This is a genomic window from Serratia sp. CY31944 (assembly GCF_052169175.1).
Taxonomy (GTDB): domain Bacteria; phylum Pseudomonadota; class Gammaproteobacteria; order Enterobacterales; family Enterobacteriaceae; genus Serratia; species Serratia sarumanii.
The window spans coordinates 1-57,405 of record NZ_JBJNLG010000013.1 but is presented as its reverse complement, the minus strand read 5'-3'; the positions used below and the strand labels follow the sequence as shown (position 1 = coordinate 57,405).

50 protein-coding genes (1 of these 50 only partly in view) are annotated in these 57,405 nt (G+C 60.2%); 38 read left to right on the top strand and 12 right to left on the bottom strand.

Annotated elements, in window-relative coordinates:
- The 6 genes from ACJ8IN_RS14615 to ACJ8IN_RS14590 form a co-directional block, all read left to right on the top strand.
- Positions 1–777, top strand: the 3' portion of a protein-coding gene (locus ACJ8IN_RS14615) for an ABC transporter ATP-binding protein (protein ID WP_060423867.1). It extends 252 nt beyond the left edge of the window; only the last 777 of its 1,029 coding nucleotides appear in the window; its start codon lies off the left edge, out of view; it ends in the stop codon at positions 775–777.
- Between the two features lies 1 nt (position 778).
- Positions 779–1,723, top strand: a complete 945-nt coding sequence (locus tag ACJ8IN_RS14610) for an ABC transporter permease (RefSeq protein ID WP_025303927.1) — start codon at positions 779–781, stop codon at positions 1,721–1,723.
- On the top strand, positions 1,713–2,519 hold the full coding sequence (locus tag ACJ8IN_RS14605; protein ID WP_033648928.1) for an ABC transporter permease: 807 nt from the start codon (positions 1,713–1,715) through the stop codon (positions 2,517–2,519). Before ACJ8IN_RS14610 ends, ACJ8IN_RS14605 begins: the two co-directional genes overlap by 11 nt.
- Positions 2,520–2,554: 35 nt before the next feature.
- On the top strand, positions 2,555–3,979 hold the full coding sequence (gene patD / locus ACJ8IN_RS14600) for an aminobutyraldehyde dehydrogenase (RefSeq protein WP_060423869.1): 1,425 nt from the start codon (positions 2,555–2,557) through the stop codon (positions 3,977–3,979).
- A gap of 80 nt (positions 3,980–4,059) precedes the next feature.
- Positions 4,060–5,970: an NAD(P)-binding protein gene (locus ACJ8IN_RS14595; RefSeq protein WP_060423872.1), complete on the top strand. Its 1,911-nt coding sequence runs from the start codon at positions 4,060–4,062 to the stop codon at positions 5,968–5,970.
- The gene (locus tag ACJ8IN_RS14590; protein ID WP_060423876.1) at positions 5,967–7,151 is read left to right on the top strand and encodes a c-type cytochrome; all 1,185 of its coding nucleotides are present in this window, start codon (positions 5,967–5,969) and stop codon (positions 7,149–7,151) included. The genes ACJ8IN_RS14595 and ACJ8IN_RS14590 overlap by 4 nt, the downstream gene beginning before the upstream one ends.
- 37 nt (positions 7,152–7,188) lie before the next feature.
- On the opposite strand, the gene hmpA is transcribed toward ACJ8IN_RS14590, so the two are convergent.
- Positions 7,189–8,379, bottom strand: a complete 1,191-nt coding sequence (gene hmpA / locus ACJ8IN_RS14585; RefSeq protein WP_060423879.1) for an NO-inducible flavohemoprotein — start codon at positions 8,377–8,379, stop codon at positions 7,189–7,191.
- Positions 8,380–8,736: 357 nt separating this feature from the next.
- On the opposite strand from hmpA, the gene glyA reads away from it, so the two are divergent.
- Positions 8,737–9,990, top strand: coding sequence for a serine hydroxymethyltransferase (glyA, locus tag ACJ8IN_RS14580; protein ID WP_025303922.1), 1,254 nt, complete (start codon positions 8,737–8,739; stop codon positions 9,988–9,990).
- A gap of 156 nt (positions 9,991–10,146) precedes the next feature.
- Entirely contained in the window at positions 10,147–11,292 is a 1,146-nt protein-coding gene (locus ACJ8IN_RS14575; protein ID WP_033654288.1) for a 3-phenylpropionate MFS transporter, read from the top strand.
- On the opposite strand, the gene csiE is transcribed toward ACJ8IN_RS14575, so the two are convergent.
- Positions 11,293–12,558, bottom strand: a complete 1,266-nt coding sequence (gene csiE / locus ACJ8IN_RS14570; RefSeq protein ID WP_060423883.1) for a stationary phase inducible protein CsiE — start codon at positions 12,556–12,558, stop codon at positions 11,293–11,295.
- 182 nt (positions 12,559–12,740) lie between these two features.
- Between csiE and ACJ8IN_RS14565 the strand changes: the two genes are divergently transcribed.
- On the top strand, positions 12,741–13,376 hold the full coding sequence (locus tag ACJ8IN_RS14565; RefSeq protein WP_033651572.1) for a DUF1007 family protein: 636 nt from the start codon (positions 12,741–12,743) through the stop codon (positions 13,374–13,376).
- Complete coding sequence (locus ACJ8IN_RS14560; protein WP_016929766.1) at positions 13,367–14,389, top strand: nickel/cobalt transporter; 1,023 nt, start codon at positions 13,367–13,369, stop codon at positions 14,387–14,389. Before ACJ8IN_RS14565 ends, ACJ8IN_RS14560 begins: the two co-directional genes overlap by 10 nt.
- Positions 14,390–14,444: 55 nt before the next feature.
- Here the strand turns inward: ACJ8IN_RS14560 and suhB are convergent, their stop codons facing one another.
- Entirely contained in the window at positions 14,445–15,248 is an 804-nt protein-coding gene (gene suhB / locus ACJ8IN_RS14555) for an inositol-1-monophosphatase (protein ID WP_004941400.1), read from the bottom strand.
- Positions 15,249–15,367: 119 nt separating this feature from the next.
- Here suhB and trmJ point away from each other — a divergent pair, with 119 nt between their 5' ends.
- From trmJ to ACJ8IN_RS14445, 22 genes are all read left to right on the top strand, one after another.
- Entirely contained in the window at positions 15,368–16,102 is a 735-nt protein-coding gene (gene trmJ, locus ACJ8IN_RS14550) for a tRNA (cytosine(32)/uridine(32)-2'-O)-methyltransferase TrmJ (protein WP_025303916.1), read from the top strand.
- Positions 16,103–16,295: 193 nt separating this feature from the next.
- Positions 16,296–16,790: a Fe-S cluster assembly transcriptional regulator IscR gene (gene iscR, locus ACJ8IN_RS14545; protein WP_004941404.1), complete on the top strand. Its 495-nt coding sequence runs from the start codon at positions 16,296–16,298 to the stop codon at positions 16,788–16,790.
- A gap of 54 nt (positions 16,791–16,844) precedes the next feature.
- A complete protein-coding gene (iscS, locus tag ACJ8IN_RS14540; RefSeq protein WP_016929764.1) occupies positions 16,845–18,059 on the top strand; it encodes a cysteine desulfurase in 1,215 nt (404 codons plus the stop codon).
- 24 nt (positions 18,060–18,083) lie between these two features.
- Positions 18,084–18,470 (top strand): Fe-S cluster assembly scaffold IscU, encoded by a 387-nt coding sequence (gene iscU, locus ACJ8IN_RS14535; RefSeq protein ID WP_033635600.1) that lies wholly within the window; start codon positions 18,084–18,086, stop codon positions 18,468–18,470.
- A 54-nt stretch (positions 18,471–18,524) separates the two neighbouring features.
- Entirely contained in the window at positions 18,525–18,848 is a 324-nt protein-coding gene (gene iscA, locus ACJ8IN_RS14530; protein ID WP_004941410.1) for an iron-sulfur cluster assembly protein IscA, read from the top strand.
- A 62-nt stretch (positions 18,849–18,910) separates the two neighbouring features.
- Positions 18,911–19,432, top strand: coding sequence for a co-chaperone HscB (hscB, locus tag ACJ8IN_RS14525; protein WP_060423887.1), 522 nt, complete (start codon positions 18,911–18,913; stop codon positions 19,430–19,432).
- A 32-nt stretch (positions 19,433–19,464) separates the two neighbouring features.
- Positions 19,465–21,315, top strand: a complete 1,851-nt coding sequence (gene hscA / locus ACJ8IN_RS14520) for a Fe-S protein assembly chaperone HscA (RefSeq protein ID WP_033654281.1) — start codon at positions 19,465–19,467, stop codon at positions 21,313–21,315.
- A 2-nt stretch (positions 21,316–21,317) separates the two neighbouring features.
- Entirely contained in the window at positions 21,318–21,653 is a 336-nt protein-coding gene (gene fdx, locus ACJ8IN_RS14515; protein ID WP_004941417.1) for an ISC system 2Fe-2S type ferredoxin, read from the top strand.
- A gap of 32 nt (positions 21,654–21,685) precedes the next feature.
- Positions 21,686–21,886, top strand: a complete 201-nt coding sequence (gene iscX, locus ACJ8IN_RS14510; RefSeq protein ID WP_006327336.1) for a Fe-S cluster assembly protein IscX — start codon at positions 21,686–21,688, stop codon at positions 21,884–21,886.
- 300 nt (positions 21,887–22,186) lie between these two features.
- Complete coding sequence (gene pepB / locus ACJ8IN_RS14505) at positions 22,187–23,482, top strand: aminopeptidase PepB (RefSeq protein WP_060423889.1); 1,296 nt, start codon at positions 22,187–22,189, stop codon at positions 23,480–23,482.
- An 89-nt stretch (positions 23,483–23,571) separates the two neighbouring features.
- On the top strand, positions 23,572–24,402 hold the full coding sequence (sseB, locus tag ACJ8IN_RS14500) for an enhanced serine sensitivity protein SseB (protein WP_033635596.1): 831 nt from the start codon (positions 23,572–23,574) through the stop codon (positions 24,400–24,402).
- A gap of 162 nt (positions 24,403–24,564) precedes the next feature.
- Positions 24,565–24,990 carry a nucleoside-diphosphate kinase gene (gene ndk / locus ACJ8IN_RS14495; protein ID WP_004941424.1) on the top strand — a complete coding sequence of 142 codons (426 nt, stop codon included), beginning with the start codon at positions 24,565–24,567 and terminating at the stop codon, positions 24,988–24,990.
- A 232-nt stretch (positions 24,991–25,222) separates the two neighbouring features.
- Positions 25,223–26,419, top strand: a complete 1,197-nt coding sequence (locus ACJ8IN_RS14490; RefSeq protein ID WP_004941426.1) for a bifunctional tRNA (adenosine(37)-C2)-methyltransferase TrmG/ribosomal RNA large subunit methyltransferase RlmN — start codon at positions 25,223–25,225, stop codon at positions 26,417–26,419.
- 98 nt (positions 26,420–26,517) lie between these two features.
- A complete protein-coding gene (pilW, locus tag ACJ8IN_RS14485) occupies positions 26,518–27,267 on the top strand; it encodes a type IV pilus biogenesis/stability protein PilW (protein WP_060423976.1) in 750 nt (249 codons plus the stop codon).
- On the top strand, positions 27,257–28,231 hold the full coding sequence (gene rodZ / locus ACJ8IN_RS14480; RefSeq protein WP_004941432.1) for a cytoskeleton protein RodZ: 975 nt from the start codon (positions 27,257–27,259) through the stop codon (positions 28,229–28,231). Before pilW ends, rodZ begins: the two co-directional genes overlap by 11 nt.
- 47 nt (positions 28,232–28,278) lie before the next feature.
- Complete coding sequence (gene ispG, locus ACJ8IN_RS14475; RefSeq protein WP_016929756.1) at positions 28,279–29,400, top strand: flavodoxin-dependent (E)-4-hydroxy-3-methylbut-2-enyl-diphosphate synthase; 1,122 nt, start codon at positions 28,279–28,281, stop codon at positions 29,398–29,400.
- Between the two features lie 139 nt (positions 29,401–29,539).
- On the top strand, positions 29,540–30,814 hold the full coding sequence (gene hisS / locus ACJ8IN_RS14470; protein ID WP_033635593.1) for a histidine--tRNA ligase: 1,275 nt from the start codon (positions 29,540–29,542) through the stop codon (positions 30,812–30,814).
- Positions 30,815–30,827: 13 nt separating this feature from the next.
- Positions 30,828–31,448, top strand: coding sequence for a YfgM family protein (locus ACJ8IN_RS14465; RefSeq protein WP_033635592.1), 621 nt, complete (start codon positions 30,828–30,830; stop codon positions 31,446–31,448).
- Between the two features lie 11 nt (positions 31,449–31,459).
- Positions 31,460–32,641 carry an outer membrane protein assembly factor BamB gene (bamB, locus tag ACJ8IN_RS14460; RefSeq protein WP_033635590.1) on the top strand — a complete coding sequence of 394 codons (1,182 nt, stop codon included), beginning with the start codon at positions 31,460–31,462 and terminating at the stop codon, positions 32,639–32,641.
- Between the two features lie 131 nt (positions 32,642–32,772).
- On the top strand, positions 32,773–34,263 hold the full coding sequence (gene der / locus ACJ8IN_RS14455) for a ribosome biogenesis GTPase Der (RefSeq protein WP_004941442.1): 1,491 nt from the start codon (positions 32,773–32,775) through the stop codon (positions 34,261–34,263).
- Positions 34,264–34,362: 99 nt separating this feature from the next.
- Entirely contained in the window at positions 34,363–35,319 is a 957-nt protein-coding gene (locus tag ACJ8IN_RS14450; protein WP_033648913.1) for an AEC family transporter, read from the top strand.
- A 12-nt stretch (positions 35,320–35,331) separates the two neighbouring features.
- On the top strand, positions 35,332–35,553 hold the full coding sequence (locus ACJ8IN_RS14445; protein ID WP_033635588.1) for a zinc ribbon domain-containing protein: 222 nt from the start codon (positions 35,332–35,334) through the stop codon (positions 35,551–35,553).
- A gap of 4 nt (positions 35,554–35,557) precedes the next feature.
- Here ACJ8IN_RS14445 and ACJ8IN_RS14440 read toward each other — a convergent pair whose 3' ends face one another.
- The 3 genes from ACJ8IN_RS14440 to ACJ8IN_RS14430 all read right to left on the bottom strand — a co-directional run bounded on the left by ACJ8IN_RS14440 (position 35,558) and on the right by ACJ8IN_RS14430 (position 38,069).
- Positions 35,558–35,899 carry a protealysin inhibitor emfourin gene (locus ACJ8IN_RS14440; RefSeq protein WP_060423892.1) on the bottom strand — a complete coding sequence of 114 codons (342 nt, stop codon included), beginning with the start codon at positions 35,897–35,899 and terminating at the stop codon, positions 35,558–35,560.
- Positions 35,899–36,924, bottom strand: a complete 1,026-nt coding sequence (locus tag ACJ8IN_RS14435; protein ID WP_060423895.1) for a M4 family metallopeptidase — start codon at positions 36,922–36,924, stop codon at positions 35,899–35,901. Before ACJ8IN_RS14435 ends, ACJ8IN_RS14440 begins: the two co-directional genes overlap by 1 nt.
- Before the next feature lie 62 nt (positions 36,925–36,986).
- The gene (locus ACJ8IN_RS14430; RefSeq protein WP_060423898.1) at positions 36,987–38,069 is read right to left on the bottom strand and encodes a LacI family DNA-binding transcriptional regulator; all 1,083 of its coding nucleotides are present in this window, start codon (positions 38,067–38,069) and stop codon (positions 36,987–36,989) included.
- 358 nt (positions 38,070–38,427) lie between these two features.
- On the opposite strand from ACJ8IN_RS14430, the gene ACJ8IN_RS14425 reads away from it, so the two are divergent.
- Positions 38,428–39,738: an MFS transporter gene (locus ACJ8IN_RS14425; protein ID WP_060423900.1), complete on the top strand. Its 1,311-nt coding sequence runs from the start codon at positions 38,428–38,430 to the stop codon at positions 39,736–39,738.
- An 11-nt stretch (positions 39,739–39,749) separates the two neighbouring features.
- The gene (locus ACJ8IN_RS14420; RefSeq protein WP_060423903.1) at positions 39,750–42,116 is read left to right on the top strand and encodes a glycoside hydrolase family 31 protein; all 2,367 of its coding nucleotides are present in this window, start codon (positions 39,750–39,752) and stop codon (positions 42,114–42,116) included.
- 3 nt (positions 42,117–42,119) lie between these two features.
- On the opposite strand, the gene xseA is transcribed toward ACJ8IN_RS14420, so the two are convergent.
- Positions 42,120–43,496, bottom strand: coding sequence for an exodeoxyribonuclease VII large subunit (gene xseA / locus ACJ8IN_RS14415; protein ID WP_031299944.1), 1,377 nt, complete (start codon positions 43,494–43,496; stop codon positions 42,120–42,122).
- A gap of 170 nt (positions 43,497–43,666) precedes the next feature.
- On the opposite strand from xseA, the gene guaB reads away from it, so the two are divergent.
- Together guaB and guaA are read left to right on the top strand one after the other, a co-directional pair.
- The gene (guaB, locus tag ACJ8IN_RS14410) at positions 43,667–45,130 is read left to right on the top strand and encodes an IMP dehydrogenase (RefSeq protein ID WP_033635581.1); all 1,464 of its coding nucleotides are present in this window, start codon (positions 43,667–43,669) and stop codon (positions 45,128–45,130) included.
- A 102-nt stretch (positions 45,131–45,232) separates the two neighbouring features.
- Positions 45,233–46,810 carry a glutamine-hydrolyzing GMP synthase gene (gene guaA / locus ACJ8IN_RS14405; protein ID WP_025303899.1) on the top strand — a complete coding sequence of 526 codons (1,578 nt, stop codon included), beginning with the start codon at positions 45,233–45,235 and terminating at the stop codon, positions 46,808–46,810.
- Positions 46,811–47,148: 338 nt separating this feature from the next.
- Here the strand turns inward: guaA and ACJ8IN_RS14400 are convergent, their stop codons facing one another.
- The 4 genes from ACJ8IN_RS14400 to ACJ8IN_RS14385 all read right to left on the bottom strand — a co-directional run bounded on the left by ACJ8IN_RS14400 (position 47,149) and on the right by ACJ8IN_RS14385 (position 52,298).
- On the bottom strand, positions 47,149–48,264 hold the full coding sequence (locus ACJ8IN_RS14400; protein WP_072008421.1) for an acyltransferase family protein: 1,116 nt from the start codon (positions 48,262–48,264) through the stop codon (positions 47,149–47,151).
- A gap of 91 nt (positions 48,265–48,355) precedes the next feature.
- Entirely contained in the window at positions 48,356–49,222 is an 867-nt protein-coding gene (locus ACJ8IN_RS14395) for a phytanoyl-CoA dioxygenase family protein (protein ID WP_080437607.1), read from the bottom strand.
- Between the two features lie 665 nt (positions 49,223–49,887).
- Complete coding sequence (locus tag ACJ8IN_RS14390) at positions 49,888–51,669, bottom strand: hybrid sensor histidine kinase/response regulator (RefSeq protein WP_060423911.1); 1,782 nt, start codon at positions 51,667–51,669, stop codon at positions 49,888–49,890.
- Positions 51,666–52,298 (bottom strand): response regulator transcription factor, encoded by a 633-nt coding sequence (locus tag ACJ8IN_RS14385; protein ID WP_060423914.1) that lies wholly within the window; start codon positions 52,296–52,298, stop codon positions 51,666–51,668. The genes ACJ8IN_RS14390 and ACJ8IN_RS14385 overlap by 4 nt, the downstream gene beginning before the upstream one ends.
- 175 nt (positions 52,299–52,473) lie before the next feature.
- Between ACJ8IN_RS14385 and ACJ8IN_RS14380 the strand changes: the two genes are divergently transcribed.
- Both ACJ8IN_RS14380 and ACJ8IN_RS14375 read left to right on the top strand, forming a co-directional pair.
- Positions 52,474–52,788 (top strand): hypothetical protein, encoded by a 315-nt coding sequence (locus tag ACJ8IN_RS14380; RefSeq protein WP_025303891.1) that lies wholly within the window; start codon positions 52,474–52,476, stop codon positions 52,786–52,788.
- A 195-nt stretch (positions 52,789–52,983) separates the two neighbouring features.
- A complete protein-coding gene (locus ACJ8IN_RS14375; protein WP_060423915.1) occupies positions 52,984–56,046 on the top strand; it encodes an autotransporter outer membrane beta-barrel domain-containing protein in 3,063 nt (1,020 codons plus the stop codon).
- Positions 56,047–56,190: 144 nt separating this feature from the next.
- Here the strand turns inward: ACJ8IN_RS14375 and rluF are convergent, their stop codons facing one another.
- Positions 56,191–57,060, bottom strand: coding sequence for a 23S rRNA pseudouridine(2604) synthase RluF (rluF, locus tag ACJ8IN_RS14370; RefSeq protein WP_021504493.1), 870 nt, complete (start codon positions 57,058–57,060; stop codon positions 56,191–56,193).
- Positions 57,061–57,405: the final 345 nt, after the last annotated feature.

Below are 57,405 nucleotides of genomic sequence, written 5' to 3'. Positions count from 1 at the left end.
TACGCGCTGTTCCCGCACATGTCGGTGCTGGAAAACGTCGCCTACGGCCTGATGGTGAAGGGCGTCGCCAAACGCGAGCGGCTGGCGCGGGCGCAAGAGGCGCTGGAGAGCGTGGCGCTCGGTTTCGTTGCCGAACGCAAACCGGCGCACCTGTCGGGCGGCCAGCGGCAGCGCGTGGCGTTGGCGCGCGCGCTGGTCAATCGGCCGCGGGTGCTGCTGCTGGACGAACCGCTCGGCGCGCTGGATCTCAAGCTGCGCGAGCAGATGCAGGGCGAGCTGAAGAAGCTGCAGCGCCAGCTGGGCATCACCTTTATCTTCGTCACCCACGATCAAAGCGAAGCGCTGTCGATGTCCGATCGGGTGGCGGTGTTCAATAACGGCCGCATCGAACAGGTGGATACGCCGCGCGAGCTTTACATGCGGCCTAAGACGCCGTTCGTCGCCGAATTCGTCGGCACCTCCAACGTGGTGCGCAGCGAGCTGGCGCAGCGCCTGCTCGGCGAAAGCCGAACCTTCTCGATCCGGCCGGAGCATATCCGCCTGCTGGAGCAGGGCGGCGCGGCGCAGGACGAGATCCAGGTGCAGGGCACGCTGCAGGAAATCCATTACCAGGGCGCGGCCACGCGGTATGAAATCGCGCTGAACGACGGCGAAAAGTTGCTGGTCAGCCAGGCCAATCCGCAGTGGCTCGCCGAAGGGCAACAGCGGCAGATCGGCCAGCCGATCGTCGCCTGCTGGCCGCGCGCGGCGATGGTGCCGCTGCTGGAGGAGAGGTGAGATGGACATGAGCATCGATTCCCCCTCGGCGCGCGGCGGCACCGTGCGCGCGCTGTCGACCTGGCTCTATCGCCGGCCGACGCTGTATCTGCTTTTGCTGCTGGTGCCGCCGCTGCTGTGGTTCGGCGCGGTGTACCTCGGGTCGCTGCTGACGCTGCTGTGGCAAGGGTTTTACACCTTCGACGATTTCACCATGGCGGTGACGCCGGATCTGACCTTCGCCAACCTGGCGGCGCTGTTCAACCCGGCCAACTACGACATCATCCTGCGCACGCTGACCATGGCGGTGCTGGTGTCGCTGGCCAGCGCGGTACTGGCGTTCCCGATCGCCTATTACATGGCGCGCTACACCAGCGGCCGCGTCAAGGCGTTCTTTTACATCGCGGTGATGATGCCGATGTGGGCCAGCTATATCGTTAAAGCCTATGCCTGGACCCTGCTGCTGGCGAAAGACGGCGTGGCGCAGTGGTTCCTGCAGCACCTGGGGCTGGAGCCGCTGTTGGCTTCGCTGCTGACGGTGCCCGGCGTCGGCGGCAACACGCTGTCGACCTCAGGGCTGGGGCGTTTTCTGGTGTTCGTCTATATCTGGCTACCGTTCATGATCCTGCCGATCCAGGCGGCGCTGGAGCGCCTGCCGCCTTCGCTGCTGCACGCCTCGGCGGATCTGGGCGCCCGGCCGGCGCAGACCTTCCGCCACGTCATTTTGCCGCTGGCGGTGCCGGGCATCGCCGCCGGGTCGATCTTCACCTTCTCGCTGACGCTGGGCGACTTTATCGTGCCGCAGCTGGTGGGGCCGCCGGGCTATTTCATCGGCAGCATGGTGTACGCCCAGCAGGGCGCGATCGGCAATATGCCGATGGCCGCGGCCTTTACGCTGGTGCCGATCGTCCTGATCGCCATCTACCTTTCCATCGTCAAACGTCTGGGGGCTTTCGATGCACTCTGAACGCGCGCCCTTAGGGCTGAAGCTGGCCGCCTGGGGCGGACTGATCTTCCTGCATTTCCCGTTGGCGATCATCGCCATCTACGCCTTCAACACCGAGGATGCCGCTTTCAGCTTCCCGCCGAAGGGGTTTACGCTGCACTGGTTCAACGTTGCCGCCGGGCGGCAGGATATCCTCGATGCGGTGCTGCTATCGGCGCAGATCGCCTGCCTGGCGACCGCCATCGCGCTGGTGCTCGGCACCCTGGCGGCGGCGGCGCTGTATCGGCGCGATTTCTTCGGCAAGGACAGCATTTCGCTGCTGCTGCTGCTGCCGATCGCGCTGCCGGGGATCGTCACCGGTCTGGCGCTGCTGGCGGCGTTCAAGGCGCTGAACATCGAGCCGGGCATCCTGACTATCGTCGTCGGCCATGCGACGTTCTGCGTGGTGATCGTGTTCAACAACGTCATCGCCCGGTTCCGCCGCACCTCGTACAGCCTGATCGAAGCGTCGATGGATCTCGGCGCCGACGGCTGGCAAACCTTCCGTTACGTGATCTTGCCGAACCTCGGCTCGGCGCTGCTGGCCGGGGGCATGCTGGCGTTCGCGCTGTCTTTCGATGAAATCATCGTGACCACCTTTACCGCCGGCCACGAGCGCACGCTGCCGCTGTGGCTGCTGAACCAGCTCGGTCGCCCGCGCGATGTGCCGATCACCAACGTGGTGGCGCTGTCGGTAATGCTGTTGACCATGCTGCCGATCCTCGGCGCTTACTACCTGACCAAAGGTGGGGAAAGCGTCGCCGGCAGCGGCAAATAATTTCCTTACCCGACCTCTGATAAAAGGATAACCCTATGCAAAGCCAACTGTTGATTGACGGCCAACTGGTGAACGGCCAGGGCGCGACCCTGCCGGTGTATAACCCGGCGACCGGCGAAGTGATTGCGCAGGTGGCGGAGGCCAGCCCGGAGCAGGTCGATCGCGCGGTGCTGGCGGCGGATGCCGCGTTCGCCGCCTGGGGGCAAACCACGCCGAAGGAGCGCGCCGAGCATCTGCTCAAGCTGGCGGATCTGATCGACGCGCATGCCGAGACCTTCGCCAGGCTGGAGTCGCTCAACTGCGGCAAGCCTTATCACTGCGTGTTGAACGACGAACTGCCGGCGGTGGCCGACGTGTTTCGCTTCTTCGCCGGGGCCAGCCGCTGCCTGACCGGCATGGCGGCCGGTGAGTATCTGGCCGGGCATACCTCGATGATCCGCCGCGATCCGCTGGGCGTGGTGGCCTCGATCGCGCCGTGGAACTACCCGCTGATGATGGCGGCCTGGAAACTGGCGCCGGCGCTGGCGGCGGGCAACTGCGTGGTGATCAAGCCTTCCGAGCAGACGCCGCTGACCACCTTCAAACTGGCCGAACTGGCCGCCGGGCTGTTCCCGCCGGGCGTGCTCAACGTGCTGTTCGGCCGCGGCGCAAGCGTCGGCGATCGGTTGACCGGGCATGACAAGGTGCGCATGGTGTCGCTGACCGGCTCGATCGCCACCGGCGAGCACATCATCGCCCACACCGCCGCCGGCATTAAGCGCACCCATATGGAGCTGGGCGGCAAGGCGCCGGTGCTGGTGTTCGACGACGCCGATCTGCAGCAGGTGGTGGACGGCATTCGCGGCTTCGGTTTCTACAACGCCGGGCAGGATTGCACCGCCGCCTGCCGCATCTACGCGCAGAAAAGCATTTATCCCGAGCTGGTGAAGCGGCTGGGCGAGGCGGTGGCCAGCCTGAAGATCGGCGCGCCGGACGACGAGAGCACCGAGCTGGGGCCATTGATTACCGCCCAGCATCTGGAGCGGGTCGCCGGTTTTGTCGAGCGAGCCAAAGCCTTGCCGCACGTGCAGGTGGTGACCGGCGGCGAGAAGGTGAAGGGGCCGGGTTACTACTTCCAGCCGACGCTGCTGGCCGGCGCGCGCCAGGAGGATGAAATCGTGCAGCGCGAGGTGTTCGGCCCGGTAGTGACGGTGACGCCGTTCGACGACGAAGAGCAGGTGCTGGCCTGGGCGAACGAATCCAACTACGGGCTGGCGTCGTCCGTGTGGACCCGCGACGTGGGCCGTGCGCATCGCTTAAGCGCCCGCCTGCAATACGGCTGCACCTGGGTGAACACCCACTTCATGCTGGTGAGCGAAATGCCGCACGGCGGCCAGAAACTGTCCGGCTATGGCAAGGATATGTCGATGTACGGGCTGGAGGATTACACCGCCATTCGTCATGTGATGTTCAAACATTGATTTTACAATAATTATCCGCACAATAGCGCGGCCTTCGGGCCGGCTCCGGCCGGCCGATGATAATAAAAAAGGAAGCCTATATGGGTATCACCCGACGCGATTTTCTCAACGGGGTGGCGATCACCATCGCCGCCGGGTTGACGCCGCTGCAAATCTTGCGCGCGTCGCCGCAAACCGCCAATCAAACCCTGTACTACCCGCCGGCGCTGACCGGGCTGCGGGGTAACCATCCGGGCTCGTTCGAGCATGCGCACCAGTTGGGGCGCGACGGCAAAACCTTTGATTTCGGCAGCGTGCCCGCCGTTGAAGAGTTCGATCTGGTGGTGGTCGGCGCCGGCATCAGCGGGTTGGCGGCCGCCTGCTTCTGGCAGCAGCTGAAAGGTGAGCAGCAGCGCATTTTGCTGATCGACAACCATGACGACTTCGGCGGCCACGCCAAGCGCAACGAATTCAACACCGACGACGGCATGCTGCTTGGCTACGGCGGCAGCGAATCGCTGCAGTCGCCGCGCTCCAACTTCAGCCCGGTGGCGATGGGGCTGCTGCGCAATCTCGGCGTCGATATCGATCGGCTGGAGCAGGCGTTTGACACTACCTTCTACCCGGATCTGAACCTGAGCCGCGGGGTTTACTTCGATCGCAAGAACTTCGGCGTCGACAAGGTGGTGAGCGGCGATCCGGGCCGCACGGTGGCGGACGACATTCCGCGCGATCGTCTCAACGGTCGCTCTTTTGAAGCGTTCATCGGCGATTTCCCGCTGCCGGAAAGCGATCGCCAGGCGTTGATCGCGCTGCATACGGTGAAGAAAGATTATCTGCCGGAGATGACGCTGGAGCAGAAGGTCGAGTGGCTCGATACCCACAGCTACACCCAGTTCCTGCGCGAGAAGGTGGGCCTGAGTGAGCTGGCGATCCGTTATTTCCAGCAGACCACCAACGATTTCCAGGCGGTGGGCATCGACGGCACGTCGTGCAGCGATGCGCGCATCTGCGATCTGCCGGGCCTTGACGGCATGAATCTGCCGCCGCTGGACGAGGAGTCGCAGGCGGATCTCGACGATCCTTACGTGTTCCACTTCCCGGACGGCAACGCCACGCTGGCGCGCCTGATGGTGCGCAAATTGATCCCGGCGGTGGCGCCGGCCGGCAAAGACATGAACGACGTGGTGCTGGCCAAATTCGACTACGGCCAGCTCGATCGGCCGGAATCGCCGGTGAAGCTGCGTTTGAACAGCACCGGGCTGCATGCGGCCAACGTTGGCGACAAGGTGGAAGTCACCTACATGACCGGCGAGAAGATGACCAAGGTGCGCGCCGGGCAGGTGGTGATGGCCGGCTACAACATGATGATCCCGTACCTGGTGCCGGAGATGTCGCACGAGCAGCAGGAGGCGCTGAAGCAGAACGTCAAGTCGCCGCTGGTGTACAGCAAGGTGGTGATCCGCAACTGGCAGCCGTTCATCAAGCTGGGCGTGCACGAGATCTATTCGCCGGCCGCGCCGTACAGCCGCGTGAAGCTGGATTACCCGGTGAGCATGGGCGGGTATCAGCACCCGCGCGATCCGGATCGGCCGATCGGCCTGCATATGGTGTACGTGCCGACGCTGCCGGGCAGCGGCCTCAGCCCGCGCGAGCAGTCGCGCAAAGGGCGCGCGCTGCTGCTGGGCACGCCGTTCGAGGTGCACGAGCAGATGATCCGCGAACAGCTGCAGGGCATGCTGGGCGAGGCCGGTTTCGACCATCAGCGCGACATTCAGGCGATCACCGTCAACCGCTGGTCGCACGGTTACTCCTACTTCCTCAACGGGCTGTTTGACGACGAAGACGAGGCCACGAAAATCATCGAAACGGCGCGGCAGCCGATCGGCAAGATCGTTATCGCCAACTCCGATGCCGACTGGAGCCCGTACGCCAACTCGGCGATCGATCAGGCGTGGCGCGCGGTGAATGAACTGGCCTACGGCAAGGTAGCCGCCAAGGAGGGAGCATGAGTCTGCGTTCGCTGTACCTGTTGAGCCTGCTGGCGGCAGGCGGCTCGGCCCAGGCGATGTCGGCCGGGGAATACGTCGCCAAAGCCGGTGACTGCACCGCCTGCCACACCGCGCCGGGCGGCGCCGAATTGGCGGGTGGCATGAAGTTCCCGACGCCGCTCGGGGCTATCTACGCCACCAACATCACGCCGGACAAGCTGCACGGCATCGGTGCCTATTCGTTCGAAGAGTTCGATCGCGCCATGCGCCAGGGGGTAGCCAAAGACGGCCACCGGCTCTACCCGGCGATGCCGTACACCTCGTACGCCAAAATGAGTGCGGAAGACATGCGCGCGCTGTATGACTATCTGATGAAAGAAGTGCCGGCGCAGAACGTGGCCAACCGCGCCAGCGACATCAGCTGGCCGCTGTCGATGCGCTGGCCGCTGGCGGTGTGGAACCAGCTGTTCCACGACGACCGGCCGTATCAGGCGGATCCGCAGCAAAGCGCCGAGTGGAACCGCGGCGCCTACCTGGTGCAGGGCGCGGGCCATTGCGGCAGTTGCCACACGCCGCGCGGCTGGGCGATGCAGGAGAAGGGGCTGGACGGCAAGGAGCCGGTGTTCCTGAGCGGCTCCGAGCTGGACGGCTGGTACGCCTCCAATCTGCGCGGCCTGCCGCCGGAAGAGGTGACGGCACTGCTGAAAACCGGCCGCAGCCGCCATGCGGCGGTCGCCGGGCCGATGAGCGAGGTGGTGACCCACAGCACGCAGTATCTCAGCGACGGCGATCTGAACGCCATCGCGGTGTACCTGCGCAGCCTGGCGCCGGAAACCGCCGCCAAAGCCGCTGCGCCTGCCGCGCAGGCGGATAACCCGGGCGGCAAGGCGACCTACGCGATGTACTGCTCGACCTGCCACGGCAACAAGGGGGAGGGCACCGACTTCGCTATTCCGGCGCTGGCGGGCAATGCCACGGTAACGGCGGACAATCCGCTGACCGCGCTGCGGGTGGTGCTGGAGGGGGCGCATACGCCGATCACGCAGCAGGCGATGGCGTTCGACATGCCGGCTTACGGCTGGGCGTTGAACGATCGGCAGGCGGCGGATCTGATGAGTTATCTGCGGGGAAGCTGGGGCAACCAGGCGGCGCCGGTGACGGTGCAGCAGGTGCAGGACGCGCGTCAACTGCAGGCGAAATGAAGAGGGAGCGCGGTCTGACGGCCGCGCTCCGCAAGCATTACAGCACCTTATGCGGGCCGAAGCATTCGTAGTGGATGCGTTCGGCCTCTACGCCCATTTCCAGCAGCTGTTTGCCCACGAACTGCATGAAGGCCACCGGGCCGCAGAAGTAATAGTGCATCTGCGGATCGGCCAGGCTGCCTTGCAGCGCGCTCAAATCCATCAATCCGCGGCTGTGGTAGTCGCGGCCTTCCACGTCATCGGCGCCCGGCTCGCGGTACCACACATGGCGGCTCAGATTCGGCATGCGCCCGGCAATATCCGCCACTTCATCGGCAAAGGCGTGCACGCCACCGTTTTCCGCCGCGTGCAGCCAGTGGACCTGCGCCTGATGCTGGTTGTCGTGCAGGGTGTTGAGCATGCTGAGCATCGGGGTTTGGCCGACGCCGGCGGAGATCAGCGCCACCGGCGTGGTCGGCGCCACGTCGAGGAAGAAGTCGCCGTGCGGCGGGGCGATGTAGATCACGTCGCCTTCCTGCGCCTGCCGGTGCAGGTAGTTGGACACTTTCCCCTGATCTTCACGCTTCACCGCGATGCGGTAGAACTCGCCGTTCGGCGAGGTGGTCAGCGAGTACTGGCGAATTTCCTGATGTTCCAGGCTGTCGTGCTTGATGTAGACCGCCAGATACTGCCCCGGTTTGAAGTCCGCCACCCGGCCGCCGTCCACCGGCGCCAGCACGAAACTGCAGATCACGTCGCTCTGCGGCTGTTTTTTCAGGATGCGGAATGCGCGCAGATCGCGCCAGCCGCCGTTGTCGGTTTCGCTCTGCTGATAAATCTGCTCTTCACGCTGGATAAATACGTTGGCCAGCACGCCGTAGGCCTTGCCCCAGGCGTCCAGGACTTCCTGACCCGGGCTGAACATTTCGTCCAGCGTCGCCAGCAGGTGACCGCCGACGATGTTGTACTGCTCCGGCTGGATATTGAAGCTGGTGTGCTTCTGCGCGATGCGCTCCACCGCCGGCAGCAGCGCCGCCAGGTTCTCGATGTTGGCGGCATAGGCGCAGATGGCGTCGAACAGCGCCTGACGCTGATCGCCGTTGCGCTGGTTGCTCATGTTGAAAATGTCTTTCAATTCCGGGTTGTGCGCGAACATGCGATCGTAAAAGTGGGCGGTCAGCTTCGGCCCGGTCGCAGCCAGCAGGGGAATGGTGGATTTCACGGTGGCGATGGTTTGGCTATCCAGCATGGAAGCGCTCCTTGGGTTGGGATCTTGACGAGAATTTTAATGATGTATTTTAAATGCATCTTATTGGGTTCCGCGTCGCTTGTAAATACCCTTGTTTTCGTTGCGGTGTTCTTCGGGCGTCGATCGCGCTCACAGAACATGAAAAAAGCGCATCGTTCGCATGAGGAAATGTCCGTTGATAAACGGCGGCGTTTAGCGGATCAAAGCCTTGCGCCACCTTATGCCAATCGTTTGCGTAAAAACCTCTGTCAAGACCTATCTTCGGTGGGGCGAAACGGTTTACACTGTGGCCCAGAACCCAAACGGGTAGTTATTTGGTGATTTTTTAGTTAGCTGATTTAAGTCAGGAGATGCCGGATGTTAAAGCGTGAAATGAACATTGCCGATTACGATGCGGAACTGTGGCGTGCCATGGAGCAGGAAGTGGTGCGTCAGGAAGAGCACATCGAGCTGATCGCGTCTGAGAACTACACCAGCCCGCGCGTGATGCAGGCTCAGGGTTCCCAGCTGACCAACAAATACGCTGAAGGCTATCCGGGCAAGCGTTACTACGGCGGCTGTGAATACGTGGATATCGTTGAGCAGCTGGCTATCGATCGCGCCAAAGAATTGTTCGGCGCCGATTACGCCAACGTGCAGCCGCACTCCGGCTCCCAGGCTAACTTCGCCGTGTACACCGCGCTGCTGCAGCCGGGCGACACCATTCTGGGCATGAACCTGGCGCACGGCGGCCACCTGACCCACGGTTCCCCGGTCAACCTGTCCGGCAAACTGTATAACGTGGTGCCTTACGGCATCGACGACAAAGGCCAAATCGACTATGACGATCTGGCCAAGCAGGCGCAAACCCACAAGCCGAAAATGATCATCGGCGGCTTCTCCGCTTACTCCGGTGTGGTTGACTGGGCCAAAATGCGTGAAATCGCCGACAGCATCGGCGCTTACCTGTTCGTCGACATGGCGCACGTGGCGGGCCTGATCGCCGCCGGCGTCTACCCGAACCCGGTACCGCACGCGCACATCGTCACCACCACCACCCACAAAACCCTGGCGGGCCCGCGCGGCGGCCTGATCCTGGCGAAGGGCGGCGACGAAGAGCTGTACAAGAAGCTGAACTCCGCCGTGTTCCCTGGCGGCCAGGGCGGCCCGCTGATGCACGTGATCGCCGGCAAGGCGGTGGCGCTGAAAGAAGCGATGGAGCCTGAGTTCAAGGTTTACCAGCAGCAAGTGGCGGTCAACGCTAAGGCGATGGTGGACGTGTTCCTGCAGCGCGGCTACAAAGTGGTCTCCGGCGGCACCCATAACCACCTGTTCCTGCTGGATCTGGTCGACAAAAACCTGACCGGTAAAGAAGCGGACGCCGCCTTGGGCCGCGCCAACATCACCGTCAACAAAAACAGCGTGCCGAACGATCCGAAAAGCCCGTTCGTCACCTCCGGCGTGCGTATCGGCACCCCGGCCGTCACCCGTCGCGGCTTCAAAGAAGCCGACGTGCGCGAACTGGCCGGTTGGATCTGTGATGTGCTGGACAACATCAACGATGAAGCCACCATCGAACGCACCAAGAAGAAAGTGCTGGATATCTGCGCCCGCCTGCCGGTTTACGCGTAATCCCGCTTTCGCCCGACAAAACCCGCTGCGGCGGGTTTTTTTGTGGCCGCTCGCGGCAAACTGTGAGCTGTCTGGCACTCTAACGCATTGAAGTGGAATGAAGATTGCGGGTCGGTGTGAGCTCTGTCAAAGTATTGCCCTCACTCCGGAGGGATCATGGTTCTGCAATCCACGCGTTGGCTCGCGCTCAGTTATTTCACCTACTTCTTTTCCTATGGCATCTTCTTACCGTTCTGGGGCGTGTGGCTGAAAGGCGAGGGCATCGCGCCCGAAACCATCGGCATGCTGCTCGGCGCCGGCTTGGTGGCCCGCTTCCTCGGCAGCTTACTGATTGCACCCCGCGTTAAAGATCCCTCTCATTTAGTCTCCGCCCTGCGCCTGCTGGCGCTGCTGACCCTGGCCTTTGCGGTCGGTTTCTGTTTCGGCAACGGCTGGGGTTGGCTGATGCTGGTGATAGCGGGTTTCAACCTGTTCTTCTCGCCGCTGGTGCCGCTGACCGACGCGTTGGCCGCCACCTGGCAAAAGCAGATCCGTATGGACTACGGCCGGGTGCGGCTGTGGGGCTCGCTGGCGTTCGTCATCGGCTCGGCGCTGACCGGGCAGTTGGTGGCGGTGTGGGGCCATAACGCCATTCTCTACAGCCTGATTTTCAGCGTGCTGGCGATGCTGCTGGGCATGCTGTTGAAGCCGAGCGTCATGCCGCAGGGCGAAGCGCGCACGCACAGCGGAACCGAACGTTCGCTGTGGGCGCTGCTGAAAGAGGGGCCGGTCTGGCGCTTCCTGCTGTGCGTCACGCTGCTGCAAGGGGCGCACGCCGGCTACTACAGCTTCGGCTCCATTTACTGGCAGGAGGCGGGCTATTCGGCCTCGACCATCGGCTATCTGTGGTCGCTGGGCGTGGTGGCGGAGGTGATTATTTTCGCCAGCAGCAACGTGCTGTTCCGCCGCTGGAATGCGCGCAACCTGCTGTTGCTCTCCGCCTGCTGCGGCGTGTTGCGCTGGAGCCTGATGGCCTATAGCACCGAGCTGGGCTGGCTGCTGCTGATCCAGATCCTGCACTGCGGCACTTTCACCGTCTGCCATTTGGCGGCGATGCGCTTTATCGCCGCGCGTCAGGGGCAAGAGGTGATCCAACTGCAGGCGGTGTATTCGGCGCTGGCGATGGGCGGCGGCATCGCCGTCATGACGGTCATTGCCGGGTTCCTGTTCGAACATTGGCAGGGCGGGGTATTCTGGGTGATGGCGGCGGTCGCGGTGCCGGCCTTGTTTATCCGGCCGCCGGCGGTCAGCGTCAGCCGCTGATTAAGGGGCTTCCAGCAGCGCGCGAATCGCCTGGCGCTGCCGGGTTTCCAGCGGTAGTTCGGTATAGACCAGCGGCGGGTGCGGATCGCTGTGCACCGCCGCATAAGGGGTGATCACCAGCGTGATGCCCTGCGGCGCTCCGCCGCGCAGATAGTCGCTCAGCGGCAGGTACTTGATGTTCAGCGGCAACAGCGTGAGCTCTCGGATCTGATATTCCACTTCCTCTTCCAACTGCGGGTTGTCCAGCGTCAGCAGCAGCACCTGCTTTTCCTGCAGCGCGTTGTCCTGCATCAGCCAGGCGCCGAAGCTGATGGCCACCAGCCCCGCCTCCTCGTTGGAAAAATGCACGCCGTACTCCTGCTCCAGCGGTTTCAGCGCTTCCTGCGTGGTGCGCATCAGCCGCGGGTATTTGCGCACCACTTCTTCCAGCAGCATATTGTCGATGCCGATGGCGAAACGGCAGCGCTCCAGCGCCGGCGCCAGATGGGCGAACAGCTGGCTGACCAGCTCCGCCTTGCTGCTGAAGGCCATGCCGGAAAGTTGCTGGAAGCGCTCGACCATGCTGTCGATCGCCACCATCAATCTCCGCTCTTGCGCTGAGTCGTTGCTGTGGTAGCTGTGATTTTTCAACATGGTGAAGGTGAGCGCCAAAAAATCGCGCTCGTCTGCCTGCGGCGGCTGGTTAAACAGCCGGTTGCAGGCCTGATGCAGCCAGGCGGCGGCCTGCTGTTCCGGCTTTTTCCGCAGCCAGTCGCGTTGAACCGCGTCGAAACGCGGATGCTGCTGCAGGCGATTTTGCCAGGCGCAGTAGAGCAGGTAATGCTGCAGGAATTGGCGGTCGCGCGCATCGAAGTGGCGGCTGAGCAGCGGCTCGCAGGCGTCGATCGCCTCTGCCAGCGCAGACGCCGGGGCGGCATCGGTCGCCAGCGCTTGCCGCAGGCGCGGGGCGAAATCGCCTTCGACAAACCGCGGGCTGCAGCGCAGGGCCCGCCGCAGCCAGTGGATCAGGCACAGGCGTTGGTCGAGCACGCTGCCCCGCAGTTGGTAGCCATGGTCGGGATCGACGGCGATCTCCAGGTGATGGAAACGCTGGATTTCACTGGCCACCTCGGCTATATCTTGCCGGGTTATCGGGGGGGCGACGCCGTTGATTCGGCTTAGGGTCTCCAGCTGTAACTCGGGCTCCGGCGTGTACAGCATCAGCAGCAGATGGCAGCGCCGTTGTTGTCCGGAGAGCTCGGGCACGGGAGAGGTGTCCAGGCTCATTATCACCTTCCGGCATAAAAGGTTGCGATTATGCCTAAGCATAGCAAAAGGCTTTGTGACGGCAGGATTACCGCGCGGCTTTTACTTCGGCTTACAACTTTCGTCACAAATATCGCCGGGAGAGACGGGCCGTTAGGTATCTATTTGTGTTACGTTATAACAAATGCAGGTAAGACAGGATAATGATGAAGTTACGTCGTCTTTTGGCTGCCTTCGGCGCCGTGTTCAGCGCCGGTGCGATCGCTCATCCGCACAGCTTTATCGACATGAATACCACCTTCGTCGCCAAAGACCAGCGGCTGGTCGGCCTGAAAATGGTGTGGGTGATGGATGAAATCACCTCGGCGGATCTGCTCTACGATGCGAAAAACGCCAAGAGCGATTCGGAAGTGTGGAAAAAGCTGGCGGCGGAAGTGATGGCCAACGTGCTGGGGCAGCACTATTTCACCGATCTTTACCGCGACGGCAAACCGGTGAAATACCTGAACTTGCCCAGTGAATATCACCTGTCGCGCCAGGGCAACCAGGCGGTGCTGGAGTTCGTGCTGCCGTTGGCCGAGCCGCAGCCGCTGGCGGGCAAGCCGTTCGAACTTTCTACTTACGATCCGACTTATTTCGTGGATATGACCTATAAAGACCAAAATGCGCTGCATCTGCCGCCGGAGATGGCGCAGCTGTGCAGCTACAAGCTGATGACGCCGAAGCCGAATGCGTCGCTGCAGGCCTATGCGCTGTCGCTAGACAAGAACGACTCGCCCGGTGAAGACCTGGCGCTGGGGCAGCAGTTCGCCCAGCGGGTGACGCTGCAATGTCGTTAAATCTCTCGCAACCGACGACGAGCCGACGCCACTGGGCCTTCGGCCTGTGGCCGCTGCTGCCGTTCACGCTGGCGCTGGCGGCCGCCGCGCTGCTGGCGTGGCACTATTGGCCGCAGCTGCTGATGCAGAGCGTGGTGTGGCAAAAAGCGCTGCACCAGCAGATGGCGGGGCTGTTGCAGCAGGTGAAGGCCGCGCCGCAGCAGGCCGGGCTGGCGCTGATGCTGTTCAGCCTCGGCTATGGCGTCTTGCATGCGCTCGGCCCCGGCCACGGCAAAGTGGTGATCGCCACCTACCTGGCTACCCATCCGGCGCGGCTGAAAAGCAGCCTGAAGCTGACCTTCGCCGCCTCGCTGGTGCAGGGCGGGGTAGCGATCGCGCTGGTCACGCTGATGCTGGTGGTATTGCAGCTCTCTTCGCGCCAGCTGCACCAAAGCAGTTTCTGGCTGGAGAAGGGCAGCTTTATTCTGGTGATGCTGCTTGGCGTGCTGCTGAGTTGGCGCGCGCTGAAACGCCTGTTTGCGGCGATCAAGGCGATGCGCCCGGCGCCGGCGCTGCGCATCAACAGCCTGACGCCGCTGGCGGCGGATCATGTGCACAGCGCCAATTGCGGCTGCGGCCACCGGCATCTGCCGAGCGACAGCGAGCTGCAGGCGGGAAGCGACTGGCGCACTCAGGCCGCCATCGTGCTGGCGATGGGCATGCGCCCCTGTTCGGGGGCGATTTTGGTGCTGCTGTTCTCCAAAGTGATCGGCGTGTTCGGCTGGGGAGTGATCTCCGCGCTGGCGATGGCGTTCGGCACCTCGTTGACCATCTCGATGCTGGCGCTGCTGGTACATTACAGCCGCCGGCTGGCGGTGCGCCTCAGCCGTTCGCGCGCGCCCGCCGCCTGGAGCGCGGTGGCCTGGGGGGCGTTGGCGCTGGCCGGCGGCCTGATCCTGCTGGCCGCCGGGCTGTTGCTGTACGTCAGCGCGCAGCCGGAATTCGGCGGCGGCATCCGTCCCTTCTCCCGCTAACGGGCATAAAAAAAGCGCTGCATCGGCAGCGCTTTTTTCGATTCGCTTCTGGCGATTAACGCTTCAGCGCTTCGCTCAGTTCTTCACGCATGGTGGCCAGCATGGCTTTCACTACGCGCGGGTTGCCTGCCACCACGTTGCCGGAGCTGAAGTGGTTGTGGCCGCCGACGAAGTCGGTCACCAGGCCGCCGGCTTCACGCACCAGCAGTTCGCCCGCGGCGAAGTCCCACGGCTTCAGGCCGATTTCGAAGAAACCGTCTACGCGGCCGGCGGCCACATAGGCCAGATCCAGCGCAGCGGAACCGGTGCGGCGGAAGTCTGCGCACTGGGTGAACAGCTTGCCGACGATGTTGATGTAAGGCGTTGCGTGCTGTTTGACCTTGAACGGGAAGCCGGTCGCCAGGATGGTGCCATCCAGATCTTTGGCGTTGGTGCCGCGCAGGCGGTAGCCGTTGAGCTGTGCGCCCTGGCCGCGAGTGGCGGTGAACAGTTCGTTGCGCATCGGATCGTAAACCACGGCCACTTCAGTACGGCCTTTGATGCGTACGGCGATGGAAACGGAGAAATGAGGGAAACGTTTGATGAAGTTTGCAGTGCCATCCAGTGGATCGATCACCCATTGCACATCGCGATCTTCGCCGATCAGCTCACCGCGTTCTTCGCTCACGATACTGTGTTGCGGATAAGACTTGCGGATGACGTCGATGATCAGATGCTCTGCATCGCGATCGACGTTGGTGACGAAGTCATTGGTCCCTTTCTGGCTCGCTTCTACAGCGTCCGGGGTTTCGTAGTTTTTGGCAATCAGGTTACCGGCCTTGCGCGCAGCGCGCACGGCGATAGTCAGCATCGGATGCATGGGTATCTTCCAACTAGGATGTTAAAGAACAGGAAACGGCGCGAAGTATAGCAGCTGTTCGGCAAATTGCCTACGGCTGTGTTAAGATGCTGCGATTTTCCGCCACGCTCAGAGTTTGTATGCTGCACAATATCCGCATTGTTCTGGTTGAGACTTCACATACCGGCAACATGGGCTCGACCGCCAGAGCCATGAAAACCATGGGTTTAACCAACCTTTATCTGGTTAATCCGCTGATCAAACCCGATTCTCAGGCCATCGCCCTGGCCGCCGGCGCCAGCGACGTGATCGGCAACGCCACTATCGTCGACACCCTCGATGACGCCATCGCCGGCTGTAGCCTGGTGGTGGGCACCAGCGCCCGTTCTCGCACCTTGCCGTGGCCGATGCTGGAGCCGCGTGAATGCGGCGTGCGCGCGGTGCACGAGGGCGAACACGCGCCAGTGGCGCTGGTGTTCGGCCGCGAACGCGTCGGGCTGACCAACGATGAATTGCAGAAGTGCCACTACCACGTCGCTATTCCGGCCAACCCGGACTACAGCTCGCTGAACCTGGCGATGGCGGTGCAGATCCTGGCGTACGAAGTGCGCGTGGCTTACCTCGATCGCCAACAGGCTGGCGCGCCGCAGCTGGAAGAGACGCCGTACCCGCTGGTGGATGACCTCGAGCGTTTCTATCAGCACCTGGAGCAGACGCTGCAGCGCACCGGCTTTATTCGTCCGTCCCATCCGGGCCAGGTGATGAGCCGCCTGCGTCGGCTGTTCACCCGCGCGCGCCCGGAAGGGCAGGAGCTGAATATCCTGCGTGGCATGCTGACGTCGATCGAGAAACAGGATAAACATCAAGGTAATTAATTGATGTGGCATAGCGGTGGGCGACAATAGTATTAGTTATCCAAAGGTTATAACATGTATTTTATATACCTTTGTTCTTGCTAAGTTCAAAACGTGCTAATACTTGAGTCAATTACTAGGTTAAATAGTTGACTGTTTTACTCAGGAATGTCAGACTTTCGGCCATATTTGACCAACAGGTAACCATTGAGCTATGAGACTGACATCCAAAGGCCGTTATGCCGTAACCGCTATGCTTGACGTAGCGCTGCATTCCCAGGAAGGGCCGGTGCCACTGGCGGACATTTCCGAACGCCAGGGTATTTCGCTCTCTTATCTGGAACAATTATTCTCCCGTCTGCGCAAAAATGGCCTGGTGGCCAGCGTGCGCGGCCCGGGCGGTGGTTATCTGCTGGGTAAAGACGCGGGTGAGATCGCCGTTGGCGCTGTCATCACTGCCGTCGATGAATCGGTAGATGCAACCCGGTGCCAGGGCAAAGAAGGCTGTCAGGGCGGCGATCGCTGCTTGACCCACGCCCTGTGGCGCGATCTGAGCGAGCGCATCAGCGGGTTCCTGAACAACATTACGCTGGCAGAACTGGTCAACAACCAGGAAGTGCTGGTGGTGGCGGATCGTCAAAATAACGATACGCGCCGCACGGCCAACGGTCGTCCGCAAGAAACTATCAACGTTAATCTGCGCGCATAAGCAGCTGGCGAAATTATTTTAGTTTTTGGAAGTGATGTACGGAGCACAAGAGCAATGAAATTACCGATTTATCTGGATTACTCAGCAACGACGCCGGTTGACCCGCGCGTTGCTGAGAAGATGATGCAGTTTTTGACCCTGGACGGCACTTTCGGCAACCCGGCTTCCCGTTCCCACCGTTTCGGTTGGCAGGCGGAAGAGGCGGTAGACATCGCCCGTAACCAAATCGCCGAACTGGTGGGCGCCGACCCGCGCGAAATCGTCTTCACCTCCGGGGCGACCGAATCCGACAACCTGGCGATCAAAGGCGCTGCCAATTTCTACCAGAAAAAAGGCAAGCACATCATCACCAGCAAAACCGAACACAAAGCCGTGCTGGACACCTGCCGTCAGCTGGAGCGCGAAGGGTTCGAAGTGACCTATCTGGCGCCGCAGAGCAACGGCATCATCAGCCTGCAGGATCTCGAAGCGGCGCTGCGCGATGACACCATCCTGGTCTCCATCATGCACGTCAACAACGAGATCGGCGTGGTGCAGGACATCGAAGCGATCGGCGAAATGTGCCGCGCGCGCGGTATCATTTACCACGTTGACGCCACCCAGAGCGTGGGCAAACTGCCTATCGATCTGAGCAAGCTGAAAGTCGACCTGATGTCGTTCTCCGGCCACAAAATCTATGGCCCGAAAGGCATCGGCGCGCTGTACGTGCGCCGCAAGCCGCGCATCCGCATCGAAGCGCAGGTACACGGCGGCGGTCACGAGCGCGGCATGCGTTCCGGCACCCTGCCTGTCCACCAGATCGTCGGCATGGGCGAAGCTTACCGCATCGCCAAAGAAGAGATGACCGAAGAGATGGCGCGTCTGCGCACCCTGCGCGATCGTCTGTGGAACGGCGTGAAAGATATGGAAGAAGTGTATCTGAACGGCGATCTGGAGCACGGCGCACCGAACATCCTGAACGTCAGCTTCAACTACGTTGAAGGCGAGTCGCTGATCATGGCGCTGAAAGACCTGGCCGTTTCCTCCGGTTCAGCCTGTACCTCCGCCAGCCTCGAGCCGTCCTACGTGCTGCGCGCGCTGGGCATGAGCGATGAATTGGCGCACAGCTCGATCCGTTTCTCCCTGGGGCGTTTCACCACGGAAGAAGAGATCGACTACACCATTCAACTGGTGCGTAAATCCATCGGCCGTCTGCGCGATCTGTCTCCGCTGTGGGAGATGTTCAAGCAGGGCGTGGACATCAACAGCATCGAATGGGCGCATCATTAATTCTCAGGTTTCAGGAGCAAGGTCATGGCTTACAGCGAAAAAGTAATCGATCATTATGAAAACCCGCGCAACGTGGGTTCCTTCGACAACGAAGATCCTACCGTCGGCAGCGGCATGGTAGGGGCGCCAGCTTGCGGCGACGTCATGAAGCTGCAAATCAAGGTTAACGATGAAGGCATCATCGAAGACGCGCGCTTTAAAACTTACGGCTGCGGTTCCGCCATCGCCTCCAGCTCGCTGGTGACCGAATGGATGAAAGGCAAGTCGCTGGATCAGGCTGAAGCGATCAAAAACACCCAGATCGCCGAAGAGTTGGAATTGCCGCCGGTCAAAATTCACTGCTCGATCCTGGCTGAAGACGCCATCAAAGCAGCGATTGCCGACTATAAGAGCAAGCATAGCGCCGAGTAATTTGTCTGAGTCGGCCCGGCCACGCCGGGCTTTGATTTGAAGTGTGAGGTTGTGATGTCTATTACCATGAGCGACAGCGCTGCGCAGCGTGTTCAGGCGTTTTTGACGAACCGCGGCAAGGGTCTCGGCCTGCGTCTGGGAGTGCGAACTTCCGGCTGCTCCGGAATGGCCTACGTGCTGGAATTTGTTGACGAAGCCAACGATGACGACATCGTGTTTGAAGACAAAGGCATCAAGGTGATCATCGACGGCAAGAGCCTGGTTTACCTTGACGGCACCGAGCTTGATTTCGTTAAGGAAGGCCTGAACGAAGGCTTCAAGTTCAACAACCCGAACGTCTCAAGCGAATGCGGCTGCGGCGAGAGTTTCAACGTCTGACAGTCCATCGTGCTCCCCCGTTTCGGCGGGGGAACTTCATCCGCTAACGCCCAGAGCACGCTATGGATTACTTTACTTTATTCGGGCTGCCAGTTCGCTACACCGTGGACGGCAGCCTGCTTGCGTCCCGCTTCCAGGATCTGCAGCGCCAATTTCACCCCGATCGTTTCGCCAACCAGCCGGAGCGCGAACGCCTGATGGCGTTGCAGCAGGCGGCGACCATCAACGAAGCCTACCATGCGCTGAAGCACCCGTTAAAACGCGCGGAGTATATGCTATCTTTGCACGGCTTCGATCTGGGCAACGAACAGCATACGATGCGCGACACCGCGTTCCTGATGGAACAGCTGGAACTGCGCGAAGAGCTCGACGCCATTGAGCGCAAGCCGGAGGCGGAAAGCCTGCTGGCCGATTTCGGCGCGCGGCTGGCCGCCTCCATCAAACAGCGCAGTGCGCTGATGCTGCAGCAGCTGGACGGCGAGCAGTGGGCGGACGCCGCCGACACCGTGCGCAAGCTGCGCTTTTTGGACAAACTCCAGCAACAGGTTGAACAACTCGAAGAAAAACTGCTGGGTTTTGAGTAACACCTTCTGATTCTGATTGTGGAAGCTTCAACATGGCCTTATTACAAATTAGTGAGCCTGGCCTCAGCGCCGCGCCGCACCAGCGACGCTTGGCCGCCGGCATCGACTTAGGCACCACCAACTCGCTGGTCGCCACGGTGCGCAGCGGGCAAGCGGAAACGCTGGCCGACGAACAGGGCCGCCATTTGCTGCCTTCGGTGGTGCATTATCAGGCGGACGCGCAGCGCGTCGGCTGGGAGGCGCGCCAACAGGCGGCGCAGGATCCGGCCAATACCGTCAGCTCCATCAAGCGCATGATGGGTCGCTCGTTGGCGGACGTGCAGCAGCGTTACCCGAACCTGCCGTATCAATTCCAGGCCAGCGACAACGGCCTGCCGCTGATCGTCACCGCCGCCGGCCCGGTTAACCCGGTCGGCGTCTCCGCCGATATCCTGCGAGCCCTGTCCGCGCGCGCGCAAGCGGCGCTGGAAGGGGAGCTGGATGGCGTGGTGATCACCGTTCCCGCCTACTTCGACGACGCGCAGCGCCAGGGCACCAAAGACGCGGCGCGTCTGGCCGGCCTGCACGTCCTGCGCCTGCTGAACGAACCGACCGCGGCAGCGATCGCCTACGGGCTGGACTCCGGCCAGGAAGGGGTGATCGCGGTTTACGATCTGGGCGGCGGCACCTTTGATATCTCCATTCTGCGCCTCAGCCGCGGCGTGTTCGAAGTGCTGGCCACCGGCGGCGATTCCGCGCTGGGCGGCGACGACTTCGATCACCTGCTGGCCGACTGGCTGCGCGAGCAGGCCGGCGTGGCCGATCGCAGCGACCACGGCGTGCAGCGCCAACTGCTGGACGCCGCCATCGCCGCTAAAATCGCGTTGAGCGATGCCGACAGCGTGCGCGTCGAGGTGGCCGGCTGGCAGGGCGAGGTGACCCGCGCCCAGTTCGAAGCGCTGATCGCTCCGCTGGTGAAACGCACGCTGATGGCCTGCCGCCGCGCGCTGAAAGACGCCGGCGTCGCCGCCGACGAGGTGCTGGAAGCGGTGATGGTCGGCGGTTCCACCCGCGTGCCGCTGGTGCGTGAGCAGGTGGGGGCCTTCTTCGGCCGTACGCCGCTGACGTCGATCGATCCGGATAAAGTGGTCGCCATCGGCGCCGCGATCCAGGCCGACATTCTGGTGGGCAACAAGCCGGACAGCGACATGCTGCTGCTGGACGTGATCCCGCTGTCGCTGGGCCTCGAAACCATGGGCGGTCTGGTGGAGAAAGTGATCCCGCGCAACACCACCATTCCGGTGGCGCGCGCGCAGGAATTCACCACCTTTAAAGACGGCCAAAGCGCGATGATGATCCACGTGCTGCAGGGCGAGCGCGAGCTGGTGCAGGACTGCCGTTCGCTGGCGCGTTTCACGCTGCGCGGCCTGCCGCCGCTGCCTGCCGGGGGCGCGCACATTCGCGTCACCTTCCAGGTGGATGCCGACGGTCTGCTGAGCGTCACCGCGATGGAGAAATCCACCGGCGTGGAAGCCTCGATCCAGGTGAAGCCGTCGTACGGCCTGTCGGACAGCGAAATCGCCGGCATGATCAAGGATTCGATGGCCAACGCGCAAAGCGACGTGGGCGCGCGCAAGCTGGCGGAGCAACGCGTGGAAGCCGCGCGGGTGCTGGAAAGCCTGCAGGGCGCGCTGGCCAGCGACGCCGCGCTGCTGAGCGAGGCGGAAAGCCAGGCGATCGCCGCCGCGACCCAGGCGTTGCAGCAGGCGGTGCAGGGGGAAGATCCCGCCGCTATCGAAGACGCCATCAAAACATTAGATGCACAAACGCAAGATTTTGCCGCGCGCCGCATGGACGCTTCCATTCGCCGCGCGCTGGCTGGCCATTCTGTGGATGAGGTTTAACCATGCCTAAAATTGTTTTCCTGCCCCATCAAGATCTTTGCCCGGAAGGGGCGGTTCTGGAAGCTGAAAAAGGGGAGTCGATCCTCAACGTTGCGCTGCGCAACGGCATTGAAATCGAGCACGCCTGCGAGAAATCCTGCGCCTGCACCACCTGCCACTGCATCGTGCGTGAAGGCTTCGATTCGCTTGAAGAGAGCAGCGAGCTGGAAGACGACATGCTGGACAAGGCCTGGGGGCTGGAGCCGGAAAGCCGCCTGAGCTGCCAGGCGCTGGTCGCCGACGAAGATCTGGTGGTCGAAATGCCGCGCTACACCGTCAACCACGCGCGTGAGCATTAATTGTTAGCCGCAGCGCCAACCCGGAGATCATAATGGGACTGAAGTGGACCGACAGCCGAGAAATCGGCGAAGCCCTGTACGACCAATACCCGGACACCGATCCGAAAACCGTGCGTTTTACCGACATGCATCAGTGGATCTGCGATCTGGAAGAGTTCGACGACGATCCGCAGGCTTCCAACGAAAAAATACTGGAAGCGATCCTGCTGGTCTGGTTAGATGAAGCGGAGTAAATAGCGTAACGGGCTGCCATGGGCGGCCCGTTTATTTTGTATCCGACATACCCGTCGTCTTTCAAACCGCAGCGTTGTTACCTGCACGTAGTTACGTGGCCCATCCGTGGGCCACGCCCCAAGGGGCCGCTGCGAGCAGCGTTCAAATCTGCTCCCGGCAGATTTGTCTTACCCCAGTCACTTACCTGAGTAAGCTCCTGGGGATGAGATCGCTGGGCGCCTAGCTGCAATTTGAAATCCATAGGGTATGCAATAAAGCCCTAATGAAATAATAAAGGGAACATCCGGAGTAAGAAGGCTATGACAACAGAATTCATGCAGGTCACGCTGTCGCAACAATCTGCCGACGCCCGCTGGGGCGAAAAAGCGCTGCTCAGCACCAACGGCGAAGGGATGACCATCCACCTGACCGGCACCGACAAGCTGGGCGCGATCCAGCGTGCGGGCCGCAAAATTGACGGTCAGGGCATCAAAAACGTCAAGCTGGCCGGCGACGGTTGGGACTTGGAAAACAGCTGGGCGTTTTGGCAGGGTTACCGCGGGCCGAAAGGGCAGCGCAACGTCGAATGGGCCGAGCTGCCGGAAGCCGCACGTCAGGAGTTGGATAAGCGCCTGAAGATCGTAGACTGGGTGCGCGACACCATCAATATGCCGGCGGAAGATCTGGGGCCAGAGCAGCTGGCGACCCGCGCCGTTGATCTGATGTGCGACGTCGGCTGCGATGCCGTCAGCTATCGCATCACCAAGGGCGAAGATCTGCGCGAGCAGAACTATGCCGGCATTCACACCGTCGGCCGCGGCTCCGAGCGCCCGCCGGTGCTGCTGGCGCTGGACTTCAACCCGACCGGTAACCCGGACGCGCCGGTGTTCGCTTGCCTGGTCGGCAAGGGCATCACCTTCGATACCGGCGGTTATAGCCTGAAGCAGAGCGCCTTTATGGACTCGATGAAGGCTGACATGGGCGGCGCGGCCACCATCACCGGCGCCCTGGCGCTGGCGGCGGCGCGCGGCCTGAAGCAGCGCGTGAAGCTGTACCTGTGCTGCGCCGACAACATGGTCAGCGGCAACGCCTTCAAACTGGGCGACATCATTCGCTACCGCAACGGCAAAACCGTTGAGGTGATGAACACCGATGCGGAAGGGCGCCTGGTGCTGGCCGACGGCCTGATCGACGCTTCTGAGCAGAATCCGCAGCTGATTATCGACTGCGCGACCCTGACCGGCGCGGCCAAAACCGCGGTCGGCAACGACTACCACGCGCTGTTCAGCTTCGACGACGCGCTGGCGCAAGAGTTGCTCAGCAGCGCCGCCGCCGAGCAAGAGCCGTTCTGGCGTCTGCCGCTGGCCGAGTTCCACCGCAGCCAGCTGCCGTCCAACTTCGCCGAGCTGAACAACGTGGCCGGCCCGGCCTACACCGCCGGCGCCAGCACCGCGGCGGCCTTCCTGTCGCACTTCGTCAAGAACTACCAGCAAGGCTGGCTGCACATCGACTGTTCCGCCACCTACCGCAAAGGCGCGGTGGATCAGTGGTCGGCCGGCGCGACCGGTTTGGGCGTGCGCACCCTGGCTAATCTGCTGCTGAGCAAAGCCAAATAATTGAACGCCCGCCGCGTCGGGGGCTAGAATGCGCATTATCTTCGGGGCCCAGCATGCTGGGCCTCGCTATTTTATCCCTGGAGTTTGCCATGAGTGCCCATCATCACGATGCCGCCCCGAGCGAGAACGAACTTGAACGCCTGCTGAAGCTGGCGGTGACGGAGCCGGCCCACCGCCCGGCGTTCTTCCGTGAACTGCTCGACGCCACGGTGCTGATCCTCGGCGACAGCGAGCAGGTGCAGCAGGACGGCGACATCGCGCTGAACGCGGATACGCCGGTCAATATCCAGCATTGGGAGAAGCAGGACGGCGGCAGCATCATTCCGTTCTTCACCTCGCTGGAAGCGCTGCAGAAAGCCGTTGAGGACGAACAGCCGTTCATCGCCATGCCGGCGCGGGTGCTGTTCGAAATCACCCAGGGTGCGGATCTGTTCCTCAACCCGAAGGCGGAGTACGGCAAGGAGTTCTATCCGGAAGAGGTGGCGATGCTGCTGGCGACCGGCGGCGTCGTCAAACCGGTGGAGCATTACGTCGACAAAGAGACCCAAATCCTGCTGGGGCAGCCCGAAGAGTATCCGTCGGCGATGGTGGATGCGTTGACCACGCTGTTCAGCCAGCGCAAGCCGGTGCGCCGCGCGTTTCTGGCGCTGATGCACGATCAGGCGGCGGACGAGAAGCCGAATCTGCTGATCGGGCTGGAAGTGGACGCCGAGCCGGCGGAGATCGAGGCGTTGATCAACGAGGCCGGCAGCGTCGCCAGCGAAACGGCGCCGAACGACGAACCGGTGGATTTCTGCCTGGTGTCGGAGAACGAGCGCGGCATCAGCCACTATCTGATCTCCCATACGCAGCCGTTTTATCAGCGCCGCTGGGGCAGCTGGCTGCGCAATTTGATCCCGTCTACCGACAAGACCCAGTAGCGCCGCCGCGTGGTCGAAAATGAATCATGAAGATCATATTTTTTTAATGAAATGTTGATTTTCCCGTAGGCAAGCGTTAACGGCGCACATATAATCTGCGCCACTTGAGAAGGCCGGCAACATTGCAGACCGGCCTGTTTTGGAAGTCATACAGAGGCCATCATGACCGTAGAACGTACCTTTTCCATCGTTAAACCAAACGCTGTAGCCAACAACGACATCGGCGCTATCTACGCTCGTTTCGAGCGCGCCGGTTTCAAAATCATCGCCGCTAAAATGCTGCGTCTGACTCGCGAGCAAGCTGAAGGCTTCTACGCTGAGCACAAAGGCCGCCCATTCTTCGACGGTCTGGTTGAATTCATGACCTCCGGCCCAATCATGGTGCAGGTTCTGGAATCTGAAAACGCCGTGCAGCGCAACCGCGACATCATGGGTGCAACCAACCCGGACAACGCGCTGGCCGGTACCCTGCGTGCCGACTACGCGGACAGCTTCACCGCTAACGCCGTTCACGGTTCCGACTCCGTTGAATCCGCACAGCGCGAAATCGCTTACTTCTTCAACGAAAGCGAAATCTGCGCACGTTAATCGTGCCGTTGCTGATAGCCAGGCATTCACCGGCTGAAACAATAAAAATGCCCTGAATGCCTTTCAGCCGTAGCCACCCGCTACTAAAATTTGTACAATGCCGCGCCCCTGATAAGACGACTTGTCAGGGGCGTGTTTTTAGTGCCGCCACCCGAATCATGCGGGCTGAAATGCACAACTTACTGTCCATTCTTTAGCGCCATAACGTGTAATAACGAGGCCAGAGATCATTATGTTAGAACCCATCACGTCCGAGCACACCGTGTCTGAAAATAATTCGCTGACTACCCCCTCCGTTAACGTGGAGCAACCGGCTGCGGCCAAAATCAACCTGCTGGACCTGAACCGCCAGCAAATGCGCGAGTTCTTCGCCGAAATGGGCGAGAAACCGTTCCGCGCCGATCAGGTGATGAAGTGGATTTACCACTACTGCTGCGACGATTTCGAGCAGATGACCGACATCAACAAAGTCCTGCGCGGCAAGCTGCAGCGCGTGGCGGAAATCCGCGCGCCGGAAGTGGCGGAAGAACAGCGTTCGGCCGACGGCACCATCAAGTGGGCGATTAAAGTCGGCGATCAGCAGGTCGAAACCGTGTACATCCCGGAAGCCGACCGCGCGACGCTGTGCGTCTCCTCGCAGGTGGGCTGCGCGCTGGAGTGCAAATTCTGTTCGACGGCGCAGCAGGGCTTCAACCGCAACCTGCGTGTGTCGGAAATCATCGGCCAGGTGTGGCGCGCGGCGAAAATCATCGGCGCGCTGAAGGTGACCGGCCAACGCCCGATCACCAACGTGGTAATGATGGGGATGGGCGAGCCGCTGCTCAACCTGAACAACGTGGTGCCGGCGATGGAAATCATGCTGGACGACTTCGGCTTTGGCCTGTCCAAACGCCGCGTGACCCTGTCTACCTCCGGCGTGGTGCCGGCGCTGGACAAGCTGGGCGACATGATCGACGTGGCGCTGGCGATCTCGCTGCACGCGCCGAACGACACCATCCGCGATGAGATCGTGCCGATCAACCGCAAGTACAACATCGAGACCTTCCTGTCCGCGGTGCGTCGCTATTTGGAGAAATCCAACGCCAACCAGGGCCGCGTGACCGTCGAGTACGTGATGCTGGATCATATCAACGACAGCACCGACGATGCGCATCAGCTGGCGGAAGTGCTGAAAGACACGCCGTGCAAGATCAACCTGATCCCATGGAACCCGTTCCCGGGCGCCCCTTACGGCCGCAGCTCCAACAGCCGGGTGGATCGTTTCTCCAAGGTGTTGATGGAATACGGCTTTACGACTATTGTTCGTAAAACCCGTGGTGACGATATCGACGCCGCCTGCGGGCAACTGGCGGGTGAAGTGATCGACCGTACCAAGCGTACCCTGAAGAAGAAAATGGCCGGGGAACCTATCAACGTACGGGCGGTCTGAATCCTATAGCACCATTTTTTGTTATCTAACAGCCTGTTATGCGAAAGCGTATCGCTGGCGGGCGTTAGCTGACGGCCGATAAGGAAATGAATGCGGGCATGAAGCTGAAACTGTGGGGTGTGTGGCTGGCGGCCGGGTTGTTGGCCGGGTGTTCCGGTTCAGCGCCGGAAAAGGAAGCACAAGTCTCTGAGGCGGGCCAGACGCGGTTGCAGCTGGGCCTGGAGTACCTGCAGCAAGGCGACATGGACGCCGCGCGCCAGAACCTGGAAAAGGCGTTGGACGCGGCCCCGCAGGATTACCGCACGCAGTTGGGCATGGCGCTCTATGAGCAGCGGATCGGTGAAAATGCCGCGGCCGAACAGCGTTATCGGCAGGCGCTCAAACTTGCGCCGGGCAATGGCACCGTATTGAATAATTACGGTGCGTTTCTTTGCGGTTTAGGGCAGTATGTACCGGCGCAACAGCAGTTTAGCGCTGCGGCGCTGGTGCCCGATTATGGCCAGGTCGCCGACAGCCTGGAAAACGCAGGTTACTGTTTTCTCAAGGCCGGACAAAACGATGAGGCGCGCACGCTGTTGAGCCGCGCGCTGAAAGTCGATCCGGACAAAGGCACTCCGCTGTTGGCGGAGGCCGAAAAGCAATTTGGAGAAGGGAAGCGCGCCCAGTCGCAACTTTTATTGGATGTTTATCAGCATGTTCTGCCGGCCAGCGCCAGCAGCTTATGGTTACAGATTCGTTTCGCCGCGTTAGCCGGCCGTCAGGATAGCGTTCAACGCTATGGCAAGCAGCTAGCGCGAAGTTTTCCACAATCCAAACAGTACCAGCAGTTCTTAGCTAATGAATACTGAAGCCTCCCAAGATAAAACCGTATCCATGACGACGGGCCAGCGCCTGCGTCAGGCCCGTGAGCAACTCGGGCTGAGCCAACAGACCGTTGCAGAACGCCTGTGTCTCAAAATGTCCACCGTGCGCGATATCGAGGAAGACAGCGTGTCCGCTGACCTCGCGTCCACCTTCGTGCGCGGCTACATCCGTTCCTACGCCAAGCTGGTGCATTTGCCGGAAGACGAACTGCTGCCGATGCTGGCCAAGCAGGCGCCGTTGAAGATGGCGAAAGTGGCGCCGATGCAAAGCTTCTCGCTGGGCAAGCGCCGCAAGAAACGCGACGGCTGGCTGATGAGCTTCACCTGGCTTATCGTGTTCGTGGTGATCGGCCTGACCGGCGCCTGGTGGTGGCAAAACCACAAGGCCCAGCAGGAAGAGATCGCCACCATGGCCGATCAGTCCTCCGCGCAGCTTTCGCAGAATAACGAAGGGCAGTCCGTGCCGCTGACCGACGGCAATGCCGATGCCGGCACCAACGTGCCGTTGACCGACAACAGCGCCGCGCCGGCCGATACTGGCGCAGCGGCTCAGGCGCCGGCGGCGACCGCCCAGGCGCCGAGCGCGGCTCAGCAGCAGCCTGCCGTGGTGTCGCCAAGCCAGACCACCCTGCCGGAAACCGCGCCGGCGGCACAAGCGCCGTTGCCGACCGCCGATGCGGGCGTGGCTGCGCCGGCGGCCGATCCGAATGCGCTGGTGATGGATTTCTCCGCCGACTGCTGGCTGCAGGTGACCGACGCGAGCGGTAAGACGCTTTTCAGCGGCACCCAGAAGCAGGGCGGCAAGCTGAACCTGACCGGCACTGCGCCGTATAAACTGACCATCGGCGCGCCGGCGGCAGTTCAGATCCAGTATCAGGGTAAACCGGTTGATTTAAGCCGGTTCGTTAAGTCAAACCGTGTTGCTCGCCTGACCGTCGCCGCGCAGTAATCGCGCGGCACCGGTCGTGATGTCAGAGCAGCAATGGAGAGTAAGTAATGCATAACCAAGCGCCCATCAACCGTCGAAAATCTACACGCATTTACGTCGGCAAGGTGCCTATTGGTGATGGCGCGCCGATTGCCGTGCAGTCGATGACCAACACCCGTACCACCGATGTTGAAGCAACGGTTAATCAGATTAAAGCGCTGGAGCGCGTGGGCGTCGACATCGTCCGCGTTTCGGTTCCTACCATGGACGCCGCCGAGGCGTTCAAGCTGATCAAGCAGCAGGTCAACGTGCCGCTGGTCGCCGATATCCACTTCGATTATCGCATCGCGCTGCAGGTTGCCGAATACGGCGTAGACTGTCTGCGCATCAACCCGGGCAACATCGGCAACGAATCGCGCATTCGCTCGGTGGTGGACTGCGCCCGCGACAAGAACATCCCGATTCGCATCGGCGTCAACGGCGGCTCGCTGGAGAAAGACCTGCAGGAAAAGTACGGCGAACCTACGCCGGAAGCGCTGCTGGAATCCGCCATGCGTCACGTGGACATCCTCGATCGGCTCAACTTCGACCAGTTCAAGGTCAGCGTCAAGGCGTCGGACGTGTTCCTGGCGGTGCAGTCTTACCGCCTGCTGGCCTCGCGCATCGATCAGCCGCTGCATCTGGGCATCACCGAAGCCGGCGGCGCACGCAGCGGGTCGGTCAAATCGGCCATCGGCCTGGGCATGCTGCTGTCTGAAGGCATCGGCGACACCCTGCGCATCTCGCTGGCGGCGGATCCGGTCGAAGAAGTGAAGGTCGGTTTCGATATCCTGAAGTCGCTGCGCATCCGCGCGCGCGGCATCAACTTTATCGCCTGCCCGACCTGTTCGCGTCAGGAGTTCGACGTGATCGGCACGGTGAACGCGCTGGAGCAGCGCCTGGAGGATATCATCACGCCGATGGACGTTTCGATCATCGGCTGCGTGGTGAACGGCCCGGGCGAAGCGCTGGTGTCCACCATGGGCGTGACCGGCGGCCACAAGAAGAGCGGCTTCTATGAAGACGGCGTGCGCCAGAAAGAGCGTTTTGACAACGAACAGATGATCGACCAGCTGGAAGCGAAAATTCGCGCCAAGGCCGCGATGATGGACGAAAGCAACCGCATCACGGTCAATCTGCTGGAAAAATAAGCGTTATCGCTACACGGCGGGCCTGTTGGCCCGCTTGTTTATGAACCTGAAGGGCAGAAAACCGCATCCGCGTTGAATACCGGGCGGCAAAGTCCCTATAATCAGGTTCATTTTTACAGACAACGGACAGAGAACTCACGTGGCAAAGAACATTCAAGCCATTCGCGGCATGAACGACTACCTGCCGGAAGAAACGGCATTATGGCAGCGTATTGAAGGCACCCTCAAGCAGGTGCTGGGCAGCTACGGTTACAGCGAAATCCGGTTGCCGATTGTAGAGCAGACCCCGTTATTCAAACGCGCGATCGGTGAAGTGACCGACGTCGTGGAAAAAGAGATGTATACCTTCGAAGACCGCAACGGCGAAAGCCTGACGCTGCGTCCGGAAGGGACGGCCGGCTGCGTGCGCGCCGGCATCGAACATGGTCTGCTGTACAATCAGGAACAGCGTCTGTGGTACATCGGCCCGATGTTCCGCTACGAGCGCCCGCAGAAGGGCCGTTACCGTCAGTTCCATCAATTGGGCGCGGAAGTGTTCGGCCTGCAAGGCCCGGACGTCGACGCCGAGCTGATCCTGCTGACGGCCCGCTGGTGGAAAGCGCTGGGCATCGCCGAGCACGTCAAGCTGGAGCTGAACTCCATCGGTTCGCTGGAGGCGCGCGCCAACTACCGCGACGCGCTGGTGGCGTTCCTGGAGCAGCACGTTGAGGTGCTGGACGAAGACTGCAAACGCCGCATGTACAGCAACCCGCTGCGCGTGCTGGACTCCAAGAATCCTGAGGTGCAGGCGCTGTTGAACGACGCGCCGCGCCTGTCCGAGTACCTGGATGAAGAATCCCGTGCTCACTTCGCCGGTCTGTGTGAACTTTTGGCGCAGGCAGGTATCCCATATACCGTTAACGAGCGCCTGGTACGCGGTCTGGATTACTACAACCGCACCGTGTTTGAGTGGGTGACCACCAGCCTGGGCGCGCAGGGCACCGTCTGCGCGGGCGGCCGTTACGACGGCCTGGTCGAGCAATTGGGCGGCCGTGCCACCCCGGCGGTCGGTTTCGCCATGGGCCTCGAGCGCCTGGTGTTGTTGGTGCAGGCGGTTAACCCGGAATTCAAGGCGCCGTCGGCTATCGACGTGTACGTCATCTCTTCCGGCGCGGGCACCCAGAGCGCGGCGATGCAGCTGGCTGAACAGGTGCGCGACGCGGCGCCGCAGCTGAAGCTGATGACCAATTACGGCGGCGGCAACTTCAAGAAGCAGATCACCCGTGCGGACAAATGGGGCGCGCGCATCGCGCTGATCCTGGGTGAGAGCGAAGTGGCGGCGCAGCAGGTGGTGGTGAAAGACCTGCGCAGTGGTGAACAAGAAACGCTGGCGCAAAGCGAAGTCGCTGCGCGTCTGGCTTTGATGTTAGGTTAAGGAGAAGGACACCGTGGAAGTCTATACCACTGAAAACGAACAAGTCGACGCACTGCGTCGGTTCTTTGCCGAGAACGGCAAAGCGCTGGCGGTGGGCGTGGTGCTCGGAATTGGTGCCCTGGTTGGCTGGCGTTACTGGCAGAGCCATGAAAACTCCAACATGATGGCTGCGTCGCAATCCTATCAGGAAGCCAGCGATCGTCTGGCGGCCGGCAAGCCGGATGACGTGGCTGCCGCGGAGAAATTTGTCCAGGCTAACGGTAACAGCTACGGCGTATTGGCCGCGCTGCAGTTGGCCAAGCACTTTGTCGAACAGAATGATTTCGCCAAGGCGGAACAGCAATTGGCGCTGGCGCAGGGCCAGACCAAAGACGACAACCTGTTGGCGATGATCGACCTGCGTCTGGCGCGCGTCCAGCTGCAGGAGAAAAAGCTGGATGAAGCGCTGAAAACGCTGGATGGCGTGAAAGGCGAAGGCTGGGCGGCGATGATGCAGGATGTGCGCGGCGATGTGCTGCTGGCCAAGGGCGACGCCAAGGGCGCGCGCGAAGCTTACAGCAAAGGCATTGAGTCCAACGCTTCTCAGGCGCTGCAGGTTCTGCTGCGCATGAAATTGAATAACTTGTCCAGCTAAGGGGAATTCCCATGCAATTGCGTAAAACACTCTTGGTCGGACTGGTTTCCGCTGCCTTGCTGAGTGGTTGCTCGCTGTTTAACAGCGAAGAAGACGTGGTTACCATGTCGCCGTTGCCGAAAGTTGAAAATCAGTTTACGCCGAGCAAGGCGTGGAGCACCTCGGTGGGCGACGGCATCGGTGAGTATTACTCCCACCTGCGTCCGGCCTATCAGGACAGCACCATTTACGCCGCCGATCGCTTCGGCATCGTGAAAGCGATGGACGCCGACAGCGGCAACGAGAAGTGGAAGGTTAATCTCTCCGAGAAGACCGGCTTCTTCTCCAGCAACCTGTCTGCGCTGCTGTCGGGCGGCCTGACGGTCGCGGGTGACAAGGTTTACGTCGGCAGCGAAAAAGCGGTGGTTTACGCATTGAACACCGCCGACGGCGCCATCGCCTGGCAGACCAAAGTGGCCGGCGAAGCGATCTCCCGTCCGGTTGTCAGCGACGGCATGGTGTTGGTGCACACCTCCAACGGCATGCTGCAGGCGCTGAACGAAGCCGACGGCGCGGTGAAATGGACGGTTAACCTGGACATGCCTTCGCTGTCGCTGCGCGGTGAATCCGCGCCGGCCGTCGCCTTTGGCGCCGCCATCGTCGGCGGTGACAACGGCCGCGTCAGCGCCGTGCTGATGCAGCAGGGCCAACTGATCTGGCAACAGCGTATTTCTCAGCCGAGCGGCGCGACCGAAATCGATCGCCTGAACGACGTGGACACCACGCCGGTGATCGTTGACGGCGTGGTCTACGCGCTGGGCTACAACGGCAACCTGACGGCGCTGGATCTGCGTTCCGGCCAGATTATCTGGAAACGCGAGCTGGGTTCGGTGAACGATTTCATCGTCGACGCGGGCCGCATCTACCTGATCGACCAGAACGATCGCGTAGTCGCGCTCAGCACCGAAGGCGGCGTGACCGTGTGGACGCAGAGCGATCTGCTGCACCGCAACCTGACGCCGCCGGTGATGTATAATGGTTATCTGGTGACCGGTGACGCCGAAGGCTATCTGCACTGGATTAACACCACCGATGGCCGTTTTGTCGCCCAGCAGGAAGTGGACAGCTCCGGCTTCCTGTCTGCGCCGATGGTGGCCGGCGACAAGCTGATCATCCAGGCTCGCGGCGGGAAAGTTTACGCTTTCACCCGCTAACGCCGCTCGTCGCAAGGCTTGAAAACGGCTCCTGAATGTTCAGGGGCCGTTTCGTATTTTTATAAGCTGCACCGCTGGTGTCTATCCACAGTGCAGTAACGCATTGATTATTAAGTAATGAGGCTTCAACAATGATACCTGTCGTCGCGCTGGTCGGGCGCCCGAATGTGGGTAAATCCACCTTGTTCAACCGTTTAACCCATACGCGTGATGCGCTGGTGGCGGATTTCCCGGGGCTGACGCGTGACCGCAAGTATGGTCGTGCTGAAATCGAAGGCAATGAATTCATCATCGTCGATACCGGCGGTATCGACGGCACCGAAGACGGCGTCGAAACGCGCATGGCCGGTCAGTCGCTGCTGGCGATCGAAGAGGCGGACATCGTGCTGTTCATGGTCGACGCCCGCGCCGGCCTGATGCCGGCGGATCAGGGCATCGCCCAGCACCTGCGCAGCCGCCAGAAGGCGACCTTCCTGGTGGCCAACAAGACCGACGGTCTGGATCCGGACACCGCCACCGCCGATTTCTACTCGCTCGGCCTGGGTGAAGTGTTCGCTATCGCCGCTTCCCACGGCCGTGGCGTGACCCAACTGATCGAACACGTGCTGGTGCCGTTCGTGCCGGAAAAACCGGAAGACGTCGAGCTGACCGAGGAAGAGGCCAACGCCGCTTACTGGGCCGAGCAAAACGGCGAAACGCTGGAAGGCGAAGAAGACGAAGAGCCAGAAGAAGCGTTCAACCCGCAGGATCTGCCGATCAAGCTGGCGATCGTCGGCCGTCCGAACGTCGGTAAGTCTACGCTCACTAACCGCATCCTCGGCGAGGAGCGCGTGGTGGTGTATGACATGCCGGGCACTACCCGCGACAGCATCTACATTCCGATGGTGCGTGACGAACGCGAATACGTGCTGATCGACACCGCCGGGGTGCGTAAACGCGGCAAGGTGACTGAAACCGTCGAGAAGTTCTCGGTGATCAAGACCCTGCAGGCGATTGAAGACGCCAACGTGGTGCTGCTGGTGATCGACGCGCGTGAAGGCATCTCCGATCAGGATCTCTCGCTGCTCGGCTTTATCCTCAATAGTGGGCGCTCACTGGTGATTGCGGTCAACAAGTGGGACGGCATGAGCGAAGAAGATCGCGAGCACGTGAAAGAGATGCTCGACCTGCGTCTGGGCTTCGTTGACTTCGCGCGCGTGCACTTCATTTCCGCGCTGCACGGCAGCGGCGTCGGCAACCTGTTCGAATCGGTGCAGGAAGCCTACGAGTGCGCAACCCGCCGCGTAAACACCTCGATGCTGACCAAAATCATGCAGATGGCGGTTGACGATCACCAGCCGCCGTTGGTGCGCGGCCGCCGCGTGAAGCTGAAATATGCTCACGCCGGCGGTTACAACCCGCCGATCGTGGTGATCCACGGCAACCAGGTCAGCGATCTGGCCGATTCGTACAAACGCTACCTGATGAACTACTTCCGCCGCTCGCTGAATGTGATGGGGACGCCGATCCGCATCCAGTTCAAAGAGGGCGACAACCCGTTCGCCGGCAAACGCAACCTGCTGACGCCGACCCAGATGCGTAAGCGCAAGCGCCTGATGAGCCACCTGAAAAAGAGCAAGTAATCGCTCATGAGGGGCGCGGCAGTGATGCCGCGCCCCTTTTTTATTGGCCCGAAATCGTTTTATTATCTGAAGATTACCTCGCCTGACTGAAGGAACACCATGTCCTGGGAAACCTGGAGTTTTGCGTTCAACGTCACCGTGCCGAATCTGCTGATGATGCTGTTGGGGATCCTGCTGCGCCATTGGCGCCTGATGGATGACCGCTTTGTCGACGGCGCGACCCGCCTGGTGTTCAATCTGGCGCTGCCGTGCCTGCTGTTTTTCAGCATCGCCACCAACCATCCGCAGCTGCTCGGCAACCTGCCGCTGGTGCTGTTCGGCGCGGTCGGCACGCTGGCGACCTTCCTGCTCCTGGAGCTGGCCGCCAAGTGGCTGGTGAAAGAACCGCGTGAGCGCGGGGTGTTCGTACAGGGCGGTTTCCGCGCCAATACCGCCATCGTCGGCCTGGCCTACGCCATGACCGCCTACGGCAGCGAAGGCATTGCGCTCGCCTCGCTGTACCTGACGGTGACGGTGATCCTGTTCAACATACTGTCGGTCATCACCCTAACGCGCAGCCTGCAGGGCGGGCAGGGCAAGAAAATCAGCCACCTGTCTTTGCTGCGCAGCATCGTTACCAACCCGCTGATCATCGGCCTGGTGTGCGGGCTGCTGTACGCGCAAACCGGGCTGGGCATCCCGACCGTGATCCGCCAGACCGGCAGCTATATCTCTGCGCTGTCGCTGCCGCTGGCGCTGCTGTGCACCGGCGCCAGCCTGGATTTTCGCGCCATGTTCCGCTCGTCCAACGTGGCGGCGCTGTCGTCGGCGGCCAAGCTGTTTCTGGTGCCGTGCCTGATGACGCTGGCCGGCTGGCTGTGCGGGTTTCAGGGGGCGGCGCTGGGCATTATCTTCCTGTTTTCCGCCACGCCGACCGCGTCGGGCAGCTATGTGATGACGCGCGCCATGGGCGGCAACGCCACGCTGGCGGCCAACATTATCGCCATCACCACCGTCGGTTCGTTCTTCACCACCGCGTTGGGGATTTATTTCTTGCGCTCATGGGGCGCGATTTAACCTGGAGTCGTTATGGAAGCGCACTGTCCGCACTGCCGTCAGACCATGAAGTGGGTAGCGGGTCACTACCATTGTGAAGCTTGCCAGCGCGATTATCGGCAGCTGGCGAGCTGCCCGGAGTGCGGGCAGCCGCTGCAAGAATTGAAAGCCTGCGGGGCGGTGGATTACCTGTGCCAGAACGGGCACGGGCTGATCTCCAAAAAACGGGTGAATTTCAGCTATCAGCCGCTGTAAGCCCTCACTCATCCACCTGGCCGGTTTTCCACAGATCCACCAGCGCCTGCGGCGCGCTGCTTTCCGGGATTAACAGCACGATCTCAGTGCTCAGGGTGGGGCTGGTGTAGTTGATTTGCACGCGGTAGTAGCGCTGGTCGCCGCAGCCGAGGGAGCTGGGCTGGCCTTCTTCCTGCGCATAGGGCAGCGTCTGGTTCAGCAACTGATTCAGGCGCTGCCGCTGCTCCGGCGTGATATCGGCCAGCGCGATGCGGCGCTGGCCCGCCAGTTTGGGAATGTAGGCGAAGCCTCCCTCGCGCGCCAGCTCAATGACCGTATCCTGATTGAGCGTCGGCAGCGGTTTCATTATTCCACCCCCACCTGATGCCAGGCTTGCTGCACCTTGTCCGCCACGCTCTGGTCGAAACGCGCTAGCGCATGTTTCACCGTGGTGCGGGCGAAGGTGGCGAAGTCGGCGTTTTGCGGCAGCGCTTTGTCGCACACCGTGTCATACCAGACGTAACCGGCTTTCTCCCAGGCGAAGCCGCCCAGCGCCGTCGCCGCCAGGTAGAAGGCGCGGTTGGGGATGCCGGAGTTGAGGTGCACGCCGCCGTTGTCTTCCTTGGTCTGGATATAATCCTTCATGCTGGCGGGCTGCGGGTCTTTGCCCAGCAGCGGATCGTCGTAGGCGGTGCCGGGTGCCGACATCGAGCGCAGCCCTTGGCCTTTGATGCCCTCGGCGAGCAGCCCGGCGCCGATCAGCCAGTCGGCTTTATCGGCGGTTTGCTGCAGGTGGAACTGCTTGACCAACGAGCCGAATACGTCGGACAGCGATTCATTGAGCGCCCCGGACTGCTGATAGTAGATCAACCCGGCTTCGCTCTCGGTCACGCCGTGCGCCAGCTCGTGGCCGACCACGTCGATGGCGATGGTGAAACGGTTGAAGATTTCGCCGTCACCGTCGCCGAACACCATCTGCTGGCCGTTCCAGAAGGCGTTCTGGTACTCCTTGCCGTAGTGTACGCTGCCGACCAGCGGCAGCCCCTGGTTATCCAGTGAATTGCGGCGATAGGCCTGCCAGAAGAAATCGTAGGTGACACCGAGGTAGTCGTAGGCTTCGTCCACCGCCACATCGTGGTTGCTGGGCTGGCCCTCTTGGCGCACCTGTTTGCCGGGCAGCTGGGTGCCGTTCTGGGCGTCGTAGATATCGCGGAGCGCTTCGCCGGCTCGGGCGTTTTTCTCGGTCGGCGAACGCAGCGGCTTGTTGCCGAGCAGGCTTTGCACGTGGTTCAGCGTGTGCAGCGCGCAGTCGCGCTGCGGGGCGTTGCCGTGTTCAATGATGCGGCGCAGCATGTAGGGAGGAATGACGGAACGCATGCGCTGGGCTGGCATAGTGGCTCTCCTTAGGCAAAAATTTTACCTCATCGAATGAATGCACTGTGCCTAAGTGTAGCCTACTCGTCATAAAGCCTGTGGTCATGCGTGCTCACCGCCGGCGCGGTCTTGTGCGGGCTGATGCGTCGCACCGAGGCGCGCACCGCCAGCTGGCCGTGCAGCAGCAGATTGCACGGCGGCGCGTCGGCGCGCAGCACGCGCCGCTGCAGCAGCTGGATCGCCTCGTAACCCAGTTCGTCGCGCGGCACCTGCACCGAGGTCAGCGGCACATCGTGGATTTCCGCCAGATTGAAGCCGTCGGTGCTCATCACCGAGACGTCACCCGGCACGCTCAGCCCCCGCTTGTTGAGCGCTTTGACCGCCCCGACCGCCATGTAGTCGCCGCCGGCCAGGATCGCCGTCGGCAGCGGGGCGTGGCCGTGGATGCCATCGAGATAGGTGGTCAGCGCCTGCTCGGCCTCTTCGCCGCCGAAGCCGGAGGTGGTGATCAGATGGCGGCCGTCGTCGAACGGCAGATGATGTCGGGCGTAGGCCTGGCGGATGCCCGCCAGCCGCAGCTCCATGGTGTGGCGGCGCAGGCATTGCAGATTGAGGATATGGCTGTGCCCCTGCTGAAACAGGTAGCTGGCGGAATAGTCGCCGATCAGCTGATGATCCGGTGAGACGCTGTCCAGCCGCATCTGCCGATCGCTGCAGTTGATCAGCACGCAGGGCTTGTGCAGATCGGCGGCCAGGGTGTGGATATGCTCGTCGTCGATGCCGATGATCAGCGCCGCTTCGGTGTGCGGGTCGCTCATCTTTTCCAGAAACAGCGCGCCGTCGCTGTGTTGCTCTTCCAGCCCGCAGTAGCGGATGCGCACCTCGTGCTCCATCAGCGCGGCGGCGATACCCTGAATGACCTTGTAGTAGAAGATGTCGGTGCGCACGTCGAACGCGCGCTGCGGCGCGAACACCATCACGTTGTTCAGCATCAGCCGGCCGCTGGAAATGCCCTGCAGAATGCCGTTTTGCTGCGCACAGTCCAGCACCTTGCGGCGCGCCTCGGCGCTGGTGTTGGCCTTGCCTGCCAGCACGCGGGAAACGGTGCTGATCGACAGCCCGGTTTGGCGAGCGATCTCCTGAATTTTCAGCTTTCCGTTCATTCTGTGATCTCCTTCAAATTCGTCCGTGAGAATATTTTCATTGCAGATTTTCAGCGTCTTGACCGGATTTCTTGGTCATTATGACTATTTTTTCACCCGCCTGTGAAAATCTTTGCAAAAAACAGCGTTTCGCTGCGCGCTCTCGCTGAGTAGTCTGCATTGGTACACCAATTTTAGCGACCTGTCAGTCCAATTTTAACGGTGTGCGAAAATGAAAACAAAAATAAATCATGGGGTTGTGATTGTCTGTCGGCCAGTGATACGGCGCCGACCCGTTTTCACCGCCCCGTGTTTGATAGCACAACGTACCCTACCAAAACGCGCGTCGCCGTAGTCGGCGGCCGCGGGGAGAGAACCGATGAGTGTGGAGATCAATCAGGCGGTCGCGCAGAGCGGCCGGCGCAAGTTCAAATCGCTGCGCTGGTGGATGCTGGCGCTGTTCTTGCTGGGCGTCACGGTCAACTACATCACCCGCAACTCGCTGGGCATTCTGGCGCCGGAGCTGAAAACCAGCCTGAATATGAGCACCGAGCAATATGCCTGGGTGGTGGCGTCGTTCCAGCTGGCCTACACGGTGTTTCAGCCGATCTGCGGCTGGTTGATCGACGTTATCGGCCTGAAGATGGGCTTTCTGATCTGTGCCGGCATCTGGGCGGTGGTGTGCATGCTGCACGCCGGCGCCGGCAGCTGGCTGCAACTGGCCATTCTGCGTTTCTTCATGGGGGGCGCGGAGGCGGCGGCCACCCCGGCCAACGCCAAGGCGATCTCCGACTGGTTTCCGAAGAAGGAGCGGCCGATCGCCGCCGGCTGGGCGGGCGTCGGTTTCTCCATCGGCGCCATGCTGGCACCGCCGATCATCGTCATCGCTCACGTCTCCTTCGGCTGGCAGGGCGCCTTCCTGTTCTCCGGCGGGCTGGCGCTGATCTGGGTGGTGCTGTGGTGGCTGTTCTACCATTCGCCGCAGCAGCACCCGAACCTCAGCCAGCAAGAGCTGGATCTGATCCGCGAAGACAACGAGCCGGTGCTGCCTAAGCTGCCGTTCTTCACCTCGCTGGCCAGCCTGTGCAAGAACAAGAAGTTTTACGGCATCGCCATCCCGGCCTTCCTCGCCGAGCCGGCCTGGGCGGTATTCAGCTTCTGGGTGCCGCTGTACCTGGCCACTGAACGCGGCATGGATCTGAAACAGATCGCGATGTTCGCCTGGCTGCCGTTCCTGGCGGCGGATATCGGCAGCGTCGCCAGCGGCTATCTCACCACCCTGTACCGCAAATGGTTCGGCTGCAGCCGCGTCAACTCGGTGGTCGCCAGCTCGGTGACCGGCGCTTTCCTGATGGTGTCGCTGGCGTTCGTGGCGATCACCCAAGATCCCTATGTGGCGATCGCGCTGATCTCGATCGGCGGCTTCGGCCACCAGGTGATCTCCTGCATGCTCAGCGCGCTGGTGGTGGAGTCGTTCGATAAAAACCAGATGGCGACGGTCAACGGCATGCGCGGATCCAGCGCCTGGATCGCCAGCTTCCTGTTCACGCTGCTGATCGGCGCGGTGTCCGACACCATCGGCTTCAACCCGCTGTTCATCGCCATGGGCTTCTTCGATCTGATCGGCGCCTTGTTCCTGATTGCCCTGATCGCCGAACGCGGCGGTAAGAAAACACCTTCACACAGCTAAGTGGAATGCTTATGAAAACCTTGAAAAACTGGACGCTGGCGGCGCAGCATGCCGACCACGTTGAGCTGCTGGTCGATGAACGCCACCGTTTCTGCCTGTACGTGCTGGAAGACGGTCTGTTCCGCGTGTTGATCAAACGTGAGGGCGAACTGGCGCTGGATCGCACCTGGAGCATCGCGCCGCAGGAGGATGTGCCCTGGGAGGGGCGCGATCGGCTCAGCGTCGCCGGCTTCAGCTTGCCGGGCTACCAGCTGCGCCAGGAGGGCGATCGGCTGGTGGTCAGCACGCCGCTGCTGCGCGTGACGGTGCATCAGCCGCTGTGGCTGGAATGGGAATTTTGCAACGCCGCCGGCGAATGGCGGCCGCTGGCGGCGGACCGGCCGACCAGCGCCTACCTGCTCAATGCGCACGGCGACGGCGTGGCGCACTATCAGCGGCGTTTCGCCGATGAGCGTTATTACGGCCTGGGGGAGAAGGCCGGCGATCTGGAGCGCACCGGCCGCCGCTTCGAAATGCGCAACCTGGACGCCATGGGTTACAACGCCGCCAGCACCGATCCGCTGTACAAGCACATTCCGTTCACCATCACCCGCGGGCCGGAGGCGAGCTTCGGCCTGTTTTACGACAACCTGAGCAGCTGCTGGCTGGATCTGGGCAACGAGATCGACAACTACCACGCGGCCTATCGCCGCTATCAGGCCGAAGCGGGCGATCTGGATTACTACCTGTTCCTCGGGCCGAAGGTAGTGGACGTCACCAAGGCCTTCGTGCGCCTGACCGGCCGCACCCACTTCGGGCCGAAGTGGAGCCTGGGCTACAGCGGCTCGACCATGCACTACACCGACGCGCCGGATGCCCAGCAGCAGCTGCAGCAGTTCATCGCGCTGTGTCGTCAACACGCCATTCCCTGCGACTCCTTCCAGCTGTCGTCGGGCTACACCTCAATCAACAACAAGCGCTACGTGTTCAACTGGAATTACGACAAGGTGCCGCAGCCCAAGCAATTGAGCCAGGCGTTTCACGACGCTGGCCTCAGGCTGGCGGCCAACATCAAGCCGTGCCTGCTGCAGGATCACCCGCAGTATCAGGCGGTGGCGGCGCAGGGGCTGTTTATCCGCGATTCGCAAAGCGACGCGCCCGAACGCTCCAGCTTCTGGGACGACGAGGGATCGCACCTCGACTTCACCAACCCGGCGGCGGTGCGCTGGTGGCAGCAGGGCGTCACGCAGCAGCTGCTGGAGATGGGCATCGACTCGACCTGGAACGACAACAACGAGTACGAAGTGTGGGATGGCGAAGCACGCTGCCACGGCTTCGGGCGGCCGATCGCCATCAAGCACATCCGCCCGGTGATGCCGCTGCTGATGATGCGCGCCTCGATGGAGGCTCAGCAGCGCTTCGCGCCGCAGAAGCGGCCGTACCTGATCTCGCGCTCCGGCTGCGCCGGCATGCAGCGCTACGTGCAGACCTGGAGCGGTGACAACCGCACCAGCTGGCAGACGCTGCGCTACAACATCCGCATGGGGCTGGGTATGAGCCTGTCCGGGCTGTATAACCTCGGCCACGACGTCGGCGGCTTCTCCGGCGACAAGCCGGATGCGGAGCTGCTGGTGCGCTGGGTGCAAAACGGCGTGATGCATCCGCGTTTCACCATTCATTCCTGGAACGACGACGCCACGGTCAACGAGCCCTGGATGTACCCGGCCGCCACCCCGGCGGTGCGCGAGGCGATCAACCTGCGTTACCGGCTGCTGCCGTATTTCTACACCCTGTTGTGGCAGGCCTGCGCCGACGACGAGCCGATGCTGCGCCCGACCTTTCTCGATCATGAACAGGATGCGCGCACCTTCGGCGAGAACGACGATTTTCTGATTGGCCGCGATCTGCTGGTGGCCAGCGTGGTGGAGCCGGGGCAGCGCCGGCGTTCGGTGTATCTGCCGGACAACGGCGAAGGCTGGTACTGCTTCTACAGCGGCCAATGGTTCGGCGGCGGCCAGACGGTGACGCTGGCGGCGCCGCTGGAGCGTTTGCCGCTGCTGGTGCGCGCCGGGGCGGCGCTGCCGCTGTCGCAGCGGCTGGCGCATGTGGACGTGGCCGCCGACGATCGGCGCGAGCTGCGGCTGTTTCCGCTCAAGGGCCGCGGCGCAAGCAGCGGGCTGTTGTTTGAGGACGACGGTGAAAGCGAAGGCTGGCGACAGGGCGATGCGCTGTGGTTGCGCTGGGAAATGCGCTGCGACCATCAGCGCATCATGCTGGATATCACGACGGAAGGGCGTTTCCGCCCGGCCTGGCGCACGTTGGCGCTCAGCCTGCCGGAAGGCGAAATGCGCGCGTTGTGGGTGAACGGCGAACCGGGCGAGCGTTTTACGCTGGAGTAGGGGTTACTCGGCCGCGCGTTTCTTGCGCGGCTTCTTGGCGACGGTGATGGTTTTCACCTCGCTTTCCACCCAGCCGTCCTGCAGGCGGGTTTTCAGCAGTTCGCCGACCTGCGCCTGTTTGGTGGTTTTCAGCAGCTCGCCGCGTGGGGTTTGCGTCACGCTGTAGCCGCGCGCCAGCGTCGCCAGCGGGCTGACGGTTTCCAACTGGCTGCAGGCCACGCCGAAGCGCTGGCGGTAGGCGTTGAGCTGCCGCTCCATCGCTTGCTGCAGACGGTATTCTTGCTGCTGCACGCGCTGTTGGTAGCGGTGAATGCGGCCCTGCGGCTGCACCTGCGCCAGCCGCTGCTGGGCGCGTTCGCTGCGGCGGGCGGCCAGGCGCAGCTGTTGCTGCATGCCGTCTTCCATCCGGCGCTGCAGCTTGAACAGCAGCGTCTGCTGGCGCGCCAGGCGCAGATGCGGATGCTGCTGCTGCAAACGGTGGTGAATGCGGGTGAACTGCTGCTGGCGCTGCGCCAGGTAGTAATCCATCGCCATCTCCAGCCGCTGCTGCTGCGACTGCAGCTGGCGCAACAGCTCGAGCTGATTGCGGCTGACCAGTTCGGCGGCGGCGGAAGGGGTCGGCGCGCGCAGATCGGCGACGAAATCGGCGATGGTGACGTCGGTTTCATGGCCGACGGCGCTGACGATCGGAATGCGGCTGGCGAAGATCGCCCGCGCCACGCGTTCGTCGTTGAAGCTCCACAAATCCTCCAGCGAACCGCCGCCGCGGCCGACGATCAGCACGTCGCATTCGTCGCGGCGGTTGGCGGCCTCGATGGCGCGCACGATCTGCATCGGCGCTTCGGCGCCCTGCACCGAGGTGGGGTAGATGACGATCGGCAACGACGGATCGCGCCGCTGCAATACCTGCAGAATATCGTGCAGCGCCGCGCCGCTGGCGGAGGTGATCACCCCGACGCGTTTGGCCGGAGCGGGCAGCGGCTGCTTGAACTGCTGATCGAACAGCCCTTCGGCGCTCAGGCGCTGTTTCAGTTGCTCGAACTGTTGCTGCAGCAGGCCGTCGCCGGCGGGCTGCATGCTCTCGGCGATCAGCTGGTAGTCGCCGCGCGGTTCATACAGCGTAATGCTGGCGCGCACCAGGACCTGCTGGCCGTTTTGCGGCCGGAAGGTGACGCGGCGGTTGCTGTTGCGGAACATCGCGCAGCGCACCTGGGCGCGATCGTCTTTCAGCGTGAAATACCAGTGGCCGGAGGCGGGCTGGGAGAGGTTGGAGATCTCGGCGGAGAGCCAAATCTGCCCCATTTCCATTTCCAGCAGTTGGCGAACCGTCTGATTGAGGCGGCTTACGGTAAAAATGGAAGGCGAAACAGGTAGCGACATGTGACCCAGATCAAATTTCAAAACAATCACTTAATTGGTCGATACTACATGGCTGAAAAAGGTAATCAAGACTTTTTGTAAGAAAGTGCTGGAGGCAACCGATTCCGCTCTGTATAATGCCGCGGCAATATTTTATCTTTTTCACAGCCCACCCTGGTGAGATATTGCCCATGCTACGTATCGCTAAAGAAGCTCTGACGTTTGACGACGTCCTCCTGGTTCCAGCCCACTCCACGGTTCTGCCTAACACCGCAGAGCTCGGCACCCAACTGACCAAAACCATCCGCCTGAACATCCCTATGCTGTCCGCAGCCATGGATACCGTTACCGAATCCGGCCTGGCCATCGCGCTGGCGCAGGAAGGCGGCCTGGGCTTCATCCACAAAAACATGTCCATCGAGCGCCAGGCTGAAGAAGTCAGCCGCGTGAAGAAGCATGAAAGCGGCGTAGTTACCGACCCGCAGACCGTTACCCCATCCACCACGCTGCAGGAAGTGAAAGAGCTGACCGCGCGCAACGGCTTCGCCGGTTACCCGGTCGTCACCGAAGACAACGAGCTGGTCGGCATCATCACCGGCCGCGACGTGCGCTTCGTGACCGATCTGACCCAGCCGGTCACCGCGGTCATGACGCCGAAAGATCGCCTGGTCACCGTGAAAGAAGGTGAAGCGCGCGACGTGGTGCTGCAGAAGATGCACGAAAAGCGCGTAGAAAAAGCGCTGGTGGTGGACGACAGCTTCCACCTGCTGGGCATGATCACCGTTAAAGACTTCCAGAAAGCGGAACGCAAACCGAACGCCTGTAAAGACGAGCACGGCCGTCTGCGCGTGGGCGCGGCGGTCGGCGCCGGCGCCGGCAACGAAGAGCGCGTTGACGCGCTGGTGGCGGCAGGCGTTGACGTTCTGCTGATCGACTCCTCGCACGGCCACTCCGAAGGCGTGTTGCAGCGCATCCGCGAAACCCGCGCCAAATACCCGGATCTGCAGATCGTCGGCGGCAACGTCGCGACCGCAGCGGGCGCCAAAGCGCTGGCTGAAGCCGGCGTGAGCGCGGTGAAAGTCGGTATCGGCCCTGGCTCCATCTGTACCACCCGCATCGTGACCGGCGTGGGCGTACCGCAGATCACCGCCATCGCCGACGCGGTGGAAGCGCTGGAAGGCACCGGCATCCCGGTTATCGCCGACGGCGGCATCCGCTTCTCCGGCGACATCGCCAAAGCGATCGCCGCGGGCGCATCCTGCGTGATGGTCGGCTCCATGCTGGCGGGCACCGAAGAATCCCCGGGCGAAATCGAGCTGTATCAGGGCCGTTCGTTCAAATCTTACCGCGGCATGGGCTCGCTGGGCGCGATGTCCAAAGGCTCTTCCGACCGTTACTTCCAGACCGATAACGCCGCCGACAAACTGGTGCCGGAAGGTATCGAAGGCCGCGTGGCCTATAAAGGCATGCTGAAAGCCATCGTGCACCAGCAGATGGGCGGCCTGCGCTCCTGCATGGGCCTGACCGGCTGCGCCACCATCGACGATCTGCGCACCAAGGCGGAGTTCGTGCGCATCAGCGGCGCCGGCATTCAGGAAAGCCACGTGCACGACGTGACCATCACCAAAGAGTCGCCGAACTACCGCATGGGCTAATGCCTTAACCTCTCCTGAGTGAGAGGCCGGGGTGGGGCGTTAAGCCCCATCCCGAAACACACATTTTCGCTCTTTTTCTCTTGTTGCTGGAATTCGCCTCACATGACACAAAATATCCATAAGCATCGCATCCTGATACTGGACTTCGGTTCGCAATACACCCAACTGGTCGCCCGCCGCGTGCGCGAAATCGGCGTTTACTGCGAACTGTGGGCCTGGGACGTTAGCGAAGAGCAGATCCGCGAATTCAACCCAAGCGGCATTATCCTGTCCGGCGGCCCGGAAAGCACCACCGAAGCCGGCAGCCCGCGCGCGCCGGACTACGTGTTCAACGCCGGCGTGCCGGTGCTGGGCGTGTGCTACGGCATGCAGACCATGGCGATGCAGTTGGGTGGCCATGTGCAGGGCTCCAACGAACGCGAGTTCGGCTACGCGCAGGTGGAAATCGTCAAAGAGAGCGCGCTGCTGCGCGACATCGAAGATGCCATCAGCCCGGCCGGCAAACCGCTGCTGGACGTGTGGATGAGCCACGGCGACAAAGTGACCGCGATCCCGTCCGACTTCGTGACCATCGCCAGCACCGACACCTGTCCGTTCGCCATTATGGCCAACGAAGAAAAACGCTTCTACGGCGTGCAGTTCCACCCGGAAGTGACCCACACCCGTCAGGGCCAGCGCATGCTGGAGCGTTTCGTACTGGACATCTGCCAGTGTGAAGCCCTGTGGACCCCGGCCACCATCATCGAAGATGCGGTTGAGCGCATCCGCGAGCAGGTGGGTGAAGACCACGTGATCCTCGGCCTGTCCGGCGGCGTCGACTCCTCCGTGACCGCGATGCTGCTGCACCGCGCCATCGGCAAACGCCTGACCTGCGTATTCGTCGACAACGGCCTGCTGCGCCTGAACGAAGCCAAGCAGGTGATGGAAATGTTCGGCGACCACTTCGGCCTGAACATCGTGCACGTCGAAGCGGAAAACCGCTTCCTGACCGCGCTGGCGGGCGTGGATGAGCCGGAAGCCAAGCGTAAAATCATCGGCCGCGTGTTCGTTGAAGTGTTCGACGAAGAAGCCTGCAAGCAAGAGCAGGTGAAATGGCTGGCGCAGGGCACCATCTACCCGGACGTGATCGAATCCGCCGCTTCCGCCACCGGCAAAGCGCACGTGATCAAGTCGCACCACAACGTGGGCGGCCTGCCGAAAGAGATGAAGCTGGGCCTGGTCGAGCCGCTGAAAGAGCTGTTCAAAGACGAAGTGCGCAAGATCGGCCTGGAGCTGGGCCTACCGTACGACATGCTGTTCCGTCACCCGTTCCCGGGCCCGGGTCTGGGCGTGCGCGTGCTGGGCGAAGTGAAGAAAGAGTACTGCGATCTGCTGCGCCGCGCCGACGCCATCTTCATCGAAGAGCTGCACAAAGCCGATCTGTACAACAAAGTCAGCCAGGCGTTCACCGTGTTCCTGCCGGTGCGTTCTGTCGGCGTGATGGGCGATGGCCGCAAATACGACTGGGTGGTCTCCCTGCGTGCGGTAGAAACCATTGACTTCATGACCGCGCACTGGGCGCACCTGCCGTATGACTTCCTCGGCCGCGTCTCCAACCGCATCATCAACGAAGTGGACGGCATCTCCCGCGTGGTGTACGACATTAGCGGCAAGCCGCCGGCGACGATCGAGTGGGAATGATGAACGGCTAATTACTGACTATCAGTGATTATTTAAAAACCCCCGTTGCGGCTTTGCCACGCGGGGGTTTTCTCTTTTAGGAGCTTGGTTGTGCTGTGAGCATCTGTGCTTGCTCAGGTACGCTACCCGTGCTGCCGTATACTGAGCTCGTTGTTCCAAACTGCGCCATACAAAGTTGCTGCTGCTTTGTATTACTGATCAACTATTGATTTGTCATGTATTGGCATATTTACGCTACAGGCGTAAGAACGCTAGATAGCAATGAATCGGCAATCAGGGTGAACAACTGGGAGAGTCAGTTGTTCACGAGACGGACTATTCAATATATCCTGGTAAGATTATTTGACTAGATTTTGCGTGATGGCGGCATCCTTTTTTAACCAAGAGGCTATGTTTGCTCCCACACGCATCATGGGTTTTTCCACAAGGTGATAGGTAGCAAACCCAACAATAATGACAATAATGAACGATGTAGCGTATCCAAAGCCGATCGGAACTCCCATCTTCTTTGCTATAAACGTCACGGGTATTGCTACTATAGGGTGCATTAAGTAAATTGAGTATGATATTTCACCCAGTTTTCTCAGGGCATTAGTCAATACGTTATTGTAGCTGGGGTTTAATTTGTAAAGCGAAAAAACAAATGCCACGCATAAAGTGGAGATGACAATTCTATTGTTTCCTGAAACCAGGTTTATTTTATCTCCGGAAACAGGATAAAAAATGAATGCCAAAGTTGATAATAAGCAAATTGATAACAGAGAGCTGTTGCGCATTGTTAACTTCGGTGCATATTTACCAATTGCAGCGCCACACATAAAGAGGAATAATTGGTTAAAAGGGTTTATGTAGTTAGCCCACTGTTCGGCAAGCGGTGATGAGGAGTCAAGAACGCTAAAAGCGAAGTAAAATCCAGAAATGATACTTAACACCATTACAATCGGGAAGGTATATCTGTACGATGAAGATAAAAAATAAGTAAGGCAGAATATGAAATAAAATACAAGTTCATTGCCGATTGACCAGGCTCCGGTGGATAAGTAAGCTGTTGGTTCAATAAATCCAAATAATAGTGTATAATTTAAAAATGCTTTGTAATATGGGAAGTCATATGCTAGGCCATTCACCGTCGCCAAAAGCCAGCTAAAAATAATCATCCCGGTTACGGCTATCCAAAATAAAGGGAATATCCTAAATACACGCTTTATGGCGAATGCTGAAACTTGACGTGTGGATGTTATTTTTCCTTCGTAGATATACGCTAGACTAACACCACTAAGAATATAAAAAATAGAAACTGCATAGATACCCAGTTTCCCTAGTATGAACTGACTGCCGATAACGTCAACTGACGAACCGGTAGACATTGACCATGAAATATAATGATAGATTACAACGGATAAGGCCATTAATCCACGGAGATAATCAAGTGATTCAACGCGGTTATTTTTCATTGAAATTCTCTTTTCTGGGCATGCTCAAAGCGCTTAAATGAGAAAAATATCGTTATGATAACGTCTAACCGAGTTGCCTCGGTCAGATAAGTTACAAACCATCTTCAAATTTCAGAGTTCTAACGCCATTGCTATGCAGTTCATTAGACAACTTTTCTGATAAAATATATTCGTTGCCTCCAGACTGTTCTAGCTGCCTACGCATATTTGTGCGGGAGAAGTCGTAAGTGAAAGTGTTTGGTGCACCGAATGTAAAGAAGAAGCTACGCTTTGGCTTTCCAGATTTCAAACTGCAATAAAAGTCACGTACTTTACGGCCAATTTCTGACTTGCCATTCATATCACCAAGCATCCTTCCTATCTTCAGCAATCCTTTCTCAATAACATCATATTCTTTACCTGCGTGCGTAATTCTTACATCAAAAATTACAACATCTCCGGGCTTAGTGGCTAATGAGATGGCCTCTCCTTCCGTTAGGTTGTTTTTAAGATGAGAACCTATCCTTACCGACATACCGTTTCCATCAGAGGAGTGATCATTCATGTAGATCCCCATTTTGTACACTCGGCAATCGGACGTGAAATATGGCTCGGAAAAATATGCACCTTTGGCGTCGTCTTTATGCCAACCGAATCCCATGTTGTGATGAATATCTGCATGGGATGTAAAAACAAATTCGTCCTGGCCAAATACAGAACGGTAGGCTTCTAATACCTTTGGATGACTAATTACCCATGAGAAATCAGGCTCTTCAACAGCAATGTTTGGCTGAGTCAGTCCGTAACGGTAAGTTACGCCCTTTTTTTGAAAAAAGGTGTGTATGGAAGAGTTCATCCGAGCCATTTCTTCTGGGGTGAAAAGGTTACGAATGACGACAAAACCATCACGCTCAATTGATTCCTTAGCTGTGTACATAATTAACCTTGCAAGTATTTTCAGTTGCTTAGATTTTGTCATACTATTTTTACATAAAAAGACAATTTGTAAAGCCCGTGAGTTTTTAAGTGCAAAAATTAATCATGAGCTTATTTTTTTGGAGTAAAAATCTATTTTTAATTAGAAAATCATTTTTTTATTTCGAAAATAACAAATTAACGATTGTTTTTTCTGGTTTTAATCGAAAAGATTCTAAACATTCTCATCGCTTAATAGTTTATTAGTGTGGGTAGTTTTATGTTTTTTAACGTTTTTTATGTTGAGGCTCCAGCCAAGTTATTGACGATGAAGAACATGTTTATGGTTCATATGAAAGCCGACAGCTCATAGGAAACGCCAGGAGGAGCGAGGATGAAAACAGAGCAATTGCTACGGTAATAACGCGGAAACCTTAGATATATCTTTTCCATGTTTCAGAATCCTACGAACAAGATGGTGGTGAGAGAAGGCCGTTGTTTTGTTGAGATTGCTGCCATTTTCAATGAAAGATAAATCTGATGAGTGCGCGCGCTCCAGGGAAAAATTATGAGAGGGACCGTTTCCACCATACATACAATCTTGTCATATCGACGGGATATAAGGTGTTTGAATCATAGCGCCTGAACAAGCAGATGGATGCACAGTTTCTCGTAGAGAGCTCTCCGCATGATCCTTGGCATCACCATGTTGTCAGCACCAAACCACCCTTAGCCGGCCCCCCACTGCGTCAGCAGCGCATGCAGCCTGGCCGGCTCCAGCGGTTTGCGCAGCACCAGATAGCCTTCCTGCTCGGCCTCTTGCAATATCTGTGAGTTGAACTCGCCGCTGACCATGGCGCCGCTCACGTCCGGCAGGCGTTCGAACAGCGCTTTCAGGATGTCGAAACCGCTCTCGCCGGAACGCAGGCGCTGGTCGCACAGCACGGCGAACGGCGTAAAACCGTCGTCGACGATGGCGAAGGCTTCCTCGGCGGAGGCCGCGCAGCGCACGGTGATGCCCCAGGTGCTCATCAGGCTCTCCCAGGCGGAGGTCACCAAAGGATCGTCGTCCACCACCAGGCAGGCGCCGCGCAGCGGCGCATAGCGGGTAGGCGTGGCGGTGTTGTCGTAGGCGGCCGTGGTTTCCGGCGCTTTGTCTTCGCCGATGTATTGCGTGAAGCGCATCCAGAAGCGCGAACCTTTGCCTTCGACGGAGTGCATGCCGTACTTCACCTTCATCAGCTTGGCGCAGCGCGCCACCACCGCCAGCCCCAGCCCGTGGCCGGCGCTGTCGATTTTCCACGCCAGCTCGGGGCGGTAGTAAGGGGAGAAGATTTTGCTTTTCTCTTCGTCGGCGATGCCCACGCCGGTGTCCCACACTTCCACCAGGCACTCGGCGCCGCGCGGGCGGATGGCGATCAGCACGCCGCCCCGTTGCGTGTAGCGCAGGGCGTTTTGGATCAGGTTAATCAGCGATTGCCGCACCAGCAGCGGATCGCCCATCACGCTGATGCGCCGTTTGGGCCGCCAGGTGCGCAGCGCCAGGGCGCGGCTGTTGGCCTCTTCGCGGAACAGGGTGATCACCGAGTCGAGCAGGGCGCCGATATCCACATGGGTGGCGGCGGTGCGCACGTTGCCGGACTCGATCTTGCTGAGATCGAGCAATGAATTGAACATCAAATGCACCGAACGCACGCTCTGTTGCAGATCCAGCAGCTGCGGCGTCAGGCTGTCGTCGCGGTTCTTGTGGATGATGGCTTCGATCAGAAAGCCCATGGCATGCACCGGCTGGCGCAGATCGTGGCTGGCGGTGGTCAGGAACTGGTTCTTGTCCAGCAGCGCCTGTTCCGCCTCCTCTTTGGCCTGGCGGAACTGCTCCGCCAGGCGCGAGCTTTGTTCTTCGAGCAACGCCTGCTGGATAAAGAACGCATGCGAGGTTAACGCGTGGCGGTAAATGGCGAAGCCGTACAGCAAGTTCAGCATCAGCACGATGAACATCACGTCTTCCAGCCGCCAGATGATGCCGAGGTTCAGCAGCCCCCAGGAGGCGAAGAAAAAGCGGGTAAAGGTGCTGATGACGGGCGTCAGATGCGTTGCGTTGGCGGCGACGATCGCGGCGATGCTGATATTGAGCAGCAGGAAAAAGTCAAAGTTATGGGTCTGCGGGGTAATTAAATAGAGTGAGGAGATCCCCACCCCGTGAATAAACGCCACCTTATTAATGCGCGGCAGCCAGCGGCGCAGCACGGCGTCTTCATCATTTTCTTTGGCCTCGCGTTGGTAGCGCCGATGCCATATTCTGATCGCCACGGCGCATAGCAGGTAAACCATGATCCAGGCAATGGTTGGGCCGAGTTCATCCCCCAGCAAATAAATCCAGATGGCGAACGGGATGCCGACGAAAGGCACGGCGGTGAAGCTGAACACCAGCCGCATGAAGGTGTTGTCCAGCAGGCGGATCTGCGCGCGTGAGGAGATGCCATCATTTTGTAAATTCTGGAAAAACCTCATGGCGACGGATCCCGTTTGCCGTGCAACAGCGTGATGGCTTCCACCCGGCTGTTGACGCCGATCTTTTTCAAGATATTACTGATATGCTCTTTCACGGTGGGTTCGGAAATAGACAGCTGCGTCGCGATCCTTTTATTCGGCAGGCCGCGCAGCATCATAGTTAATACGTCGATTTGTCTCGGCGTTAAATTGAATTTATTTAAATGTTCATGATGGTTTTTAATGGCGGATTCATTTCCTTCCGAGAACCACTCCTGATTATTATTCAACGCAAAAACCGCTCTGGCGAATAATTCCGGGGGTTCATTTTTTAATACGAACCCATGCCCGCCGGCATTGTGCACTTTCTGCCAGATATCGTTATTTTCGTCGCCGCTGACCACCAAAATACGCACCTGAGAATAACGTTGTTTTACTTCTTTGAGTAATTTCAACGCCGTACCGGAAGAGAGCCAAAAATCGATCACCAGTAAACGCGGTGGGCCATTTTCCCTAATATGACGGTAGCAATTTTCTTCATTGGTCACCACATGTGCCTGTTTGAATCGGCAATGCGTGCTGAGAAAGTTAGCGATACCGCTTGCTACCAATGGATGGTCATCAACGACCAACGCATAATCCTGCCCCAAAGGATTCTCCTTTCGCCTTCACAGTTCAGATAGGTCTGATGAATTATTATCAACCCTCCCTACTTTAGGAGGGTTTTTTCGTTTAGGAAAGGGAAATATATTATTCGAGGATTTGGATAAGAGAAAACATAAAGCCAATCGATAATTTTAACTGATTGGTTATAAAGGATAATTTATGAAAAAACCACTTATCGCTTTAACCGTTACGATGATGATAGCCGGTTGTTCCACCCTGAAAACCGATCAGGCCATTCCATTACTGCAGGCGGAAACCGCCAAAATGCTGGGCCTGGGCTCATCGGATGAAATTACCGTGACCAATGTCAATGGCGCACAGCCGGATGCGCTGGGCGGGCAAAAACTTTCTTATCGCGCCACCACGGAAAAAGGCCGCATTTTCGATTGCTCGTCGCTGATGATGCCGGGAATTTTAGGTTCGTCGCCGTCGCTGAGCGCGCCGACCTGTACGCCGGTGGTCACGCATAAATAATTCGCTTTGGGGGCGGTATTGCCGCTTCCTGGTTTTCCATCGTCGGAGCGTCAGCGCCGGGGGGCAATAAGCTTTTGCTTCGACGATCACTAAACCGGCGTGCGCGAAATAACGCCTTACACCTCCTCTAGTGCATTGAGTTTCCCTATAACAATAAATTTCGCGCCATCACGCCAACGAGTACGGAGATAGCCCGTGAATGACAAGACATCGCATCCTTTAGCGGTTAAAACACCGCTTTCCAAACTTTACCTCGCTCTATTTTCTGCGCCGCTGTTGATGCTGGCGCCCGCCGATATCGCTCGCGCAGACGATGCCATTTTTGATGGCGACGCAAAAATTACCGAATCATTGGCCTACACCGGGGACGTTTACGTCGGCCGTAATCAAAGCGGCAACCTGCTGATCGATAATGGCAAGATCAGCGCCTATAACATCAATATCGGCCGGATGTTCAACGGCCAAATTCATGAAAGCCTGGTCACGGTCCGCGGGCCGAACGCCGAGCTGAACGCGGTGAACGATCAGTTCGTGCTGCGCGGCGGCCTGAATCTGGGGCGGGGCACCCTGCGGGTTGAAGACGGCGCGCTGGCCAGCGCGAAAGAGATTGTGGTCGGCACCACGCGTGGCTACGACAGCCACCTGATTGCCACCGGCGCCGGCTCCCGCGTCACCAGCAATTTTCTCAGCGTCGGCACCGATTTAGGGGCACGATCCACGCTGGCGATCGAAGACGGCGCGGTGCTGAACACCGCCTTTGACGCGCGCATCGGCAATGGTAGCGGGCCGGGCGAGACCGATACGCTGAGCCCGAAAGCCACGGTCACCGGGGCCAATTCCCAATGGAACGTCGGCCGCGCGCTCACGCTTTACGGCGATCTGGACGTGCTGAACGGCGGTGCGGTCAGCGTTGGCAGCATCGAAGTGGCGGGCGTCTCCGGCGCGCGTAAAACCGCCGAGCTGACGATCGCCGGCAACGGCTCACGGTTTACCAGCGGCAGCAGCGTCAACGTCGGCGATTACGGTAACGGCGTGCTGGCGGTCATGGACGGCGGGACATTCTCCGCCGGCGGCAACGAAGTGGTGCTGGGCAAGACCGGCTCCGGCTCGAACCGCGGCGCGCTGATTATCGGCAGCCGCGGCAACATGGACACCGGCACCGGGTTGACCGAGCCGACGCTCGGCGCGGCGGGCGCCGCAGGCACCATCGATGCCCAGACGGCGATCGCCCTGCGGGGCGGATTGTTCCGCAGCTATGTGTACTTTAACCATACCGACGGCAATTACGTTTTCAGCAACAAGATGAGCGGCGAAGGCGAGGTGATCAACACCGCCGGGCACACGACGCTGAACGGCGATCTCTCTGAGCTGCAGGCCAACGTCACCGCGCGCGGCGGCAAGCTCATCATCGCCAGCGACATCAATACCCAGAAAGAAGACGACATCTTCGAGATCCAAACCCTCAGCGCCGAGAACGGCGGCACGCTGATCCTCAACGCGACGGCGGGTTCCGACGTCAATAACGGGCAGGGCTACAGCAGCGCCGCGTCGATCAAGGCCGGCGGCACATTGGGCGGCAACGGCACGCTGGGCCAGACCGAGATCCAGTCCGGCGGCCATATCTCGCCCGGCGACGGCAATATCGGCACGCTGACGCTGAAACGCTACCTGAACTTTATCGGCGAATCCTTCTATGACGTCGATATCGCCGGCGACGGCCGCAGCGACCAGCTGCTGGTGGCGGGCAAAACCACCATCAGCGATCGGGCCAAGGTGCAGGTCACGGCGCTGGATCCGCAAACCAGCTATAAAACCGGCCAAAGCTATCGCATTCTGACCTCGGACGGCGGCATTGACGGCCAGTTCGCGGCGGCGGTCTCCAAGTCTGCCTTCCTCGATGTGGCGCTGAATCACAGCGCCAACGCCGTGGATCTGACCATCGCGCAGAAAGACACGGGCGGTGAAAATCCAGGGGGCGAAAACCCGGGTGGAGAAAACCCAGGCGGTGAGAATCCAGGGGGCGAGAATCCGGGCGGGGAAAACCCAGGGGGTGAGAATCCGGGGGGCGAGAATCCGGGTGGGGAAAACCCAGGCGGTGAAAATCCGGGGGGCGAGAACCCAGGCAGCGGCAAGCCGGGCATTTTCCAAACGGTGGCCGAAAGCGGCAACCAGTGGAATACCGCCGGTGCGCTCTCGACGCTGACGCAGAGCGGCCCTTCGCTGGCGCTGTACAACTCGCTGCTGCTGCTGAGTGCGCCGGAAGCGCGCGAGGCGTTCAATCAGCTGTCCGGCGAAGTCTATCCGTCGATGCAGTCTAACCTGATCGCCGGCAGCACCCAGCTGTTCAACGTGCTGAACCAGCGCATGCTGCGCCTGTTCGACAACGACAGCCTGCCGATACCGCCGTTGGCGATGTCGCTGGTGCAACCGGCGCAGGCGCAAAACAGCGGCGTCTGGGGGCAGACCTTCAGTTCCTGGGGCAAAAACAGCGGCAACGGCAACGTGGGCAAGCTGGATGGCAACACCACCGGTTTCCTGTTGGGGGCGGATCGCAAGTTGGCGGACCATAACGTACGCATCGGCGGCTACTTCGGTTACAGCCGCGGCGACTACGACGTCGACAGCCGCCGTTCCAAGGCCGATACCGACAACTACCACCTCGGCCTGTATGCGGCGGGGCAGCAGGATGCGTTCTCGCTGCGCGGCGCGCTGGGTTACACCTGGCACAAGATTGAAGGCAAGCGCAACGTCGATTTCAGCGGTTTCTCGGATCGGCTGAAGTCGGACTACGACGCGAACTCGCTGCTGGCGTTCACCGAAGCGGGTTACCGTTTCGGCCAGCCGGAGATGAACGTCGAACCGTTCATCAACCTGAGTTACATCCGTCTGCATACCGACAGCTTCCAGGAGACGGGGGGCGCGGCGGCGCTGAGCGTGCGCAATGAAACGATGAACACCTTCTACTCCACGCTCGGGGTGCGCGGCGTGACCGAACTGCCGAAGAACGTCAGCCTCTACGGCTCGCTCGGCTGGCAGCACGCCTACGGCGATAAGAACACCTCATCGCGCATGGCGTTTGCCGGCAGCGACGCGTTCGTCACTCAGGGCCAGGCCGTGGATGACAACGTGATGGTGGGCGATATCGGCGTGAGCGTGAAACTGTCGCGCGCCGCGACGCTGGATGTCGGCTATCAGGGGCAATTCGGCGCCGATACCCGCGTTAATTCGGTCAACGCCAACCTGCGCTGGTCGTTCTGATTTTCCTCTAGACTTCTCTGGTACTGACTGGCCCGCTTGATGCGGGCCTTTTTTATGGTGAGAACTCAGTGGCGGCCTGTGGCTGACTTTTATGATGAAAAAGCCCGCGCAACGGCGGGCTTGGCGAGAAGCGTGAGCGGGAGGTTAACGCCCTTTTTTCTTGCGCCCTGGCTGGGTAAAGCGCTTGCGGCCGGCCGGCGCAGCGGCTTTGTCGGCGCTTTTGGGGCCGCCGGCACTCGGTTTTTTCGCCGCGGCGGATTTGGCCGGAGCCTTCTTCGCCGGCTTGGCCTCGGACGAGGAGCCTTCAATCAGTTTGAACAGTTCAATCAGCTCGTCATCGGTCAGATCGCGCCATTCGCCCAGCGGCAAGCCTTTCAGGCTGACGTTCATGATGCGCGTGCGTTCCAGCTTGGTGACCTCGTAGCCGAAGTGTTCGCACATGCGGCGGATCTGGCGGTTCAGCCCCTGCACCAGCGTGATGCGGAACACGAAAGGCGCCTCTTTCTTCACCTTGCACTTTTTGGTCACCGTGCCCAGCATCGGCACGCCGGCGCCCATGCCGCGAATAAACTCGTCGGTCACCGGCTTGTTGACCGTCACCAGATACTCTTTCTCGTGATTGTTGCCGGCGCGCAGGATCTTGTTGACCAGGTCACCGTGGTTGGTCAGAAAGATTAGCCCCTGCGAATCCTTGTCCAAACGGCCGATCGGGAAGATGCGTTTGCTGTGGTTGACGAAGTCGGCGATGTTGTCGCGCTCGCCGTCTTCGGTGGTGGTGACGATGCCGACCGGCTTGTTCAGCGCGATCAGCACCAGATCTTCTTCATTGCGCGGTTCGATCAGCTGACCGTTAACCTTCACCACATCGCCGGCAAATACCTGAGCGCCAACGGTGGCGCGTTTACCGTTGATGAAAACGTTGCCCTGCTCGATGTATCGATCGGCGTCGCGGCGTGAGCAGATACCGCTCTCGCTAATGTATTTGTTCAGACGAATGGATGAGTTAGTCAGCATGGGATCTCCGTAAAACGCGGACTATACATTACCCGGATGACGCTGCGAAGCGAATCATGCAGGGGGGCTGGATAAGGGTATCCTGACCGCGGCTACTACAAAGGTATTTGCAATATGTTTTTTTCGTTTAATTAATTATAGAAAGTCGATGAGGATATTTCTGCAAATTATTCAAGTTATAAATGGATTGTGCCAAATGCAACTCTTTAAGAGTTCATGTATAGATTCATTTTAAAAAAGCATTAGGATATTGATAAATTCAAGGAGGGATAAATGAACGCATTGGCTGAAGAGGGGACGTTACGACGTATGACCATGGGGGAAATAAAATTGGCTCGCCATATA

Excerpts from the sequence above, each read along its gene's own strand:
- ACJ8IN_RS14610 (WP_025303927.1), top strand. The coding sequence starts at position 779 with ATGGACATGAGCATCGATTCCCCCTCGGCGCGCGGCGGCACCGTGCGC.
- ACJ8IN_RS14605 (WP_033648928.1), top strand. The coding sequence starts at position 1,713 with ATGCACTCTGAACGCGCGCCCTTAGGGCTGAAGCTGGCCGCCTGGGGC.
- patD (WP_060423869.1), top strand. The coding sequence starts at position 2,555 with ATGCAAAGCCAACTGTTGATTGACGGCCAACTGGTGAACGGCCAGGGC.
- ACJ8IN_RS14595 (WP_060423872.1), top strand. The coding sequence starts at position 4,060 with ATGGGTATCACCCGACGCGATTTTCTCAACGGGGTGGCGATCACCATC.
- ACJ8IN_RS14590 (WP_060423876.1), top strand. The coding sequence starts at position 5,967 with ATGAGTCTGCGTTCGCTGTACCTGTTGAGCCTGCTGGCGGCAGGCGGC.
- hmpA (WP_060423879.1), bottom strand. The coding sequence starts at position 8,379 with ATGCTGGATAGCCAAACCATCGCCACCGTGAAATCCACCATTCCCCTG.
- glyA (WP_025303922.1), top strand. The coding sequence starts at position 8,737 with ATGTTAAAGCGTGAAATGAACATTGCCGATTACGATGCGGAACTGTGG.
- ACJ8IN_RS14575 (WP_033654288.1), top strand. The coding sequence starts at position 10,147 with ATGGTTCTGCAATCCACGCGTTGGCTCGCGCTCAGTTATTTCACCTAC.
- csiE (WP_060423883.1), bottom strand. The coding sequence starts at position 12,558 with ATGAGCCTGGACACCTCTCCCGTGCCCGAGCTCTCCGGACAACAACGG.
- ACJ8IN_RS14565 (WP_033651572.1), top strand. The coding sequence starts at position 12,741 with ATGATGAAGTTACGTCGTCTTTTGGCTGCCTTCGGCGCCGTGTTCAGC.
- ACJ8IN_RS14560 (WP_016929766.1), top strand. The coding sequence starts at position 13,367 with ATGTCGTTAAATCTCTCGCAACCGACGACGAGCCGACGCCACTGGGCC.
- suhB (WP_004941400.1), bottom strand. The coding sequence starts at position 15,248 with ATGCATCCGATGCTGACTATCGCCGTGCGCGCTGCGCGCAAGGCCGGT.
- trmJ (WP_025303916.1), top strand. The coding sequence starts at position 15,368 with ATGCTGCACAATATCCGCATTGTTCTGGTTGAGACTTCACATACCGGC.
- iscR (WP_004941404.1), top strand. The coding sequence starts at position 16,296 with ATGAGACTGACATCCAAAGGCCGTTATGCCGTAACCGCTATGCTTGAC.
- iscS (WP_016929764.1), top strand. The coding sequence starts at position 16,845 with ATGAAATTACCGATTTATCTGGATTACTCAGCAACGACGCCGGTTGAC.
- iscU (WP_033635600.1), top strand. The coding sequence starts at position 18,084 with ATGGCTTACAGCGAAAAAGTAATCGATCATTATGAAAACCCGCGCAAC.
- iscA (WP_004941410.1), top strand. The coding sequence starts at position 18,525 with ATGTCTATTACCATGAGCGACAGCGCTGCGCAGCGTGTTCAGGCGTTT.
- hscB (WP_060423887.1), top strand. The coding sequence starts at position 18,911 with ATGGATTACTTTACTTTATTCGGGCTGCCAGTTCGCTACACCGTGGAC.
- hscA (WP_033654281.1), top strand. The coding sequence starts at position 19,465 with ATGGCCTTATTACAAATTAGTGAGCCTGGCCTCAGCGCCGCGCCGCAC.
- fdx (WP_004941417.1), top strand. The coding sequence starts at position 21,318 with ATGCCTAAAATTGTTTTCCTGCCCCATCAAGATCTTTGCCCGGAAGGG.
- iscX (WP_006327336.1), top strand. The coding sequence starts at position 21,686 with ATGGGACTGAAGTGGACCGACAGCCGAGAAATCGGCGAAGCCCTGTAC.
- pepB (WP_060423889.1), top strand. The coding sequence starts at position 22,187 with ATGACAACAGAATTCATGCAGGTCACGCTGTCGCAACAATCTGCCGAC.
- sseB (WP_033635596.1), top strand. The coding sequence starts at position 23,572 with ATGAGTGCCCATCATCACGATGCCGCCCCGAGCGAGAACGAACTTGAA.
- ndk (WP_004941424.1), top strand. The coding sequence starts at position 24,565 with ATGACCGTAGAACGTACCTTTTCCATCGTTAAACCAAACGCTGTAGCC.
- ACJ8IN_RS14490 (WP_004941426.1), top strand. The coding sequence starts at position 25,223 with ATGTTAGAACCCATCACGTCCGAGCACACCGTGTCTGAAAATAATTCG.
- pilW (WP_060423976.1), top strand. The coding sequence starts at position 26,518 with ATGAAGCTGAAACTGTGGGGTGTGTGGCTGGCGGCCGGGTTGTTGGCC.
- rodZ (WP_004941432.1), top strand. The coding sequence starts at position 27,257 with ATGAATACTGAAGCCTCCCAAGATAAAACCGTATCCATGACGACGGGC.
- ispG (WP_016929756.1), top strand. The coding sequence starts at position 28,279 with ATGCATAACCAAGCGCCCATCAACCGTCGAAAATCTACACGCATTTAC.
- bamB (WP_033635590.1), top strand. The coding sequence starts at position 31,460 with ATGCAATTGCGTAAAACACTCTTGGTCGGACTGGTTTCCGCTGCCTTG.
- der (WP_004941442.1), top strand. The coding sequence starts at position 32,773 with ATGATACCTGTCGTCGCGCTGGTCGGGCGCCCGAATGTGGGTAAATCC.
- ACJ8IN_RS14450 (WP_033648913.1), top strand. The coding sequence starts at position 34,363 with ATGTCCTGGGAAACCTGGAGTTTTGCGTTCAACGTCACCGTGCCGAAT.
- ACJ8IN_RS14445 (WP_033635588.1), top strand. The coding sequence starts at position 35,332 with ATGGAAGCGCACTGTCCGCACTGCCGTCAGACCATGAAGTGGGTAGCG.
- ACJ8IN_RS14440 (WP_060423892.1), bottom strand. The coding sequence starts at position 35,899 with ATGAAACCGCTGCCGACGCTCAATCAGGATACGGTCATTGAGCTGGCG.
- ACJ8IN_RS14435 (WP_060423895.1), bottom strand. The coding sequence starts at position 36,924 with ATGCCAGCCCAGCGCATGCGTTCCGTCATTCCTCCCTACATGCTGCGC.
- ACJ8IN_RS14430 (WP_060423898.1), bottom strand. The coding sequence starts at position 38,069 with ATGAACGGAAAGCTGAAAATTCAGGAGATCGCTCGCCAAACCGGGCTG.
- ACJ8IN_RS14425 (WP_060423900.1), top strand. The coding sequence starts at position 38,428 with ATGAGTGTGGAGATCAATCAGGCGGTCGCGCAGAGCGGCCGGCGCAAG.
- ACJ8IN_RS14420 (WP_060423903.1), top strand. The coding sequence starts at position 39,750 with ATGAAAACCTTGAAAAACTGGACGCTGGCGGCGCAGCATGCCGACCAC.
- xseA (WP_031299944.1), bottom strand. The coding sequence starts at position 43,496 with ATGTCGCTACCTGTTTCGCCTTCCATTTTTACCGTAAGCCGCCTCAAT.
- guaB (WP_033635581.1), top strand. The coding sequence starts at position 43,667 with ATGCTACGTATCGCTAAAGAAGCTCTGACGTTTGACGACGTCCTCCTG.
- guaA (WP_025303899.1), top strand. The coding sequence starts at position 45,233 with ATGACACAAAATATCCATAAGCATCGCATCCTGATACTGGACTTCGGT.
- ACJ8IN_RS14400 (WP_072008421.1), bottom strand. The coding sequence starts at position 48,264 with ATGAAAAATAACCGCGTTGAATCACTTGATTATCTCCGTGGATTAATG.
- ACJ8IN_RS14395 (WP_080437607.1), bottom strand. The coding sequence starts at position 49,222 with ATGACAAAATCTAAGCAACTGAAAATACTTGCAAGGTTAATTATGTAC.
- ACJ8IN_RS14390 (WP_060423911.1), bottom strand. The coding sequence starts at position 51,669 with ATGAGGTTTTTCCAGAATTTACAAAATGATGGCATCTCCTCACGCGCG.
- ACJ8IN_RS14380 (WP_025303891.1), top strand. The coding sequence starts at position 52,474 with ATGAAAAAACCACTTATCGCTTTAACCGTTACGATGATGATAGCCGGT.
- rluF (WP_021504493.1), bottom strand. The coding sequence starts at position 57,060 with ATGCTGACTAACTCATCCATTCGTCTGAACAAATACATTAGCGAGAGC.